Genomic DNA, 57,671 nt, shown 5'->3' on the forward strand with positions numbered 1-57,671 from the left:
ATTTTATTACTAAGAATAAGTTAAAAGTAGGGTGTAAAATTTACAGTTAATATCGAGCTCCCCTTTTTCCACCTTACCACCCTTCCTTCCTTAGATCCTTAGAACCTTACCCTTCGAATCTTCTCCCTTCTCCCTTCGAATCTTCATGAATAACCCTTCGAATCTTTATTTATCTTTGTGCCGTGGGCCTAAAATCACTATTCTCCCGACCCTTTGCAGCTTACATATCCCGAAAAGTAAAAAATTCGGCGAAAAATGCATTGAACTGTCAGGAAGAGATCATGTTGGATTTAGTGAAGGATGCGCAATCTACTTTATTTGGAAAGGATCACAATTTTTCTGAAATAAATAATTACGAATCCTTTAAAAAAAATATCCCTATCCGTGATTATGAGGGGTTAAAAATTTATATAGATAAAGTTGTTGCAGGCGAAGCAGATATTTTGTGGAAGGGCAAACCATTATATCTTGCAAAAACTTCGGGTACTACTTCAGGAGTAAAATATATTCCTTTAACAAAAGAATCAATTCCTAACCATATTAATTCTGCAAGAAATGCATTGCTGATGTACATTCATGAAACAGGAAATACAAGTTTCATAAATGGCAAAATGATATTTCTTCAAGGATCCCCTGTATTAACGGAAAAAGCGGGAATTAATGTCGGTAGATTATCCGGCATTGTGTATCATTTTGTTCCTGCATATTTATTAAAAAACCGAATGCCTTCTTATGAAGTAAATTGTATAGAAGATTGGGAAACAAAAGTAGAGGCAATTGCAAAAGAAACAATTTCAAAAAAAATGTCGCTCATAAGTGGAATTCCACCTTGGGTATTGATGTACTTTGAAAAACTTTTAGAAATCTCCGGAAAACAAAAGATAAAAGATATTTTTCCCGATTTCTCACTTTTTGTTTATGGCGGAGTTAATTACGAACCCTACCGAACAAAAATTGAAGCTATAGTCGGGAAAAAAATTGACACAATAGAAACATATCCCGCAAGCGAAGGATTTATTGCCTACCAGGATTCGCAAACAGAAGAAGGATTATTATTAAACGTGGATTCCGGAATTTTTTTCGAATTTATTCCTGCAGGAGAAATTTTTGAGGAAAATCAAACACGCATTTCTTTAAAGGATGTTCAATTAAATATTAATTACGCACTCATATTAAATAATAATGCAGGATTATGGGGATATAATATCGGCGATACCATAAAATTTGTATCCAAAGACCCATATAGAATTGTTGTAACCGGTCGTATTAAACACTTTATTTCTGCCTTTGGTGAACATGTGATAGGAGAGGAGGTGGAGTTTGCCATGATGAAAGCAGCAGAGGAGCTAAAAGTGGAATTTGTCGAATTTACCGTTGCTCCTCAGGTTAACCCAACTTCAGGCATCCCTTATCATGAGTGGTTCGTCGAGTTTTCTACCCCGTTGGTCGAAATGGATGTTTTTGGAGCTAAAATTGATGCTTATCTTCAACAAAAAAATATTTATTACAAAGATCTCATAGAAGGAAAAATACTGAGACCACTGGTAATAACCGTTGTTAAACCCGGAGGATTTAAAGATTATATGCGTTCTGTTGGCAAGTTAGGAGGACAAAACAAGGTAGCCCGACTCAGTAACGACCGCAAGATAGCCGATGAACTTAAACAATGGACCTAGTGTTAACAAACTTTAGTTTTCCAATACATTAAATCACAGTAAAATTCACGAATTTCGCAGCAATTATGGTAATTATACAGGTAGCACAATTAATTTTAGCACTCACAATTTTAGTATTTATACATGAACTCGGTCACTTTCTGGCCGCAAGAATGTTCGGAGTCAGAGTTGAAAAATTTTACATTTTTTTCGATGCATGGGGCAAAAAAATATGGTCGTTTAAACGGGGCGATACCGAATATGGTATTGGTTGGTTACCCCTCGGCGGTTATGTAAAAATTGCCGGTATGGTGGACGAAAGTCTGGATAAAGAAGCGATGAAACTTCCCCCGCAACCCTGGGAATTGCGTTCCAAAGCAAACTGGAAAAAATTTGTTGTGATGATAGCCGGTATCGTTATGAATGTGATACTCGGTATTATTTTATACATTTTTATTCTGAATAATTACGCTAAACATTATACAACTGTTGAAGGTGTAAATAAGGAAGGAGGTATTTATGCAACTACTTCCGGACAACAATACGGTTTTCAAACCGGAGATAAATTAATTTCGATCAACGGAAATTCATACGAACGTTTGGATGATTATATGAATGCGCGTTTATATTTTGGATCGAAGGTAGTGGTGGAACGCAATGGAAATCAAGTTCCAATTACTGTTGCCGATTCTGCATTCCTAGATAAAATGCGTGGAAATATTTTATTTGATCTTAAAGCAACGGTAAAAATTGATTCTCTTAGTGATACTTTGCTCAATGCAAAACAAGCTGGAATTTTAATGGGAGATATTATCAGATCTGTGGATAGTGTAGATATCACCTGTTATTCGCATCTGATAGATGTTTTACAATCTAAAAAAGATCAACAGGTATTTATTACCGTGGAAAGAAACGGGCAATTAAATACTATGCCTGTTGCTGTTAATCGCGATGGCAGAATAGGATTTAAACCGGATATAGAATTTTTTCCTTACGACTCTGTAAAATATACTTTTGCAAAAGCAGTGAGTTACGGAACAAGAGATGCATTTGAAGTATTTTATTTTCAGGCAATAAGTTTATGGAGAATATTAAAGGGTGATATTCCTGCAAAAGATTCCATTTCTAGTCCAATAGGTATAACAAAATTATTTAATCCGGTTTGGGATTGGAGTTCTTTCTGGTTGTTGACGGCATTATTGAGTATGGTATTGGCATTTATGAATTTATTACCTATACCTGCATTAGACGGAGGACATATGATGTTCATAATAATTGAAAGTATTACCGGTAAAAAATTATCAGATAAATTCATGGAAAGGGCACAAGTTGTGGGGATGGTGCTGTTGCTGAGTTTGATGGTTTTTGCTGTTGGAAACGATATTGTGAAAATGTTTGAATAATGACCCGTTTTTTTAAAAGAGTTTTATTTATAACAATTTGTTTGTTGTTTTTTGCAAAAATTAATTTTGCTCAAAATTCAACAGGGGGACAATTATTATCAGGTGATACGGTATATCCAAAACACAAGGTGATGATCATCCCGTTTAATATGTATAATTATTTTTCTGATGCTGATCCTGAACTGGCTCAAAAAAATGAAAAGGATGTAACAGATATTTCCACACTTTTCAGATACGGATTAAATTATAATATCAGTGCAAGGGTAATTTCAGCATACGATCCTTATAATATTTTAGTTGACACCACACTTCAATCAGGACAAGATCTCAATATGATCTATGCATCCATTAAATATCAGTTTGAAAAACCAATGGATGTTAATGCAAAGGATAGTGCAGAAAATAAAACAATAAAACAGCCGGATATTTTTGGATTGGGGGGAGAAGAAGTTGAAGAGGAAAAAAAGAAAATTTCCTTCAACAAAAAGGAAGAAGAACCTGCAAACACCAAATATATGAATGCAGTGATCACCCATCCGGAAATATTTCCGAATCTTCAAAAAAAATACGGAACCGATCTGTTTTTATTCATAAATCAGTTTGAATTAATTACTAACTATAACCATTGTCTCGACAGGGCTGAAAATTCATTTGAAAGAAAGGTGGTGGTGCATTATTCTGTTTATAATGCGGAAGGAAAACAATTAAAGGGAGATGCCATAACAGTAACTTTTGGTTCTGCACAAACCAATGTCGACGAAATTGTATCACAACAATTTCCGCTCATTGCTGATTATTTGTCACAGTCAATTCAAACAACTACCACCTATCCCGCAGGAGCAAGAAAATGAGTTACTTCCAATTGTATGAATTGCCTATGTCGTTTCTTGTAGATGAGAAATTAATAAAACAAAAATATCTCGCTTTAAGCCGCAAGTTTCATCCCGATTTTTATACCGGGGCAGATGCAAGCAAACAACATGAAATTTTGGAATTATCCACCCAAAACAACAAAGCTTTTCAAACTTTATCCGATTTCGACAAGCGCATTAAGTATATTTTAATGGAGAAAGGATATCTCGAAGAAGAAGAAAAATTCGCCCTTCCCCAAATGTTTTTAATGGAAATGATGGACCTCAACGAACTAGCCATGGAAGTGGAATTTGACCCTGAACCCGAAAAAAAACAAGAAGTTTTGAATCATATTCAAACCACAGAAACTGCACTTTTAGACTCCATAATGCCCATTTTAAGCAGTTATAACGAAGAAACTGCCACAGAAACCGATTACAAGGCCATAAAAGAATTTTACTATAAACGCAAGTATTTATTGCGTATTCGGGCTCAGTTGGATAAATTTGCGGTCGATTAGGTTATCGTGCTTAAAAATTTAAGCCGAAGTTGTAGCATAGCAGACAGCAAATTTTGTGGATGGTAGATCACAAAATTCCTGATAAACGTTCTTAAAATATAATTGCCGAAGTGGTGGAATGGTAGACACGCTGGATTCAAAATCCAGTGTCCTCAACAGACGTGTGGGTTCGAGTCCCACCTTCGGTACAAATTAATCTGAAATCCTGCCAAACAGAAGGTTTAGAGGTTGAAATCTGAGCAGCAGCACAACCGCATCACTTTTATTATTGTTTCCAATGCTCAAGGTAAATTTGAAATATTTTAGAATTGAAACTTGCCTTTTCTGATTAAGAAGTTGACATTCCCGTTAAATTCTCTATATGTGATCCCTACGGGATTTTTGTCCAATTTATCTATTATGCTACCGATTTCGTCCCTACAGGACTGTTTATTGATATCGGCAAATAAAATTAACTCCTAAATTGTCAAAAACTAAATCACCATTGAAAAAGCAATTGATTTAATGAAAACTATCTACAGGATTACCGTTGAGATGCCCCAATCTTCTGCTAAATCAGCACTCATTTTTGCACCCCATGACAATCAACAAGAGTTACTAAAAATCTTTAACCTTAATATTTAAACTAAACTGGCTCAATGCGGAAAACAGGAGGCTATTAGATTTAATTAATTGATATAATAAAAAAACCCGCTACATTTTGTAACGGGCACTTGCTATTTAATCCAAGGAAATAATATTCACTATTTCATTACTTCATTTTTACAAATACTTCAGATTCAGTCCTTAATCCTTCTTTTTTAATTACAACATTATAAACTCCAACCGCCAAATCACTAACACTAATTTTTTGACCCTCAGTTGCAAATCTAGATTTTATTAAACTACCGGTCATATTAAATATGTCAACTTGAAAATCCTTATTTTCAAATTCAATTGGAGTAATTAATTCAACAATAAAATATTCAGAAGATGGGTTTGGGTAAATGCGATAAATATCTTCAAGTTCTCCTAAGCGAAGTAATGTAAATGGGATTTCAAAATAACCTACTGATGTAGCAGGTACTTCTACGCATTTGCAATCCGCAGGAACACCTGGAGGACATGAAACAAAACCAAATCCAGGTACGCCGGCAGCAGCTGATAAATCAAACCAATTAGGATAGGTAAGAGGACTTGTGCTACATGGATATTGGTTAGTGATTTTATCTAAAATCGCGGACCTGCCTGAAGTTGAATATAATTGTTGCGGATCAACACATAATATCGACGGAGTGCTAAATGAAATTCCCGCGGCTCCAGTATATATTGTAACCAAGTTGTTAGGGTCAATTATGTATCGCTAGGGTATGCTTTTAATATTAGTATAATAAATATATAATTTTTACTCTGAAGGTGGTGCCAAAAAAACCGTTGGAGCCAGGTTGTTGTTAAGTACATACATGGAGGTAGTCGAAGAAATATAATTCAGGTTTTTCTCGTATATTGTTTTTAACAATGAATATCCATAGTATGAACCTTTTCTAATATAATAATCGGGTAATATATCATCTTCATCACAAGTCGCTGGTATCGCAAAACCTAAATTAATTTGGTCTTGATAATGACTGTTGCTGAGCACATCTATATTGCTTCCTCCAGCAATATTTTGAAGCGTTGCATAGGTAAAGAAATTATGTCGATACCCAGGTTGAATATTTATCTTCAAATTTTTTAAATACCATTCTTGTAACAAATCTAAGTGAACGAGGGTGTTGCTATAGACAGCTAATCTTTCTGTAACGGTAACTCGATCTGGATCTAATAGAGCCATAAAATTTAACTTATCCCCATCATGAAGATTCCATTCTGTCGTCCATAACTCTTTATACTGTGAGCCGACATCTGTATTTTGAAAATTTAAAACGTTTGCATGCTCGACATATTCTGCTTGATATCTTGTTCTAATTAATGTTTTGATATTCCCTGTTCCCTCGTAGAATGAGACACCACCATCATCAGAAATTGGAATCCCAACCATACCCTGAAATGCAGTTTGAAGCCTAGCATCTGGTGTAGCATAAGTATATTGGGATGTAGTAAAGTCCTGATATCCATTGTCAATTGAAATATCATTATCTAAATGGTTTGGAGTCAATGGATTAGTGTCATAATTAGTAGGAATACGTCCCCAATTTGTTCCAAAACCGACAGCTTGGTCATTACCCGGCGTATAATAAGGATGCAGAATCACAGCGTCAAATGCATAATCTTCACCAGCCATTTCACCATAATGCAGCGCTAAACATTGATTCCAATCAAGTTCACAAGGCGAAAATCCACCAGGATCACCTGTTGGCGCGTAAAGAGTATCCTCTGGGTTTGCTGTTTTAAAAGCCCAACCATCGCCATTTGCAAGATTTTCTGCTGGTATGCCAATTTTAGCTCCTACTGGGAGGTATGCTCTTAAATCTCCGATAAAATTGTGATCAGCTTGCATTGCAGGGCTTAAAATATCGGTCAAGTCAAAATCTAAGGGATCGCTAAATTCAGTTTGATAATCATTTCCGCCATTTATATAATACCAATAGTGGTCAAAGTCTGAAAAACCAATCAATCGATTATGTGAAGGGAAATAACATTCATTTCCCATTTCTACACCCGCGATTTTAACTGGATAAATAGTATTATCCGTGGTCAAATAGGAAAACATATCCTTCATTTCATTTGAGGTCTGACTTAAAATATTGAGAGCAATAAGGACATCAACCTTTCCAGAGAGAGTATTTGTTGTTTCGATTAATTCTATTAGTCGAATGAATTGGTTGATATAAAGCGGTTGATTTTCCAAAATGGGAATAACGGCTGGGTCAAAATGAGGTTGATTATTCCATTTAGTATAAAATTCAAGGAAAGCTGTTCTTTCTCCACTTTGAATCCAAGTTACATTTTGCGCTCCTGCCATGTCTAACAAAAACGAGGCCCATCCAGGGTAATTACCGAGATCATCAGTAAAGTCATAATATCTAATAAGTTCTTCAATGTTATATCCATAACCTCCATTTCTGGTTCCTACGAAAGGATTTGACAGATCTGTGTTATCTGAACCTAACGGGTGCATAAACTTACTTCCAGATCCACTAAATGCACGGACAACTTTTGGGTCAAGTCTGGCTATAGCATCCCATGCCTGAGCGCAATATGGATTTGGAAGACCAGCGGGGGTGAGTTCGCCAGCATGTTCAAAAAGATCTGAAACATTTATTCCATACAAACCATGCTGCACAGCTTGATAGTTACTGTTAATACTTATCACCATATCCTCGGCAGCAAACGGAATAAGTTTTTCGTTGGTACTGGTATCTTCATTCTCGGAAGCATAAATTACAATTAATGTGTCTTGTCCTGAAGTAAACAGATTTACAGTATCCCCATTTTCATAAACCGATAAGCTATCCTCAAAGAGTGAATCTGGGAAACTTTTAGTTGAAAAATCCTCAAGCGAAAAATAATTTCTATTATTTTTGGCGTTTGTATTAATGAATTGAACCAAACAAAACATTAATAAAAAGGAGTTAATAAAAAAACTTCGTGAAGTTTTAAAGCATAGAAATGCATGTGTTTTAATTCTCATAAAATTTAAGTAAGTGTTTAATTATAAGTAAGTGGTTAATTATTTATGTCCCGACTAGATAAAGGTGGGTAAGAAACCTGCATTCAGTGTTTCATCGGGAGTTCAAATATATACCTTTATAAGTTTCCAATTATTTTTTATAATTTTATTAAAATTCCACCTGTGAGAGCCTTATTTTCTTCCTTATCAATTAATCTTTTAATTCGAGGGCTGCTTTTGGCACAAGCTCCTGACATTCAATGGCAAAAGGCATTAGGTGGGAGTAATTATGAGAACGCTAATTCAATAATTGAAACTTCAGATAGCGGTTTCCTTGTAATTGGAACCACCGCATCAAACGATGGGGATATAACCGAAAATCATGGCTCAGTTGATGTTTGGCTTTTAAAACTTGACAGTTTAGGCAGTTTGGAGTGGCAGAAATCTTATGGCGGGACAGCTGGTGAAGAAGCGTTTCAAATTCAGGAAACCTCTGACAATGGATTTATTTTTATTGGATATTCAACATCGTCGGATGGAGATTTAACAGCGAACCACGGTGGAGATGACGTTTGGGTAGTGAAGATCGATGAGGCTGGCGTTATTGAATGGCAGAAATCATATGGTGGCTCATCACATGAGATTGGTTATTCTATTTCCCAAAATGATATTGGTTATGTTTTATGCGGTATGACTTCGTCCAATAATGGTGACGTTTCAGGTAATCATGGAGGACAGGATGTGTGGGTGGTCCAATTAAACCTTACAGGTGACCTGACCTGGCAAAAATGTTATGGAGGTTCTAATGACGAGCAAGCACACGCAATTATGCCTTACTTCGATGGGGGCTTTGGTGTTGCGGGTTATTCATATTCAAATGATGGGGATGTTTCAGGCAATCACGGAGCAACTGACTATTGGATACTCAGGATTGATTCGGAAGGCGCTATTCAATGGTCAAAAATGTTTGGCGGTACGGATTATGATTTAGCACAAAGCATAGAGATGACGCCTGATAGCGGATTTATTGTAATTGGATATATTGAATCAAACAACGGTGATGTCTCGGGCTTTCATGGAGGAGTCTATGATTATTGGGTGACTAAAATAGACAGCACCGGAAATTTAATTTGGCAAAAATGTTATGGTGGCAATGGAACAGATGAAGGATTTTGGATCCAACATACCCAAGAAAATGGGTACATACTTGCGGGGGTATCGGCAACACTAGATAATGGTGATGTTACCGGACACCATGGTGATGCTGGTTACGGAGATTACTGGCTTGTTAACATTGATTCTGTAGGAACTATTAATTGGCAATTGTCATTAGGCGGTAGTTTATCTGATGCTGCGTTGTCAATTATCCAAACGAATGATGGAGGGTTCTGTGTTACAGGATGGGCCGCCTCAAGTGATGGTGATGTCACTGGACATCATGGAATAATTTTAAATTGGGATTTTTGGGTCGTAAAACTGGCACCGCCTTGTATAGAAACTATTTTTTATGCAGACAATGACGGAGATGGATTTGGAGATATAGCATACGACTCTACGAGTTGTGAAGTTCCAATTGGTTTCGTTTCGGATAGCACTGACTGTAATGATACAGATGTATTAATTTATCCTAGTGCAATTGATGTTTGCAATTTAATAGATGACAATTGTAACGGGTTGGTTGACGAGGACGCAACGTTTCTAACTTTGTATCTTGATGTTGATGATGACGGTTTTGGTGATGCATTAAATGATTCAATTTCCTGTTCAGAGGTAATAGGTTATGTTTCTGATAGCTCTGATTGCAATGATTTAAATGCCGGAATTAATCCTTCTATGATCGAAATCTGTAATGATGTTGATGATAATTGCAATGGTGATATTGACGAAGGATTAATAATTAATACTTTCTATATAGATGCTGACGAAGATGGTTTTGGTAATTCTGATATTTTTATTAATTCCTGTTTAGAACTAGTTTCAGGTTACGTTTTTGATTCAACCGATTGTAATGATGCAAACAATTTAATTTACCCAGGCGAAACAGAAATATGTGATTATTTGGACAATGATTGTGATGGAATAATTGATGATAACCTTACCTATATTCATTCGTATGAAGATGCTGATGCTGACAATTATGGAAATATAGATGTTGATTCGCTCTCTTGTGAAATTCCCTATGGTTTTGTTGAAGATGATTCTGATTGTGATGATACCAATCCATTAATTTATCCAGGTGCCGATGAAATATTAAATGGAATAGATGATAATTGTGATGAACTGATTGATGAAGGGTTAGGAATTGATGGAACAGTTTCTAATGCAATTATTATTTACCCCAATCCAACTGACAATAAATTATACATTCAATGGAATGACAATGAGCAAGGAACATTTCATTTAAAAAATGTTACCGGGGAAATTATAGAAACATTTAATAAAATATTTCCTGTTACTGAAATAGAGGTAAGCAAATATGCTGCAGGGGTTTATTTATTGGAAACAGGCGCCGAAAGTAAGAATGCGGTAATAAAATTTGTGAAAGAGTAATAGATAACATATCAGCGTTTTTTTGAAATTCACCTGAATGTTGGCAGCTAAATAAAGTCTTTTAAAATATATTGAAAGAATAAAAAATTAATAACCATTAACATGAAAAATTCAAACACACAAATATTCCGGCTTTAATTTATATTTCTCTGTTTTTGTATTTTTTTTAATAGTTTGGCTAATACTCAGAATTCTTCTGATACCGAAACGGATATTTTCTTTTTGATCATGATAAATGGGTAGCTGATTTATATGATACTTCCAATACCATTTGTTTGAAATTAGGGGAGAATTATAAAAATAAAACAGAAAAAGAATAGCAAGATTTCTATGAGGCAAATAAATATATTATAGGACCTATGTTCACTCCTTAGGAGATTAAATATTTATGGGGGCCTGAATGGAATTTAAAAGATTGGGATAAGAATAAACCAAGCCAACCAAGCAATGGTGATGATTTTGCAAAGGACAAATATGAGCAACCAATAGACTTTGTTGATCCGTATATATCAATTCTTTATATTATTTATCCCAATATCCGAATCCAGCTTCAAAAATATGTAATAAATATGCAATAAATTGCTAACCTCTATGAGGCAGATGAGATTATAAGTTCAACTGGTGTAGAGGCAGTTTATAGTATCGAAAGTATGAAATCAGATTCAACTCTGGAATTAGAGGAACTATTTTTAACTGATAAAACTGATTCATCTGATAAACTTTTTCCAATTGAATTAAAAGCACTTAATTCCTTTGATAATCAACCAGGCTGTACGCAGCAGCATCACTTTAATGATTGTTTCAAATGCTCAACGAAAATTTGAAATAATTTAGCATTGAAACTTACCTTTTCTGATTAAGAAGTTGACCTTACCGTTAAATTTTCTATATGTCATCCCTACGGGATTTTTATCCTCTATACTTATCACGCTACCGATATTTCGTCCCTACAGGACTGTTCATTATTAAATGAATGAAAATTAACTGCTAATTATAAAATTATTCGAAAGTGCCATTAGGCATGGCATAATGGTAGTCCAAATTTTATCATGTTACAATAGTGCCGTCCGCCGCGGCGGATGATATATTAAAAATGTTTAGGGGTATGAGAATCTTGCAGTTAGAGTGAAGGATTTGGAGGGAATCTAAATAATAAACCAATTAATAATCCTTCATTAATTGAAATTACCAATTGGAATTTATATTGGAGAAGATAAAATTAATACCACTGTTAGATTGGTTTCTAAGCATCTTGAAGTTCTCGATCAGGTCTTATGTTCTTTTACCTTTGTAACATTATTTTATTTTCAACCACCGACCCGCCATTGGATATTTTCACTATATAAATACCATCCGCAGCATTTAATTCAATAATGTTCTGTTGATCTATTATCTCTTTTTCTAAAATTTTTCTTCCCAGGTAATCGAAAATAAGTAATTGCAAAGGCTCGATTATATCTTCGTCAATATTTACATAAAGTTGATTTGAATATGAATATATTTCGATATTTTCCTCGTCAATTATATTTTCATTTACAATTCTACAAACTGCTGTGGTAAAATTTTGTATTGGAGAATATGCGGATGTTTCCCCATCTAAACAAACAGTTCTTATTTGCCATTCGTAATTTGCGCCACAAACTAAGCCTGCTACTTTTCTAAAAGTTTTAATTGCAGCAACTTCTTTTGTTATCCAGGTTGCGGCACCTACTGCTCTATATTGTAATTCATAATGATCTACGTCAATTGCAGAGAGCCATTTTAATTTAGCTGTTGTTGAAGTAATTGCACTTTCTCCATTGGGCATTGGCGGATTGCAAGTTGGTATTTCACCGACTACAATTTCTTCCTCCGGGTTAATATTATATGCATAAGAATCTAATTCAAAGAAGGTGCCATAAGATTTAAGTCTTATCCAACCATAATGGTAACTACCATCAATAGACAATTTGACACCCACATAATGAAATCCCGAAATTCCTGCCCATGGTCCATACCAATCTCCGAAGGAACTAAAAAGCGTAGCATCGAAGAATTTTAATTTCACAGGATCGGAGGTGAAATCTAAGGCTGGGTCAATAATCATCCCGGAATCGTTAGGAATTGCACATAATTCCGATGTCCAACCAATAAAATATTGTTCCCAGGAATACACCATATAAGAAATTTGGTTCGCTCCCCAAGGACTAACTTTATCATAAGCCCAACCCACACAATATGAGCAAGGATCGTAATCTTGTTCTGTAAATTGAAAATCTGTAATCCCATCAAGATTCATATCCAAATCAAGGTGCTGCGTTTCATTCCATCCAACGTCCATTATTAAATTGGGAGCAATATCAAAATATATGGTTTGCGATTTACCATCATTGGATATGGCCAAAAACGCACTGGCCATAGCAGAATATCCGGTGAGTTTTAATGTTTGAGATTTTTTCATGCATTCCTGGTTGAGCCCGTAAATCTAGACCTTTACCCAACCCAGCACAAACCCTAATGTATGAAGTTCTGCAGAAACAGTGTGAAATGGCCTTGTAAGTGTATAAAGCTTAAATGAGGACGCGTAGGGTTGCAAAATTTTGAGCAATTTTGTCTCAAAAGAGAGATATTTACATAGAATTTTAAAAAGTCAATTTTCTGAACAGCATGGATAGGTTTTTTGATAAATAGGTCTGAAAATCACAGAAATATTCGCGAAAACGATCAATTCCTGTTAAAAACCTGTGGATTTCAATATTTATTTTTCCGCCAAAACTAAATACAGCAAAGGATTTGAGACATCCAACATTAAATTTTCACCACTCCTTTGTTAATTTTATTCTTATTAACTACCTTTGCAACTTCATAAAAAATATCATGTACGCAATAGTAAACATAGCAGGCCAGCAGTTCAAGGTTGAAGAAAACCAGGAAATTTTTGTGCATCGTCAGGAAGGACTTGAAGGTGATACAATCGAATTCAACGAAGTACTGTTGAAAGCAAACGACGGAAATATTACTGTAGGTTCGCCAACAGTGGCTTCTTCCAGCGTTTCTGCTACAATTCTATCGCATTTAAAGGGCGACAAAGTGATCATTTTCAAGAAAAAACGCCGTAAGAATTACCGCGTTAAAAATGGCCACCGTCAGTATTTTACCAAAATCAAAATTGAAAAAATCAGTTAAATCTTAATACAATGGCACATAAGAAAGGGGTCGGTAGTTCTAAAAATGGTCGCGAAAGTCACAGTAAACGTTTAGGCGTTAAGATCTGGGGCGGACAGGCAGTTGAATCAGGGAACATCATAATCCGCCAGAGAGGAACAGAATTTCACCCGGGTCAGAATGTTGGCATGGGAAGAGATCATACCATATTTGCTTTGATCGACGGCGTAGTAACATTCACAAAAGGACGTAAAGACCGTTCTTATTGTCACGTGTTACCCGTAAAAGAAGAAGCTACAGCGTAATTTCTAACAACAAACCATACTTAAGCCTCCGGAATTTAGTTTTCGGAGGTTTTTTTTGTGCCTGGATGAGGCAGTCGCAAGGCATAGGGTAGAAAATGCCCCCACATAGTCTACTCACACCTTTAAAAATCAATTATACCCGTGAGGGACTGTGTGGACTCGGAGGATAGACTTTCATCTATAGTTGTGTCCCCACAGTGTCAACTCACACAAATAAAAAATCAATTATGCCCGTGAGGGACGCTTGTGGGTTCGGAGATTATCGTCGCAATTCCGCCAGAGTCCTACGGGAAAGATATATTTAAATGTAATGATTTATTTTCTGTGTAGACTCTGGCGGGGCAGTCGAAGCCCATAATTCCTTTTGCCCTACCTCGTCTTACTATAATTGATCACCGCCCATCCATTAAATACCACTGCCATAATTCCCATAGCAGCAAATTGTGATTGCATGTCGCGCAAGGTACTGCCTTTCATTACTATCATGCGCATTACTTCTATGAAGTAGGTTACGGGATTAAATTTGGTGATGATCTGTGCCCAGTAAGGCATGCCGTCGATGGAGGTGTATAAACCTCCCATCAGAATAAATATCATCAGAAAGAAAAAGGAAATGAACATGGCTTGTTGTTGTGACTCGGCTATAGTGGAAATCAATAATCCGATTCCGAGCACGGCAAATAAATATACTGCGGAAAATAAATAGATCAATCCTAAATTGCCGGCAGGAATTATTCCATACACAAATCGGGAGATCAATAATCCTATGGTGAGTACAACAAATCCCATCACCCAAAAAGGAATGAGTTTTCCTAAAATGAACTGATATTTTTTAATGGGTGAAACATTTATCTGTTCAATGGTTCCTACTTCTTTTTCATGCACTATATTTATTGCGGTTAAAAAACTTCCTACCATGGTTAACAGAATAACCAAAATACCTGGAACCATAAATAGGGTATAACTCATTTCATCATTATACAAATTCAAATATTCCACATCAATTATCGGCACCGGATTAAATTCCGGAAATATCATCCAGTCTTCTCTGATTTGATTATTATATTCATTGATAATATTAACAGCATATGCTGCGCCGATATTTCCCTTTGCACCATTAACAGCATTTACCGATAACGACAATTTCGCCTTGCTCTCTTTAACAAAATCCTTTTCAAAATTTTGAGGGATGGTGAGTATAATATCGGATCTGTCTTCCTCTATAGTTTTTAACGCAGCGTTATAAGATGTTGCCTGATCGGTGACCACAAAATAATCTGATGCCATTAATTTATTAATTAATAGCGATGAATAAGCGGAGTGATCATAATCCACTATACTTAAATTAACATTCTTTACCTCGTAATCCGCAGCAAGGGGCAATATCAATAATTGTATTGCCGGCATGATAAATATTATCCTGATAATAGCAGGATTGCGCCTTATCTGCTGAAATTCTTTCCTCAATAAGATCAATAATATTTTCATCCTAATCGGGATTTAAAATTTTTAAGACTTACCAATAAAAAAAACAAGGTCATTCCTGCCAGTACACTTAATTCTTTCCAAATACTGGCTATTCCCAAACCTTTTATCATTACATCTTTAATTATGGTAAAGAACCATCTGGTTGGAACAATATTCGAAAGCCATTGCATGGGCTTGGGCATATTTTCAATGGGAAACATAAAACCACTGAGTATTAAAGTCGGCAACATCAGTCCTATCATGGAAATAAACATCGCAGTCTGCTGTGAATTTGTGAGGTTGGAGATCATCAAACCCAGTGAAATGGCAGTTGTAATAAATAAAAAACATACCCCAAATAATAAAAAAATGTCACCATTTATAGGAAGGTCGAGTAAAGTGACACTCAAAATTAAAATGGTGCAAACATTAATAAGCGAAATAAAAATATAGGGTATTGCCTTACTTATAATTAATGAAAACGGTTTCAATGGTGAGGCTAGAATAATTTCCATGGTATTTAATTCCTTTTCACGCACTATGGCAATGGATGTCATCATGGCAGATATAAGAAGTAAAATCATTCCCATTACTCCCGGGACAAAAATATATGCTCCTTTTAATTGCGGATTATACAACATGCGCAGTTCTGGAGTTATGGTATAAGGCAATTCAAATTCTTCGTTGATCTCATTCTGATAGTCGCGAATGATGGCATTTGCATATACGATAATGGTGGTAGCAGTGTTGGGATCTGTTGCATCAGCGAGTAACTGAATTTGTGCAGCATTGGAGTGTAAAAGATCAGATTTAAATTGTGCAGGAATTACAATGGCCATTTTAATTGCATCTTCCTTAAACAAACGATCTGCTTGCTTCATGGAAGAAATTTTTTCTGTGATCTCAAAATAATTACTTGCACTAAACCTGTCGATAAGTTTTTGTGATTCTTCATCTTTAGCTTGGTCCCATATCGCAATTTTAGAATTTTTTATTTCATTGGTAAGTGCAAAACCAAAAATGAGAATTTGTGCAATGGGCAAAGCAAATATGATCAGCAGCGATTTTCTGTCGCGGAAAATATGATAAAATTCTTTTTTTACGAAAATGATAAATTGTTTCATATCAGTCTGCTGCGCGTTTTGCTCCCCTCGCCAATTGTGTGAATATTTCGTCTATGGATCCTGCATTGTATTTTTCTTTAAGTGCGGAAGGTGTATCCAATGCACCAATTTTTCCATCCACCATAATGGATATTCTGTCGCAATATTCCGCTTCATCCATATAATGTGTGGTGACAAAAACGGTAACCCCGTTTTCTGATGCTTTGTAAATCAATTCCCAAAATTTTCTTCTAGTAATAGGATCCACTCCACCGGTAGGTTCATCTAAAAAAACAATTTTTGGATCATGAATAATAGCAATGGAGAATGCAAGTTTTTGTTTCCAACCTAAAGGCAATGCTTTTACTAAGGTTTTTTCTTCTGCCAACATATCCAATTCCGCTAATAAGGATCTGCTTTTTTCTTTTACTTCGTTTTTAGTTAATCCGTAAATGCCACCGAAAAAACGAATATTTTCTATCACCGGAATATCTTCGTACAAAGAAAACTTCTGACTCATATACCCGATATTCTTTTTGATCTTTTCCGTTTCCGTATAAATATCAAAACCAGCTACTTTTGCATTTCCGGAACTGGGTTTCCAGATTCCGATGAGCATTTTCATTGCTGTGGTCTTTCCTGCACCATTAGCGCCTAAAAATCCGAATATCTCTCCTTTTTTTACCTCGAAACTCACGTTATCCACTGCGATAAAATCGCCGAATTTTTTTGTGAGGTTCTCAGTAATTATTACGTTTTCCATTTAATTCACATTAATGCCATAAAACAATCTTCAATATCAGGTTTTATTTCTTTAACAGTTATTTTATAAGGTAAATTTGGCATTTCACTTTCAAAATTTGCTGCGTGGATGTTTTGATCTTTTAACGTGACATGTAAATAATCGCCAAAGGCAAAACAACTTTTTACGACCGGCATATTTCGCATGTCCTTTATTAATTGCAACATATTTTCTCCTTTCACCGCAAATAATATGTTTTGGTAACTGCTGATAATATTTTTCGGAGTATCAATTTTCATTATTTTTCCGGATTGAATCAACGCAATTCTGTCACATAAATTTGCTTCATCCATATAAGGAGTTGAAACCAGAATTGTGATATTTAATTTTTGTAATCGTTTGAGCATTTCCCAAAACTCCTTTCTTGATACCGGATCAACACCGGTTGTAGGTTCATCTAAAAACAATACTTCCGGCTTATGAATAAGTGCGCAACACAAGGCGAGTTTTTGTTTCATGCCACCTGAAAGTTTACCTGCCCTGCGATCTTTAAATGGTTCCAGATGTATATAAATATCTTTTATAAGCTCGTAATTCTCTTTTATGGAAGTATTAAATAAAGAAGCAAAAAATTCGAGATTTTCTTTAACCGTAAGATCCTGGTATAATGAAAATTTTCCCGGCATATAACCTATTATTTTTCGGATCTCTTTATATTGTTTTACAACGTCAAAATTTTCAACAGAAGCATTACCACTATCTGCCAACCAAAGAGTGGTGAGGATTCGGAAGAGTGATGTTTTGCCAGCACCATCGGGACCTATCATCCCAAATAATTCCCCTTTTTTTACTGAGAACGAAATAGTATCCAAAGCAGTAATTGCTCCTTTATCAAAGGTTTTATGAATATTTTCTGCAATAATGGAATACATATTCTGAAATAATGATTATTGTAAATTCACTTCGCCATACATACCGATCTTGAGACTTCCGTCGTTTTCTGCTCTTATTTTTATGGCGTAAACAAGATTTGCTCTTTCCTCTTTTGTTTGAATTGTTTTAGGGGTAAATTCCGCTTTAGCCGATATCCAATAAACAGTGCCATCAATTGTATGCATGTTTTCATCACCTCCATCCACATTTATTTTTACAGTCTGACCAAGTTTTATGGAAGACAATTGAGTTCCTGAAATATATGCTCTCAGCGTCATGCTCCGAACATCTGCCAGTTTATAGATGGCCTTTCCGGGAGCAGTAAATTCACCTTGTTCTGCATATTTGGATAATACCGTTCCCTCTACCGGATTAATTATTCTGGAATTAATTAATTGGTCATCAATTTGTGCTATCTGATAGGTGAGGGGATTTACTTCATTGTAGATGGAGCCCGATGTAATTTCCAAAGCCTTTTGTTGTGCATCTAATTGTTTCTGCAAAACTTTTATTTGTGCATTGATATCGTCGGACTGTTTTTGGGTGGCAATTCCTGCCAATAATAAATTTTCGATCCGGACCTTTTCAGTATTTGCTGTTTTAATTTGTTCCTGTAATGCTGCCAATTGTGAATTGATATCCGGCTGTTTACTTAAAACAGCATTGATCTGCGCACGTAATTGTAATTTTTTTAAGTAGAGTTGTGTTGTATCGATAAATCCCACAACTTTATTTGCTTCCAGCATATTTCCTTCTTCCACATCCAACAGCATAATTTTTCCAGCAACACCGGTGGACACAATTATTTCCTTTGCCTCAAAGGTGCCTGTTGCGAAAAAATTCTCCTCGCTATTGGAACAGGATAAAAAAGTGAAAGCAATAAAAGATATAACAAAAACAGTTTTCATATTATTTAATTTTACCAAGGGTTATCATGTAGTTTATTTGTGCGGCTAACAATTGTATCTCATGTGTTGCCAGATTAATATTGGCTTCTGTTTCCTGATTCAGAAAACTAACATAATCATTTGCCGAAATAATTCCGTTTTCCAATTGCAGTGAGGCCGAGCTTGTCAATTTCTTTTTTAATCCGATAAGCATCAGGTCTTTTTCGATAAGTTGACCCAATTTTTTGATCTCTCCTGTGTACTGACTTGTAAGAATACTGGAATTAAGAATAAAATTTTGTCTGTAGATCTGCGATGAGGTGATATTCATAGAATAAATATTCCTATCATACTTTTTTGTATTTCCGGTCCACAATGGATAACTGAGTTTTATTCCTCCTATATAATAAAAAGAAAATTCATCATCCAAAAAATTGAGTCCTGGTTTACCATAACCGCCTTGTGCAAATAAACTCAATTTAGGAAGGGTAGGGGCCTGTGCAAAATGAATTTGCAATCCTAATTGCTGCTCCTGCAAATCGAATAATTTTACTTCGGGACGAACATTCAAAGTATCATTCATGTTAAATTCCACTTCAGGAGTTTTAAATAATGCACTTGGGGTAATGGGTTGGCCTATCAATCTGGACAACATTAAAACGGCAGATTCGCGCGCTGATCTCACCTCTATCAATTTCTGGTCTGCTTTAATTATTTCCGCATCCAATATGTCAGCTGAATTTTGGGATGCTGTGCCAAACTGTATTCCCGCCTTAATTTTTTGTTTCTGATTATTTAGTTCATTTTGAAGATTATTTACCAATGCTATATTTTTATCCGCTTGCAGAATAATAAAATATAACTGATTTATTTTTTCGCGCAGTTTATATATCTCAACTTCTATTTTTTGTTTTTCAATTTCGCTCCCGCTTAGTTGTAATTCTTTTTGTTGATGTACAATTCCACCATCATACAACATTTGATTGATGTCTAATGTAGCTTTATATTGATCTTTACTCAACACCGGAATTTCGATTCCCGGAAAACTGATGGGCAATTGTGTAACATCACTCTGATAAGTGGCTTGTGCATTTACGTATACTTGGGGCTGCCAATAAGTTCCTATTTTTCTGATGCTTTCGTCGGTAACTGCTGTAATTACATCGCGTTGTTGGGTAAGTGGGAAATTTGTTTCTGCGAGTTGATAACAATTTTCCAGAGTATAGGTTTCTGTACTTTGTGAAAAAGATATTGCTGTGGTTAAAACAGTAAATAACAGAAAAAAATATATACTTTTCATATACATTATTTTTTTATAGAAGTGATGATAAGATCCGCAATAATTTTTTTGCGATCCAGCATCATGAGTTCAAATTGTTTTTGGTCTATGCCTGTAATTGTCATCATCATCGGTTTTCCTGCAAAAGGGAAAATGCATAAGGAAATGATATTAATTAACAAGTGCATGGGAGCCACTTTTTTAATGGTGCCTTTCGTTATCTCCTTTTCCACCTGTTTAATAAATTCGGGGATAAATTGTTTTTGCGGTATTTGAAACAATCGGTCCTTTATCATTTCGGGATCGCGATTCATTTCATTTAACATAAAAAGAGGTAAATATTGGTTTTGCAATAACATGTCAATTTCAGCTTCAACCAACTTTCTGATCTTGATTTCCAGTTCTTCCTCCGTGGTCAATATTTTTAGAAAATTGCCAAAAAAGTGTTTCAGATTTTCCTCAAATATCACTTCAAACATTTTCTGTTTACTTCGGAAGTAATAGTGAAGAAGGGCTCTGTTCATGTCGGCCTCCTTTGCAATATCCTCCATTCTGGCAGCAGCAAAACCTTTGCGAGTAAATACCTTTCTTGCAGCATCCAATATGCGCTCTTCCGTGTTCTTGTCGGGTATTATAATTTCTTTTTTACTCATAAGTTTAACAATATTGTTAAACAATTGTGCAAATATAACAGCGTAAATTTTACATTTCCAAATTTTAGAGGTTAAAATCATTTCCATTTCAATATTTTTACCACAGAATAGGATTTATGCTTTCAAACAAAGAGGTTTCGGGTTTATTTAAAACCTTAGGTGCACTTATGGAGCTGCACGGGGAGAACGATTTTAAGACCAAGAGTTATACCAATGCTGCCTTTCAGCTAGGAAGGGTTACTGGAAGTGTAATGGAAATGCCTGAAGCGGAACTGGATAATATTCAGGGAGTAGGCAAATCCATAATCGGTAAAATAAAGGAATTGCGCAATTCGGGAACCATTGCTGCATTGGAGGAATATATGCAAAAAACGCCTCCGGGTCTTGTGGAAATTCTCCAAATTAAAGGTTTGGGTGGCAAAAAAGTGGGTATGATATGGCGTGATCTTGGAATTGAATCGGTTGGGGAATTATTATATGCCTGTAACGAAAACCGACTCGCAAGCTTGAAAGGTTTTGGAGAAAAAACACAGGAAAGTGTAATTAAGTCCATCGAATATTTTCAGAGTAATATCGGCAAATTTCATTATGCGAGAATTGCTGCTGCAGTGGATGAAATTATTGGCCTGCTAAAAGAAAGGATTACTTCCGATAAAATTTCTTTATGTGGTGATATCCGGAGAAAATGTAATGTGATAGAAAAATTAGAGATCATTTGTGCGGAATCTTGTAACATCGCAAATAATTTGTATGCATTTCCTTTTTTATTGCGGGATAACAATGCAGAAAATTTAATATCGGGAAAAACAACAAATGATATTCACTTTGAAATTAGCATCGTCCCCGATCAGGATTATTATTTTGAATTATTTAAAAAGACAGGGTCAGAAAAACATGTTGATATTATCGTTCAGAAATTAAATAATAAAACACAATTTGATTCGGAGGAAGCAATTTATCAAGCCGCGGGATATTCTTATATTTCCCCAGAGTTCCGCGAGGAACATATTGATCTCGATTCGCTGGAAGAGGCCAGTATCATTACGCTGCAGGACATTAGGGGAGTTGTTCACAACCACAGCACCTGGAGTGATGGGAAAAATACGGTAGAAGAAATGGCACTGGCTTGTAAAAAGGGAGGGTACGAATATTTTGTAATTTCCGATCACTCTAAAACTGCGTCTTATGCAGGTGGATTAACCGAAACACAAATATCAGAGCAACAAAAAGAAATTGAAGCACTCAATAATAAGTATCCTGATTTTAAAATTTTTAAAAGCATAGAGTGTGATATATTATTTGATGGAAAAATGGATTATGCAGATGAAATATTAAAAACCTTTGATCTTGTAATTGCAAGTGTTCATCAGAATTTAAAAATGGATGAACAAAAAGCAACTGCCCGTTTACTTGGTGCTATTGAAAATCCCTACACAACAATTTTAGGTCACATGACCGGCAGATTATTATTGAGTCGGCCTGGTTATCCTGTTGACCATAAAAAAATAATTGAGGTTTGTGCTGCAAATGATGTTGTTATAGAAATAAATGCAAATCCCTATCGATTGGATATTGACAACAGCTGGATACCTCTTGCCTTAAAAAACAAAGTAATGATCTCCATAAATCCCGATGCGCATAGTGTGGAAGGAATTAAAGATATCAACTGGGGAGTAATATCCGCCCGAAAGGGAGGTCTTACAAAAAGTATGACCTGGAATGGTATGAACAGGGCTGAAATTGAATCCTGGCTCATGAACAGAAAAAAGAAAAAAGGCATTTCGTAACTTTGCGGCTCTGATGCGCAAGTATTTTTCACTTATAACCTTTAGTCACACCGTTTTTGCGTTGCCATTTGCAATTATTGGTTTCACCTTGGGAACCCGCCAGCCTGGCGCTGATCCTTTCAGTTGGACCGATCTGCTTTTAGTTATCGCCTGTATGGTATTTGCCAGAAGTGCGGCTATGGCGTTCAACAGGTATATCGACAGCGATATCGATAAACTAAATAAACGAACTGCACAAAGAGAAATTCCGAGTGGGGTTATTTCTAGAAAAAGAGCCTTATTCTTTGTAATTTTTAATGCCGCTGCATTTGTAATTTGTGCGGGATTGCTCAACAGACTTTGTTTGTATTTATCACCTGTAGCTTTGCTTGTGATCTTGGGATATAGTTATACAAAAAGATTTACCTGGCTTTGTCATTTTATTTTGGGGTTGGGATTATCACTCGCTCCAATTGGAGCATATATTGCGGTTACGGAAACTTTTCAGATATTGCCAATACTTTTTTCTTTAGCAGTATTTACCTGGGTTTCTGGGTTTGATATTATTTATGCTTTGCAGGATGAAGATTTTGATACGGAAAATAATTTGTATTCCATACCGGTAAAATTGGGAAAAACAAATGCAATAATTGTTTCCATTTGTTTACACATCATAACGGTGATGCTGATTTGTTATGCAGGATTATATATTGAATTTAGCACATGGTATTGGTTAGGTGCAGGTTTATTTACCGGTTTACTTATTTATCAGCATTTAATTGTAAAACCGGACGATCTGAGCAGAATAAACAGAGCATTTTTCACCACTAATGGAGTTGCAAGTGTGATATTTGGAATTTTTGTAATTGTTGATCTAATCTATTTCTGATGGCTAGAGTATTAGGTATAGATTACGGCGCAAAACGTGTGGGACTGGCAGTTACAGACCCTATGCAAATTATTGCAACAGCATTAACAACGGTGGAAAGTAAAATTGCATTGGATTATATTATTAAGTATATCAAGGAAAATGAAGTAGAAAAAATATTAATAGGTTATCCATTGGACCTTCGTGGAAATGCCACGCATGCGACACATATGGTAGATCGGTTTATCATTGAACTTTCTAAAAAAATAAATGGTATTCCTATTGTTAAATGGGATGAAGCATATACCAGTAAAATGGCAATGCGCACTCTAATTGATAGTGGAGTAAAGAAAAAACAAAGGCGCGATAAAGGTCTCCTGGATCAGATAAGCGCAACTATAATTTTACAGGAATATTTACAAAATTTGTAATATGATATTACCAATTACTGCATACGGAAATCCGGTATTAAAAAAAGTAGCAAAGGATATAGATCCCGAATATCCGGGTTTACAAAAACTCATTGCTGATATGTGGGAGACCATGTATAATGGAAGAGGAGTTGGATTGGCTGCTCCACAGGTTGGGTTGGATATACGTTTATTTGTTATTGATAGCGAACAATTAGTAAAAGAGAATGAGGAGGATGAAGAAGAGGAGGAAGACGATAGATACCGCATTACAAAAGGCATAAAAAAGGTGTTTATCAACCCTAAAATTGTCAAGGAATTCGGCACTCCCTGGGTGTATGAGGAGGGCTGTTTGAGCATACCCGATATTCGTGTCAAAATATCGCGTAACGAAACGGTTACGCTTCGGTATTATGACGAAAATTTCATGGAACACACAGAAGATTTCAGTGAAATGAACGCCCGTATCATTCAGCATGAATACGATCATGTGGAGGGAATTCTTCTCACTGATCACATGACTCCCCTCAAGCGCAGTCTCATAAAAACCAAGCTGGAAAATATTTCGAAAGGGAAGGTGTCGGTGAAGTATAAGATGAAGTTTGCGGTGGTGAAGTAGGGGAGGGTAGTGGCAGTGGCAGTGGCAGTGGCAGTCGCAGTCGCAGTCGCAGTCGCAGTCGCAGTCGCAGTCGCAGTCGCAGTCGCAAAATTTTGCGGCGCAAAATTAATTCAGTGATGAATATATTTATTTAAAATTAAAGTTTCTATTGGAGGAATTAGGTAGTAGACTGCACGAAGGAAATTGCTCCGAAGTGAAGGTTCAAGGTAAACGAAAACTTGCTCATCTATGGGGTAGGGGGCCAAAACATCGATGGGAACTTAACCGAATTAAATATCGAATATAGAACAAGGAATAAAGAATATTAAACCTGTCGACTACTCGGAGGATCCTCCTCCGTAGTTAAAGTTGGAGAATATCAAATAACAATCAAAAAATAAAAAACATCAATCGGATCGACAGACCGAATGATATTCCTCCGAAGTGAAGGTTCAAGGTATACGAAAACTTACTCCCCTATGGGGTAGGGGGCCAAAACATCAATAGGAACTTAACCGAATTAAATATCGAATATAGAACAAGGAATAAAGAATATTAAACCTGTCGACTACCCGGAGGATCCTCCTCCGTAGTTAAAGTTGGAGAATATCAAATAACAATCAAAAAATAAAAAACATCAATCGGATCGACAGACCGAATGATATTCCTCCGAAGTGAAGGTTCAAGGTATACGAAAACTTACTCCCCTATGGGGTAGGGGGCCAAAACATCGATGGGAACTTAACCGAATTAAATATCGAATATAGAACAAGGAATAAAGAATATTAAACCTGTCGACTATCCGGAGGATCCTCCTCCGTAGTTAAACTTGGAGAATATCAAATAACAATCAAAAAATAAAAAACATCAATCGGATCGACCGCCCGAATGATATTCCTCCGAAGTGAAGGTTCAAGGTAAACGAAAACTTGCTCATCTATGGGGTAGGGGCCAAAACATTAATCGGAACCTAACCCTGAAACTTTTGGTAACCCACAATAATATCGAACCTGTCTGCCAGCAGTCGCCAGGCAGGTAAAGAACAAGGAATAAAGAACATCAATCGGAATCATAACCCCGAACTCAGAACTCAGAACCCCGAACCCCGAACTCAGAACCCAGAACCCAGAACTCAGAACCCCGAACCCCGAACTCAGAACCCCGAACTCAGAACCCCGAACTCAGAACCCCGAACTCAGAACCCCGAACTCAGAACCCCGAACTCAGAACCCCGAACTCAGAACTCAGAACCCCGAACTCAGAACGCTATACAACTCAACCTGAATTTTTCTCAATTCATCCGAAAATTTCTCAATTCGACGGTAAGAGAGGGAGGGAGATTATAACATTTGATACCTTCGGGCTATGGCGATCAAAAGGTATAGTAAAAAGGAACCAATAGTATTTCTTTGGGTAATAGTTCCCTATATCCTGTGTATGAATTTGCTTTTGTTTGGCACCTGCATTTTTAATTCGTTTGGCGCATTTTTCCTGAGTTTTTTTTCCAGCGTTGTATATTTTTTCATTATTTACGCCATTTTTGGGACTGTTGCTGTTTTGATCAAAAACAGAATATCGGCTGCCGGAGATCTTTTTAAAAGGATCATGGTGATGTTACCTGTTTTTTATGTAATGAATATAGGTGCAATTAATGGCGCATATTATGTTTATGAAAGAGCAAATATTTTTGGATGTGAGCCACTTGCTGACATGAAATGGTGGACAATTTTATACGCATGTGTAATGAGTACCGTTATTACATTCATAAATGAAGGAATGGCAAATTGGGAAAAATGGAAAAATTCAATTTCAGAAAGTGAGAAATTACGGAATAATTATCAGCGCAGTAAATTGTTGGGATTAAAGGGCCAGATAAATCCTCATTTTTTATTTAATTGTTTTAATACACTTTCAGGCTTAATTCATGAGAATGAAGAGGATGCGGAAAAGTTTTTAGATGAAATGACAAAAGTACACCGATATCTGCTTCGGAATGACGATGATTTTTTAGTACCTGTTGTTGATGAAATTAAATTTGCACAGTCATACCTCAATTTAATAAAAGCCCGGTTCGGAAATGCAATTAATACCACGGTAAATATTACCCGGGAGACGTTACAACAGTTTATTCCACCTCTGAGTTTGCAAGTGATTCTTGAAAATATTATTTATACAAATGCTCTCACTAAGAAACAGCCACTGCAGATTCGCATCGATTACGATAAAGACAATCACCTTCTTATTACGCATTCTCTGCACGAAAAAATAATTGTCCAAAATTTGAATGTAGATGAAGGGTTGGATAATTTGATTCGTAAATATAATTTACTCAACGTGGAGGGAATGCAAATTGCTGAATCGGATGGAATGAGAACCATAGTATTGCCATTATTCACCAGTAACAAAACTGATTCATGAAAATACCGAATCCTCCCAGACATCAATATATCGGATTTTGGTTATCCATGCCATTTATCGTTTTGGCCTGGTGTTATATTTTGTATGATAATAGATTATTTCACGACTGGAAGGTGTGTGCAGTAACATATCCCATAATCTATCTTATTGGATATTGTTCCTGGCGTATGCATGGTGTTTACGATCATTATATTCGCAAAAAATTTCCTTCATTAGACGAAACACACAAACGTGTCAAATATAAACTGGCGGTAAATTTACTGGTAATGACACCTTCCGTTTTGTTGATTTTGTTGGTGTTTCACGGTTTTCATATTCTAGGTTATCAGGTTGCAGAAGGAGATATAAAATATGCCTATCTGGCAGGTTTAACTGTTAATATTATTTTCGAATCGTTATGGGAAGTAATTTATATCATAGAAAAATATAAGGAATCGGTGGCTGAGAAAGAAATGATTGAACAGATGCAGTTGCAACAGGAATTTGATAATCTGAAACAGAAGGTAAATCCCCATTTTTTATTTAATTGTTTTAATACACTTTCCTCTTTAATTACAGAGGACAAGGAGAAGGCGGAAACCTTCCTTGATGAGCTCAGCAAAGTTTATCGTTATCTTTTACGTAATAATGAAAGCGGAATGAGCACTGTGGAAGAGGAAATGAATTTTATTCGTTCTTATGCTAAATTATTGCAGACCCGTTATGGAGACGCATTTGTAATGAATTTAAATATTGACAATAAGTTTAAGGAATTTGAACTACCCTCTCTTAGTTTGCAATTGTTGATCGAAAATGCCGTAAAACATAATGTTGTAAGCAAACAAGACCCTATCAGGGTATCTATAATCTCTACGGAGGATGGTCATCTGAGGATAGAAAATAATTTGAATAAAAGGATCAACACAGCAGAATCAACTGGAATAGGGCTTAAGAATATCAGGGAGAAATACAAACTATTACACAGGAATGATATAGAAATTGTTGAGACAAATGAATCGTTTGTAGTTACACTGCCTATGATGGGATAATGGTGATACAATTAAATAAACCGAAAATGCAACTGAAGATAAAAAATTAACAATTCATAACATTCGGCTGAATTTAAATTATAAGAAGAGATAATTTTGTAAGTATAGAAGTGCAAAAGTAAAAACCAAACATTATGAAGATATTTATTGTTGAAGATGAAGAATTGGCAGTAAAAAAATTACAAAAAACACTGTTTGCGGTTAACCCCGATATTAAAATTGCAGGAACAGCAGATAGTATTGCCTCCTCCGTGGAATGGTTGCAAAATAATCCCCAACCTGACCTTATTTTAATGGATATAGAACTCGCTGATGGGCAAAGTTTTGAGATATTCAATTTATTTAAGGTTAAGAGTCCCGTCATCTTTACCACAAGTTATGATGAATATGCATTAAAGGCTTTTAAGGTGAATAGTATTGATTATTTATTGAAACCTATTCAGAAAGAAGACATGGAAGCAGCTCTGAAAAAATTCATGGATTTGAAAAAAGTATATAACTCGTCTGATGAGCCTGGAATGCAAGTAAATTCACTCATTAAAGAGTTACAGAATACATTGCAAAATAAAGAATATCGGAAAAGATTTCTCGTAAAACATTTGCAAAAACTTATTTCTGTAGATATAGAAAATATTGCATATTTCTACAGCGACGATAGGATCAATTTTTTTAAAACCTTCGATGATAAAAAATATGTTATCGACTATACGATGGATGAAATAGAAACCATGATAGATCCCCGCGAATATTTCCGGATAAACAGAGCTTTTCTGGTATCTATTAAAGGAATAGATCAGATTCACGATTATTTCGGGAACAGACTTAAATTATATCTTAAACCTGATATTGATAAGGAGGCTCTGGTGAGCAGAGAAAAGGTGACGGAATTTAAAGAGTGGATGGGCAAATAAAAAGTATATAGCATTTATAAAGTTTTATAATAGCAGAAGGTGATCATCGAATTACTTTTTGCTTTTTTATTTTAAATTATTTCATGGGTTTTCTGCTTTCAATTCGGGTCGATTTTCATGCAATTTAATTAGCAAAAATTACAATTCATACGAAACTACTCTTTTGAAACTGCTTATCATACGAATTTTGTATAAAATATTAAATTAAAAACTAAAAACAAAATTTTATGAAAAACTTTAATCACTTCTTTACTACAGCATTTATTTTAATTTCATTAAATCTCAACGCGCAAACCAATGGTGTCGATCCGAATTTCGGGGATGAAGGAATGGTAAAAACCGATATCAATGGCAAATTTGATGACGCAACAGATATATATATATTAGATAATGGTAAAATTCTGGCAGCCGGAAATTCGATGGTAGGCAGTCACTATGAATTTGCCGTTGCGCAATTTTTATCTGATGGAACTTTAGATGAATCTTTTGGAGAATCAGGATTTGCTACAATTGAATTCAGCACTTTTCATTGTCTTGTGAAAGCAATTACAGTGCAGGAAGATGGGAAAATAATTCTTGTAGGAAATTATGATAATAATTATTATACCGACCCGGCAATTGCCCGATTTAATGAAGATGGAACAATTGATACTACATTCGGAGTTGATGGTTTAGTAAAATTTGACCTCAGTGCACAGTTCGACGATTTTAATGATGTTGTAGTTCAGCCTGATGGTAAAATTGTAGTAGCGGGAAGTTCATATAAGTATGGCACGGATGATTTTTTATTGGTGCGATTTAATGAAGATGGATCAACTGATAATTCGTTTGGTGTAGATGGATTTGTATACTCAGATTTTGATGAAACAGAAGATGTGATCTATTCTGTTTTATTACAAAAAGATAAAAAGATTCTGGTTTCCGGATATTCAGGTTATGGATCTGTATACTTTGCGGCTGCGAGATATCTTGAGAATGGATTACTTGATCCAACATTTAGTATTGATGGAAAAATTACCATTGAAAGTGGCTCACGTGCTGATAAAAGTTACGGTATGGCTTTTCAAAGTGACAGCAGTATTGTATTAGCCGGAAATCATCACGCAGGGGCAACAGATGAATATATGTTTGCCAGGATATCTACATTTGGTGTTTTGGATAATACCTTCGGAACTGGTGGAATACTTTATATTTCAACATTAAATGCAACGGATATAATTAAAGATGTTGTAGTGCAATCTGATGATAAAATAGTAGCCTGTGGAAGCAGAAATAATGAAGCCGTTTTCGTGCGTGTTACCCGCAATGGAGCACTTGATAACACATTTGGTGTAGATGGAATATTAATGTTGGCTGAAGCGGATAATACCAATATTTTGAATGCGCTTGCAATTACAGCAGATAATTTCGTAATAGGAGCCGGTAGCGCTAACCAGGATGATTATAGCGATTTTCTCTTATTGCAGATCAATGTTGATATACAATCATCTATTCATAATACTAACGGCGTTATTGTTTCCGATAATATTTATCCAAACCCGGCAAAAAATAATATTACTATAAAATTAAATACAGAATTCGGCAACTTGCAGGAAATCGGAATATATAGTTTGAACGGTGAAGAAGTTTATTCTCAACGCCATGTAAGCAGCCAGCATTCCATTAGCATTACATTGCCATCACAGTTACAAACTGGTTTATACTTTGTAAATTTGAAGTATGAAAAGGGAAATACCTCTACCAAGATTCAGATCATAAAATAATTGGACTGAGTTCAAACATTTCGAGCATTTATTGTAGTTTCAAAAAGAATTTTATTGTGTAATAGCCATAATTTATCTGCCGATACAAATTCTTTCCATTCCAACACCCGCTATTTATTGATAAAATAATAAATAGCCGGTGTTGGAATTTTTAGTTCATTTTATAACTACAATTCATCCATAAAAAATTACACTTCATGCATTTGGTTATTTCGTATTATAATAATCCGATTCATCTTTGTATTACAAGAAAAACAACCAAAAATAAATTAAGCTAAAAATTAAAACAAAATGAAAAAATCACTTATTATCTTATTCGCAGTGTTATCATTGAACGCTTGTAAAAAAAATGAATTAAATGGTATTAATGCCAATGTTCCAAAAGAAATAGTAGGGCAGTGGATATATGGCACCTTTTCCATGACTGAATTCTGGGGTTATGATGGGTCATATCAAGGTAATGCTTTTGAATTGAGTATTGCATTTAATTTTATGGAAAATGGACAATACGAAATGTTTTTTATCAGTACTGCAAATGATTATGGATGCAGAACAGAAGCATTCAGTTATTACAAAGGATCTGTAAATTGGGATGCAGAAGGTGAGTTTACTGTAACGCCAACAGAAGGTAATTTCCGTGGTTTTTATGCATGTTCACCACAATATAATTTCGATCGTGCTGCATTACAAAGTGAATTAGTTTCACAAACGTATTATTATACTTTTGAAACGGATGATTATGGTAAAACATATCTCGTAATTCGTTTTGATCCTGCTGACGAATATCCAACCTATTTTAGTGAAACAAATTGGTAAAATTAAAATAATAAGTTTAACAACCACTCAAACGAAAATTATGGAAATGTCAGCAAATCATATTGTTACACCTGATCAAAAATTACGCGTATTTGTAAGTTCCACTTTACAGGAACTCGCGGAGGAAAGATTAGCGGTAAAAAACGCCATTCAGAATATTCATTTAATACCCGTGATGTTTGAAACTGGTGCCAGACCGTATGCACCAAGAGAGTTATATCGGGAATACCTTGCTCAAAGTCAGATATTCATTGGTATCTATTGGGACCGCTACGGATGGATTGCACCGGAGGAAACAATTTCCGGATTGGAGGATGAATATCAGCTCGCCGGAAATCTTCCTAAATTGATATATATTAAAAAAAGTAATGGCACTCGTGAAGATAGACTATCGCAACTGTTAAAAAGAATTCAGGAAGATGATAAAGTTTCCTATAAAAATTTCAGTACTACTGAAGAATTGGGCAATTTAATTATTAATGATCTTGCAGTATTGTTAACAGAAAGATTTAATATGACCCTGCAAAACAAATTAGGAAGATCAAGGTCAAATTATTCGATCCCATCTGCGCCAAATGAAATAATCGGAAGGGAAGTTTGTTTAAAACATATTTCAGAAATGATTTTAGACACTTCCATAAGACTAGTTTCACTTACAGGGCCGGGGGGAATTGGAAAATCTCGTTTAGCTATTGAGACTGCCCGCCGTTTAGAAAATCATTTTAATGATGGAGCTATATTTATACCACTGGCACCGGTTAAAGATCATGAGCTTGTTGCGGAAACTATTTGTTATCACCTCGGAATTAAACTTTCCGGAGCTAATGTTTTGGAGAGTTTAAAATTATTTCTGCAGGAAAAAGAATTATTGTTAGTGCTTGACAATTTCGAACAAATAATTGAAGCAGCATCTATTATTGATGATCTATTATTCGCTGCACCTGGGTTAAAAATAATTGTTACCAGCAGGGAAAGATTATCACTTTCCTTTGAAAATGTTGTGGTTGTGCCCGGCTTTACGCGACGAATTTGATGGGAATGATTTTTCACAACAAATTATACCACCGGCCATTCAATTATTTTTAAAAAGGGCTAAAGCCATTCAGCCATCATTTGACATGAATGAACAAAATAAAGAAACGATCTATAAAATATGTAAACGACTTGAAGGCCTGCCTCTGGCTATTGAACTGGCTGCAGGTCAGGTGAATATGTTCTCACCAAAAATGTTATTGGAGAAACTTGAGCATCGTCTGGATATTTTAAAGGGTAATTTCAGAGATATTCCTGTTCGTCAGAAAACTATGCGAAATGCAATAGATTGGAGTTTTGAATTGCTTACCAAGGAAGAACAGGAATTATTGTTGCGTATCAGTGTATTCAATGCGGGATGTTTAATGCACACAGTGGAAGCAATGGGAGAGGGTATTTCAGGTGATGTTTTATCTGTATTAGATGCACTTATCAATAAAAGCCTGATCTCCAAACAAGACTTTGATATGCAGGTTCGATTTCAAATGATGGAAAGTGTTCGTGAATTTGCACTGGAAAAACTTGGCGAACAAAACAGGCTTGATGAAATAAAATTATTGCAGGCTGATTATTATCAAACATCGTTACATACTCTCAAATTGCAAAAAAATGAAATTGATCAATCAGCAATATTAATTTTAATGGAAAAAGAGCATGTAAATATCCGACAGGTTCTCGATTATTTATTGTCGAAAAAGGAACTGCTTAAAATAACAGAGATATCCTGGAATCTGTGGCTGTTTTGGTGGGTTAATGCACATACAAAAGAGGGTTATACCTGGATGAAAAAGGTGTGGGATATTTATAAAAATGAAAGTTTAACATTTGAAGAGAAAACGTTTTGCATGTTAGCTACCAATGTTGGTATCATGGCATTTCTTCAAAGAGATTTTGCCTTGTATAATGAATCTCTGGAAATAAATTTGCAAAAGATAAGAGTTCAGGATGACGATGAATTGGTGGCAACAGCAATGTTAATTTCCGGTGTGGTTTCAACTATTATCAAACAATACGAAAAAGCGGAAACTTCTCTTTTAATAAGTTTGGAAAAATATAAAAAAGCCGGACTCACAACCGGAATAAGCCTTGCATTAAGTGGCCTCGGAAGGAACTCTATTTATGTTGGTGGAAAATTACAGGAAGCTAAAAATTATTATAAAGAAAGTATCGAATTAGCTAAAAAGGATAACAACGAAATATCGGTGATTATTTGTTTGAGTGGATTTGCACTTGCTGAAGTGATGGAAAAAAATTCAGATGCTAAAAATTATTTGCGTGAAAGTATTTTATTGAGTCAAAGTTTACATTTTTTTGAAGCTTTGGCCTGGTCGGTGGAAATTTGGGCTTTGGTTTCCATAAATGAATCTAAATTTATACATGCTGTTACATTATTAGGAGCTGTAGATCATTTGAGAAATACGACACACCTTCCGATTTGGGACGACCTTCAGGCAATTATTGTAGAAGCAAAATCAACTCTGCAAAAAAATATGATACCCCAGGAATTTGAAAATGCCTGGAATGAAGGAATGAAGATGAATATGGATATGATGGTGATGTTTGCGATGAAGGAGTGAAGGAGTGGAGGAGTGGAGGAATGAAGGAGTGAAGGAGTGGAGGAATGGAGGAGTAGAGGAATGAAGGAATAAAAATTAGGGGCGGTACTTTTATTAACCATTTGAACAGCGTTATATATTAAACACCAATCAAAATATAAGTAAAACAAATCGGATCGCAAACTCAAACTTTTGCAAACCCTGAACCTGCCTTCTGTCGAGGTAGGCAGGCTCAGAACCCCGAACCCCGAACCCTGAACTCAGAACCCCGAACTCAGAACCCTGAACTCAGAACCCCGAACTCAGAACTCAGAACCCCGAACTCAGAACGAACTAATATTTATCCACCTCAATCACCATCAAGACCGCACCATTTGTTCCGGCGTCGGTTTGAAATTTTACGGTTTCTCCGGGAATGAATTTTACGTTGTTAATGAGTTGCCCACTTAATGCTGATCGCAATTTTTGTTCGTAAGTACCCGATTGTTTATTTACATTATCATTCAAAGTTTTATAATCGAGTGGTTGTTTTGTAACAACAATTGCCATATAATCCTTACTCCCTAATTGATCCAATTCCATACTATAATCTTTTGGAAATAATCGTGTTCCGGTTATGCCGCAATAAGGAGAATGTTTTTCGGTGTATGGAAAAAGAATATCACAATTATTATTTTCGTCGGTTGCAAAAATATAGGTATAACATTCGAGTGAATTGGTAACTTGTATTTTAAATTTCGTGCCTTTTTTAACTGCCGATCTTGTGCTAAATACACCCGCTGATTTTGTTGTAAGTGGAATATTTTTTTTCGTCGCATTATCAATTAATCCGAATTCTACTGATAATATATTGCTCAATGGTTTTGATGCATTTCCCATTGGATAAACACCATATGCTTCCACAACAAATTTTTCGAAAACATTATATGGTATCCATGCAACTCCCTGATTTCCCCAATCATTTCCCCAACTGTTCATGATCTGGAACGCACCACCTTCTTTATAATCATCATATCCTATAACACACATGCAATGTCCTCCGAAACCATTCATATTCAGATCGTTATCCGTTGGATTCCATATATCTTTTCCCATCATGGGCTGCATGAAAGTTCCTCCTACCATCATTCCGATCACCACTGGTGCACCCTGAGCCAGATTTTGTTTAATGGCAACAAGGTCAATTTTTTCCTGACCAACCCCTTTGGCATCGCCTTCGGTAAGACGATTAAATCCTGTCATTTTATATTGTGAAGCTTCCTGTTTTTGTGAGGATGTTGGTTTTCTTTCACAATCCTGATCGGTGTATGGAAATTCCCGTAATGAGATCAAGCCCTCATTTTTCATTACATCCATTGCATTATTAATGTATGCGCCCTGACAATTTTCCAACCCTATCTGATTATACAAATAAGCAGGGCTAAATGCGATCTGATCCGGATCTTTACCTGTGCGTTGTGCTTCCAAAATTGTGCGTGCAGCATAAGCAGAACCCCAGCCTACGCAACTCCCTTGTGAACCCTGATTTTTGCGTTCAGGGGCATATTTTAAAAGGGATATACTTTCCGGCAGTGGATTTTTGGCATTATCTGTAAGTGGTGGTTCAAAAATTTCGGTGGCATCATATTTTTGAGGGTCGAAATTTGCGCCGGTATTAAAAAGATCAGTTATACTTCCTCCGCCACCATCTCCGCCAATATTTAAAAGGCTACCACGCATAAAATAAATTACCACGGCACCCAATATTAAAACTCCGCATCCCAGTTTTGGGTTCTTGCGAAACATTCCCAGTAGTAAAGGCAGTAACATGGTGATTATATTTCCTCCACCTCCTCTTCCACCACCGCCGCCACCTCCCGGTAATTTGCGCTGCTGTTGGGGTTGATTATCGTCAGGTACCATTCGAATAGCCATACAAGTAATTTTGTGGAAAGATATTCATTTTTTGGCGACCGTCAGTATGAAATAAATATTATTCAACACCCGTTATTTTGCAATTCAAATAAATTATCCTTAAAATTGTTTCCCGTGGACATAATTCTGAAATATTTCCCCAGCCTCGACAAGAAGCAACTCGCCCAAATGCGGCAAATAAAACCGCAATATCAATTCTGGAACGAAAAGATAAATGTGGTGAGCAGGCAAGACATTGATAATATTTATGAACATCATGTTTTACATTCCTTATCCATTGCCAAATTCATCGATTTTTTACCTGGAACCAAAGTACTTGACCTTGGAACAGGTGGTGGATTTCCGGGAATTCCACTCGCAATTCTTTTTCCTGAAGTGCAATTTCATCTGATCGATTCTATTGCAAAAAAAGCACAGGTTGCAGAATCCATTGCACGTGATCTCGGTTTAAGAAATGTTACTGTGGAACAAATACGGGTGGAAGATGTAAAAGAAAAATACGACTTTGTAGTTACTCGTGCTGTTGCAGATATGATGATATTATACGACTGGACAATTAATATTATAAAAAGAGGCGGATCATTTAATGATTTTCCTAATGGATTAATTATGCTAAAAGGCGGATTTCTCGATCTTGAAATTGCTCCTTTCAAAGAATTCCTCTACAAATTTCCCATTACCGAATGGTTTAAAGAGCAATGGTTTGTGGAGAAGTATTTGTTGTACTTACCCTTGGATTAGATTTAGGACACAGGATATAGGACATAGGACTTGATATAGGACATTGGAAAATAGACAAAGGACTTTGGTTTTATTTAACCATGTAAACTTTTGTAAATCCTGCTAACTTTTGTTATCCATGTAAACTGTAAAAAATAATATCGAATATAGAACAAAGAATAAAGAACAATAATCGGTGAGACAACCCCAAGGATTTGCCTCCGAATTAACTTTTCAATGTAACTATATACTTACTCCCCTATGGGGTAGGGGGCCAAAGACATTAATCGGATCGTAGCCCTGAAACTTTTGCTAAACATGTAAACTCCTATAAATAAAAAATAACAATCAAAAAATAAAAAATAATAATCGGATCGCAGCCCTGAAACTTTTGCTAAACATGTAAACCTTAGTTAACTCAGAACCCAGAACTCAGAACCCAGAACTCAGAACTCAGAACCCAGAACTCAGAACCCAGAACCCAGAACTCAGAACTCAGAACTCAGAACCCAGAACTCAGAACTGAAACATGTAGTGATCGACGTAGGAGATCTACTACATGTCAGAACGCTCTACTAACCCCAACCACATATCTCAACTTAAAATAATCCGGCTCATCAAATGACGGATGATTTAAAAATAAAGGCAGATCAATTCGGAGTGTTATTGGTTTTATGGTTTCTAATTTTCCGAACCAATTCCATGTGAAGGCAGAACCAATTCCTGCATCAGCGCGCAAGGAGGAAAGTGATTTAAATTCTTCATCAATGGAAAGTATTCCAGCATCTGCAAAAAGGTAAGGTTCCATTTTGATGAATTTTATCAGTTTAAATTTAAATAATCGATTGAATTGCAATTCCATGTTTACTGATGTGCCGCTCACTCCTGTGTAGGCAAGATATAACTCCCCATTTTCGTCGGTTTCTGCAGCGAGATAACCGGCATAGCCTCTTAAATTTAATCCTCCACCTGCATGAAAATGTCCGGTTGTTTCCGAAAAATTCACCCATTCATCAGGAAAAAATCCTCTTGAACGCGTGTATTTATCATCTAATAATTCTTCGCTGTTTGCTCCTGCAAGCATTAAAGAAGATTCAAACGGAATATTGGATCCACTGCCAAACTGAATAAAATAACGCGTGCGCAGATCAAATTTTCCGAGTTTCGTAAAATTGATCGCTTCCATATTTATGCGCGAAAAATCATAGTCGCTGAAAAGGTCGTTACTGCGGAAATTAAAAATTAATTTTCCTGAGCCTTTGAAATATCTGTAATTATGATCGTAATCAATATTTATCGAATTGTTTTTTTCCCTTCCAATAAGATCGCTGTTATATAAATATTCCGGTTTATTAAAATAAAGATCCTTCACATAAACTGACAAAGTATTCCTTAATCCGTCGCCTAATTTCTTTTCAAATCCGGTTTTTAGTTCGAATACCCCATCAAGATATTTTGTATCAAATATAAAATTGCTGTTTGGAAGAAATCTGTCGGTAGAAGTTTTGTAATTCAGGTCGAAATTAAAAAGATCGTAATCATCTTTTTTATCAATAATTTCGTTTCCTTCGGAATTTAATTCGGTAAACTCAGGATCGTATAATAATCCTTGAGCTATTCCGGTGTTGTACCATGCAGTGAATTCGAGTTTGTGTTTATATCCGAAATAATCTCCATTAAAATAGATTCCGGCCTTTAATCCGTCGTAGGAATTTCCCCAGATCTCCGGCCGCCATTTCATGGTATAATTTTTCCAATCTTTATAATTGGAAATTTGTGAATCAAATGTAAGTGTAACAGGACATTTCCAACTATTATCCAGTTTGTTAATATCTGCTAATCTATTTGTTGGGTCAATAATTACATCCTTAATTTTTTGTGTTGTTGTAATGTGTGCAACATACTCCTCATTTAATTTATCCCAACCATACCATTTGGGCAAACTGATCACGTTTTCGAAATAGGTTCTGTCAATTCTGCCTTTAGGATTTGAAATATTTTTAACTTCATTTTTATTGTACCAGTTATTTGGAATATAATAATTTAAGGTATCACCATTTTCGAGAATTACAATAAAATCGAGTGGCATTTGCATTTGTCCCTTGCGCTCAAAGGTGATATCATAATTTAATAAAGTTTGCCCGTCAAGATTTGCATTCGATTTTTTATGTACATTTTTAATTCCGTAATCAATATTTTTTGTGGTTTCCAACCATTGATCAAAAAACCAATTCAGGTCCACATGTGTATATCCAATAATAGAATTCCGGAAATCTTCAAAATAAGGGTGACATAATTTCCATTCTTCCGTATAATTTTTCATCGCTGATAAAAAGAGATCATCCCCCAACACATATTGGAGATTATAGAGCATAACTGCCGTTTTATAATAAACATGTCTGTATCCCCCACCATGACCAAGTGCTGAATTAAACATATCTGAATGTGTGTTCAGAGGCATGTCTTTACTGCGCGCAGCATCTTCAAGATAGGCATAATAAACTTCACTCATCATCATTTCCTCGGGATTTCGGTATTTCGCTACGTATTTATCCCGTTCAGGATATTGAACCCTCAATTCTCCATCAATTTTAATGCAACCCCATGCAGTTAAAAATTGTGCAAATCCCTCATCCAAAGAAGCGCGATAGGTTTCATTATTTCCTACCATTCCAAAATACCATTGATGTGCAACTTCATGCATCAACAGATCGCGATAACTGGGATCATATCCACCATCTAAGGTTAACATAGGATATTCCATTCCATCCCTTGCATCGGCAACAACTATTTTCGGCCATATATAATCGCTGAAATCGGTGCTGAATGTTTCTATTATTTCTTTGGTATAATTTGCGGCATTCTGCCAATAGGCAGCATGACCTTCCTGAACTAAAGCAATACATCGCACTGCTTTTCCATTAAATAACGCAAGTGTTTCTCCAATCCTGTAATTTGGATCTGCAGTGAATGCAAAATCATGCACATTTATTGCATAATATTTCCAGATCTTTTTATCTCCTTCTGTATAGGGAATAATTACAGATGCTTTTTCTTCCCAGGGTTTGGATGTAAAATTTTTAATATCCAGTTTTTCTCTAAGTGATTTTGGCATTACTTCGGCTTCATTTTCTAAATATCCCGTTGCTTCCACAATATAATTACTCGCAAAAGTTAATTCCACTTCATAACTTCCAAAATCGCCATAAAATTCTTTACCTAAATGTTGATCTGTATCCCATCCTGCTTTTCTATCATAAACACAAATTCTCGGATACCAGTGAACACCATCATAATGTGTAAAATCTCCGGAATTAAATTTTTTCATTCTTCTGCGCAAACTCCCCGCATCAAAATAAGTTTTAAATGGAATTTGAAAGGTAATATTTGCTCCCGGTTTAAGTGGTTCAGGAAGTTCTACTTTAATTACGGAAAAATCTTGTATAACTGTTGTTTCTTTTTTAACAGCAACTCCATCCCACTTAATTATTGCGATCTTCTCTATTTCCGTACCCTGACCTTGCGCTTCATATTTGCCAAAAGTGCTTTTAATATCATTTGCCTTGTTTAATTCATCAACATATGAATTCGGTTGAAATGCTTCCTGATAAAGATGAAAATAAACAAAAGGTAATGCATCAGGTGAATTGTTATAATAGGTCAACGTCACCATCCCATCAATAATATCTGTTTTTTCATCGATCTCTGCTTTTATCACATAATGCACGTCTTGCTGCCAATATCCTTCGAATGGCTTTTTATTTTTCCAATAATATGGATTTTCTGCACTGCGGTAAGAATAACCCGGGCGATTGAAAACATCAGGTAATATCTGACTATAGCCCGAATTGAAGATTAACACGAATAAAATTGTCAAAAAAATGTTTTGCAGATGACGCATGTTCTTATTTGATTTGTGAAAAATATGGATACAAATATAGAAACCCTTAACAAACAAGATGTATTACTTTATCGCTTTAACATTAATTCCGGGTATTGGGCCCGTTAATGCCAAGTCACTTTTAAGTTATTGTGGCAGTGTAGAAAAAATATTCAATATGAAAGCTTCCCAGTTACTTCGGATACCGGGAATTGGGGAAGCGGCAGCAAATGCTATTGTTAGTCACGATGTTTTTGCCAGAGTAGATGAGGAAATGTTGTTTTTGGAAAAGAAAAACGTACAATGTCTCACTTTTTTGGATGATAATTTCCCAAAACGCCTTAAAAACTGTGTTGATTCTCCCATAGTGCTTTATTATGCCGGAAATGCAGATCTTAATGCGGAAAAAATAATTGGAATCGTTGGAACAAGAAATTCCACCGATTATGGGAAAAATATTTGTGATAATCTGATAACGGATATTCAGGCTGAAAATATTCTGGTTGTAAGTGGGTTAGCCTATGGAATTGATATTGCGGCGCATAAAGCCTGTGTTAAAAATAATATTCCAACAGTAGGCGTGCTTGCACATGGCCTCGATAGAATTTATCCCTACACACATAGAGAAATGGCCACAAAAATGATTCAAAATGGCGGTTTACTCACTGAATTTATGAGTAATACAAATCCTGACCGGCAGAATTTCCCCAAAAGAAACCGGATAGTGGCAGGAATGATTGACGCTCTTATAGTGGTAGAAACTGCAGAAAACGGTGGTGCAGTAATTACCGCCACACTTGCCGATTCTTATAATAAGGATGTGATGGCATTTCCCGGAAATATCAACAGTAAATTCTCTAAGGGTTGCAATAATCTTATTAAAACGAACAGAGCGGCATTGGTGGAAAATGCGGCCGATATTTTATCCTTAATGCGCTGGACAAAAAATGAGATTATACCAAAACAACAGCGCACCTTGTTTATCGAGTTTACGGAGGAAGAAAGATTGATTTATGATCTATTACAGGAAAAAAAGGAGATAGGGATTGATGAGTTGACCAATAGCGTTGCACTCTCCCCAAGCACCATTGCGGGTAATTTATTGAATTTAGAATTTCAGGGAATAGTGGTTTCTCTGCCTGGAAAAAGGTATAAATTAATTTAGTTGACCCTGGTTTTTACAACTTTAGGAGGACAGTTTTTCCAGGATCGCAGGTAAATTTCCCATTCATTCAATAACTGGTTAAGTCATTTCGCACATTATTTTGCACATTCTGCTCAAAGTGGGTTGTGAGGAATGTTTTGAATGTTGAATTTTCGGAATTATTAGTATAATTCTAAATCTCCGAAATATGAAACAACATTTTTTACTTGCAGTCTCTTTTCTGGTAAATTCAATTTTATTGGCACAAACACCGGAAAAAAAAGTTTTATTACAAACACATAATGGCGAATTCAATAATTTAATTTCTGCCGACCTTGACAATAATGGAATTGATGATTTTATTGTAACAGAAGGGTATATAAACTGGTTTGAAGGAACCGGAGATACTACCTGGGGAAATTCGCATGTTATTGCAGAAGATGGATTACTTAATGTTAGTGATTGTCGTGTAATTGATGTTGATCTCGATGGATTAGTTGATCTATTTTACATAACAGGTTATGGTGCGTATAATTTCGGTTGGCTTAAAAATCCGGGAGTTGTAGATGCAGAATGGATAAATAATGAATTACCCGGTGCTTATTACGATTTTATCGGTTTATTTGATGTTGATGGTGATAGCGATAACGATCTTGTTTATGAAAACGACGGATCACTTTTAAAGTGGAGAGAAAATATTGATATGGATTTTTCTGAAATTCATACAATACCTGATGCACTGCCATCTTTAGCTTCAAGCTCGGTGTGCGATTTTGATCAGGATGGTGATATGGATTGGACAGGATATTTTTATGATTGTTGTGTAAAATATTTTGAAAATAATAGTGATGGCACATTTACGGAATTTATGATTTCTACGGATGAATATGAAGATAATGTTTATACTACAGATGTAAATGGTGATGGTTATTCAGATATTATGATCACATATTATTATGAAATAGATGTTGCAACTTTTAACCCGATAACGAATACTTTTAATCCGGTAGCATATTGGGATAATGCATATGTTACCAATCTACAGTTTAAGGATATGGATAATGATGGAGATGAGGACTGGGTAATATTCGAACAAGTTGGCGGCGATAAGTATATTTTATGGGTGGAGCGCACCATGGGAGAACCTATGTTGATGGATGATGTTGAATACCTGATTACTGGTTTACCCTCCTTATCTCCATATATTTCATTAATTGATTTAGATAACGATAATAAATGTGATGTTTGGACCGCTAATGGAATTGGAGTTGATGTTTACTTAAATCAATTACCTGCAGGATTTGCATCATTTCCAACAAGCCCGGAAAATACCTGTATGAGAATGGACATCAGTCGCATTTTTGATATTGATAATGATGGAGATAACGATCTTATGGTAGCATCGCATAATGGTAGATTGGGTTGGTTTAAATATGATATTGCAACGGATTCATTTTATAGTGTTCATTATTTACCAAATTTTGAATCCAGTCCTTATCCTACATTGATGAAAGAATTTGATTTTGACTTGGATGGTGATATGGATCTTATTACTTCTTTCAGAAGTTCAGGAGGTGCAGAACAAATTGCTTATTATTGTATAAATGATGGCGACGGAAATTTTAGTATTCATGAATTTGATGATATGGCATTCAACGATATTTGGCTTACCGATGCCGATGAAGATGGTGATGATGATCTTGTAGTTATGCAATTTTCATCACCAAATTATTTGCATTTGTATTTAAATTCTGCAGATACCAGTAATTTATTTGTTTATGAAGAACAAATTACCCTTACCAGCACTTGGAAATCATTTGATATGATAGATATTGACAATGATGGTGATGATGATTTTATTGGGGCCAGATTATATTCAACGCAGATACAATTAATTACAAATATTTCCGGTGGAACATTTTCAGCTCCTGATCTATATTATACAACACCTTGTTCTTCAGTTGCAGCATTATATACTGACGATTTTGATGGGGATGCTGATATTGATTTTATGTACGTTTGCACAACAACCGAAAATGTTACCCTTGCAACAAATAACCTTGGGAGTTTTAATTACACTGCTATCGGTCAATTTAGTGATAACCTGATCTCAGGTCCTTCGTATATGGAAACCAGAGATATTAATAGTGATAATATTCCTGATCTCATAAACTCACAATATGCAGGTTCAACAGATATTAAATTGTCAACAGGTCCTGGAACTTTCATGGAAGAATATGTGAATATTTATTCAGAATTTGGACAATTTGGTTATTTCGATAATAATACAATTGTAGATTTTATTGGAGCAACTGATTTTGAATTTTATATTAATTATAATGCAATATTTTCAGCGCCTGTTTATACTATTTCAGAACCTGATGCAACGTATTTAGAAGAAAACGGAACCTCCGATGGAGTAACTATAACATTTACAGAAATACCACAAGTGGAATTGAGGATAGATATTTATCCTTCCGGTAGTATTGATGCCGGAGCAGGGGAAGGTATGCCGGTGCAATTGATATTTTCTCCCGATGAAACGGCTTTGATCCCTCAAACTATTAGTTGGTTGGTTCCTGATGATTTAATTGTTGAAGATATTGTTTACAATAACGTTCAAATTCTAAATGATCCTTTAAGTTGGGGAATTTATGACGGTGCAATAAATGAAATTTACAACTATATGGTTACAGATAATGATGCCGGTTTATTTATGGACGTTGCCGATATTACTTTAACAGAAGGTGTAACAGCTGCTACGATTACTGGGCATTTAAATATTATCCCTACAGCAGAATCAATATTAAATATAATTCCTGATGAACATATTAATGCGGGCGAGGGAACAGGTGAAATTACAACCCTCCCTATAACTTCCGGTATCGACGGATTAAATGAATTTATTTTTACACTTTCCGTAGAAAATGATTTTATTCATGAACTCACTTATTATGAAGAGATAAATTTTGATCTGAGTTCTGCGGACATACTTTTAGAGGAATTAATTGCGGATCCACTTCCGGTAATAATAAATGACAACGATTATGTTTCCGTATCAACGGCTTTTCCTGCAGGCACAATTACAGAAGAAATAGAACCTTTTACCATTGGATTTAATTTAAGCTCCGCACCGGAAGCTAACGTTATTATTCATGCAATTCCCAATATGCAATTTGATTTAGGTGCAGGAGCAGGTGTTCCGGTATCAATGACTTTTATTGCAGATGGTACTTTACCTGTTTATCAAAACTTTAGTGGAACTGCTGTGGAAGATGCTGTTTATGAAGGACTTCATTCTGGAGTTATCACCTTTACAATTGAAACCACTGATCCATTTTATGAAGTTTGGACTATTGATGATCTGTTTTTAAATATTATTGATAATACTGAAATCGCAGGTGTGAATGTTGCTTTTCCCAACACTGATTATTTTGTGGAAGGATCTATGGATATTCCAGGTGAATTAAGTTTATTTTCAATTCCTGATGAAGAAGTAATTGTGTATGCTACTCCGGATGCGCAACTCGATCTTGGAGGCGGCGCCGGAAATATGATTTATTTTACTTTTGAACCTAATGATACAGCTTTAATTCCTCAACAAATAAATATATCGGTTGTGGATGATATTTTAGTGGAAGGAGATCATATTGGTACCATTACATTTACAAGCGAGTCGTATGATATTCTTTACCAAGACATTACTATTGCTGATATAATTGTAAATATTACCGATAATGACAATACAGTTGCCATTGAAGAGTCTACAGAAATCTTCCCTGTAATTTATCCAACGATCAATAACGGTATATTCACTGTTGAAACTGGTCCGCTATCTGTTGGTGCAATTATTTCTGTTATAAATATGACGGGGCAGATCGTTTTTGCGCAAACTGCACAACAAACGAATTCTATTGATATATCATCATTTGCTTCCGGAAAATATTTTGTTTTGCTTAACAATAATGATAAAATGTATACAAACCCCATTGAGATCGTAAAATAAATAACTAATAAAAATTAAGAACTGCTATCCCCATGTAAAACATTTTGTAGATCACCGAACCGCAACAATCCCCATTATTGCGGTTTTTTTTATTGCACCTTTTTTTGAATAAGAGCCTGTTCGAAATATTTTTCAACAAGAACTCAGTTTCTTCTAATTATTAAATTTTCATTCAAAACAGCTAGTAGCAATGGTTTGAGCCATTTAAGGGACAGTAGAAACCTGAAAATTTTCTTAAATGAAGATTTTTTATAAAAATTGATGACTAAAGTAATCCCTAATAAAAAATGGCTGGATTATCTTTGCAGCCGAAACAATCCGGCATCAAAATGAACGAATCAGGAATAAAAAATCCTTCTGCTTCTTTAAGCAAGATCGGTCTGAACCATACAGCTAACGCCTTTTGGAATTTATCACCTGCCGAACTGGTGGAACATACCATCTCACGCGGTTTTGGAGTGCTCGCAGACAGTGGAGCCCTGGTTGTGGATACCGGAAAATTCAGGGGAAGAGCGCCAAAAGATAAATTTACTGTTCGCGATGAAAAAACTGCCAACACAGTAGACTGGAACAATGTAAACTTTCCTGTAGAAGGGGAAGTTTTTGACAAATTGTATCAAAAAGTATTGAATTACCTGAGTTCTAAGGATATTTGGGTGCGCGATAATTATGCTTGTGCTGATCCCAAATACCGGATCAATATCCGCACCATCAACGAATTTCCCTGGGGGAACCTTTTTTGCGACAATATGTTTTTACGTCCTTCCTTAGAAGAAATAAAAACACAAGAACCCGATTGGCTTATCATTAATGCACCCGAATTTCAAGCAGATCCAACAGTTGATGGAACGCGGGAAAAGAATTTCGCCATGATCGATTTTACCAAACGTATAATTTTAATTGGTGGAACAGGTTATACCGGTGAAATGAAAAAGGGAATTTTCACGGTTTTAAACTATTGGTTACCACAGGAAAAAGGCGTTTTAAGTATGCATTGTTCCGCTAATGTTGGCAAGGATGATGATGTGGCTATTTTCTTCGGTTTATCAGGAACCGGTAAAACAACTTTGAGTGCTGATCCGGATAGGAGATTGATTGGTGATGACGAACACGGCTGGACAGAAGATAGTGTTTTTAATTTTGAAGGCGGTTGTTATGCCAAATGTGTGAATCTTTCCGCAGAAAATGAGCCTCAGATATACAGTGCGATAAAATTCGGTTCCATCCTGGAAAATATTGAGTTTTATCCCGGAACCAGAAAAGTGGATTTTGCAAATATTACTAAAACGGAAAATACACGGGTAAGTTATCCAATAGAATATATCGATAATATCATGCAACCAAGCATGGGCGGACTTCCGAAAAATATTTTCTTTCTAACCTGTGATGCTTTTGGTGTTTTGCCTCCGATAAGTAAACTAACACCCGGACAGGCAATGTATCAGTTTTTGAGCGGATATACTGCTAAAGTTGCGGGCACGGAAGCAGGTATCACCGAACCTCAGCTTACATTCTCCACTTGTTTTGGAGCACCGTTTATGCCTTTGCATCCCACTAAATATGCGGAGATGCTGGGTGAAAAAATGCGTAAACACAAAGTAAATGTTTGGTTAATAAATACCGGATGGTCCGGCGGATCATATGGTACCGGTAAACGTATGAAATTATCCTATACCAGAGCAATGATTACCGCTGCTTTAAAAGGAGAATTGGACAATGTCCAATATTTGGCGCACGAGGTATTCGGCTTAATGATTCCACAATCTTGTCCAAATGTACCATCTGAAATTTTAGATCCAAGAAATACCTGGTCTGATAAAACACTATATGATACTAAAGCTGCAAACCTTGCTGTTCAATTTGTGCACAATTTCGAAAAGTATGCGGATAAGGCAAACGCGGAAATACTTGCGGCTGCACCAAAGGTGACTGCTAAAGTATAAGATATACACAAGGGAGTTTCTCCCTGTGGCGGATGATGCATGAGCCATGCTTCAGGGCTAACTCTATGGAATCGGTGATAAAATTATCCTGTTCTAATAATGTTTCCTGTTTGTTTCCGATTTTTCTTAATTTCGTAAAAAGTATTTTTATGCAAAGAGTCGGTTTAATAATATTTACTTTAGCGGCAGGAATAATATTTTGTTCTTTTTTGTTTAAAACAGGTCCAGAAAAATATTTAAAAAAACAAGGCTTCAGATTTATTTCATTATCAAATGAAAATAAGGAGGAAGGTTTTTTCATTTTTGAAACGGAGATTTCCAACGATACCTATAAATATTTTTTGAATGACCTTAAATCAAAAGGTCGTACCGATGATTATGAAATTGCAAGGGTAGACAGCAGCGGATGGGAGATCGCATTTAATGATTTTGCACCTTATACCAATTTCTATTTTCAACACGAATCTTATGATCAATATCCCGTTGTAAATATTTCTTATGAAGGTGCAGTATTATATTGTAAATGGCTGACCGAAATTTATAAAAGTGAAGGATATGATATAACTGTTTCTCTACCGGATTCAATTCAATGGAAAACTGCTGCGAAAGGTGGAAATGCAGAAAATATTTATAGTTGGGAAGGAACTGCGAATGTAAATAAGAAAGGTTTTTACAAATGCAATGCAAAAAAGGAGGAAGAATGCAGTTATGTTACAGCACCGGTATATTCGTTTGAAAAAAATAATTTCGGACTTTACAACACTTGTGGAAATGTTGCGGAAATGTTGAAGGAAAAAGGAAGTCACAAAGGTGGAAGCTGGAATAGCTCGTTGAATTACGTAAAATTAGATTCCAAAGATGAATATGCAGGTATGTCGGAACCTTCACCATATATTGGATTTCGACCGGTGGCGATCATTAATAACTAAAAGAAAATTTTAGAAATACCATGCGCACAATTTTTTTAGTTTTAAGTTTTTTATTGGTGATTATTTCTGATTCAAAAGCTCAAACGGGAGTTTGTGATTCCCTTGTCATTCCGAATGTTATCACTCCAAATAACGACGGATTTAACGATTTTTGGGTAATAGAATGTATTGAATATTTTCCCGACAATGAAGTACAGGTTTATAACAGATGGGGACAAATAATTTATCAGGCTTATGGTTATGATAATAATTGGAATGGAACATGGGATAAAACCAAAGGCGATCTTCCGGATGGCACTTATGTCTACATTATTAAATTAAATAAGGTCGGTGAAGAAAAAAATATTACAGGGTCCTTAACCGTCACGAGATGAAATTAAAAAATTTCTGTTTTACACTCTTATTTTTTATAGTGTTTTCATTTACTCATGCGCAGCAATCAATTTTTTCACAATACTACTTTAATCCTGTTTACAGCAATCCTGCTTTTACAGGAAGTGATTATAAATTAAGTATAAGATCACAATATCGGTCTATGTGGTCTGGCTTGGGATTGGGACCAAATACGGCCTTAATACTGGCACAAAGTCCTATTGGCTTATCATCTTCCTCAATCGGTATCAGTTTGATGAATGATTATATTGGACTTTCGAATTCCACAGAAGCATCTGTTTATTATGCATACAGGTTTCAAACAACGTTCGGTAGAATTGCTGCGGGAACAAATATTAATTTTCAAAACTATACTCAGGATCTTACTTCAGCATTACCAAAAGATCCCGGTGATCCTGCTTTGGCTGCCGACATTAATTTATTTTTGTTTAATTTGGGATTTGGTGTGGCTTGGGAAAATGAGAATGGATATTTTGGACTTTCCACTCCGGGTATTTTAAAAAATGCAATTTCTGAAACAAGTAATGATCCTTCTTCTGAAACTTTAATTCAATTTAATCTCATTGGTGCTTATACTATCGATATTAATTCTTTATGGAAAATAACACCTTCAGTTTTATATAAATATCTGGAAACTATGCCGAGTCAGATGGATATGCAGGCACACTTATTATACAACGATCAATTTCAATTAGACTTGGGCTATCGCACAAATACAACATATATAGTTGGAGTATCTTATAAATTTTTAGACGAGTTGCAGGTTGGATATTGTTACGATCTTGACAATAGTTCTTTTGGTTCCACTAGCGGAGGAAGTCATGAATTAACAGTGGGTTACGTTTTTAATAAAAGTAAATCGGAATAATATATTATGCATTTATTTTATGCACCTGACATAACTGGAACTGATAACTACCGGCTTTCTGAAAAGGAATCGCATCACATAATTAATGTATTGCGATCTGTAATTGGTGATAAAATGCATTTGACAGATGGGAAAGGTAATATTTACGAAACGGAATTAATTGAGATCACCAAAAAGTATGGTATTGTTAGAATTCTATCCCATAAAAAACATCCTCCCAAAAGATTTAAAATACATATTGCAATCGCTCCCCCAAAAACGGGAGATCGTGTTGATTTTTTGCTGGAGAAATTAACGGAACTTGGAGCAGATATCATTACACCTTTGGAATCTCAAAATTCTGAAAGAAGAAAATTCAACCGCGAAAAGGAAGAACATACCCTGATATCCGCAATAAAACAATCAGGCAATCCGTTTTTACCGGTATTAAATGAAATGACCGGATTTAATAAATTTATCACTTCGATCAAGGATGATCATTCCGAAAAGTATATCTGTTATTGCAGTGGAGATACCAAAGATCTGTTAGCGAGGTTATACCAGGCTCCCCATAATGTAATTATCTGTATTGGACCGGAAGGTGACTTTACGGAGGAAGAGGTTAAATTTGCAATGGAAAATAAATTTATACCCGCGGGACTTGGAGATCAGATCATGCGAACAGAAACGGCAGGAATTTTGTGCTGTGGGATCATAAATACCATTAATCAACTTAGCTCATGAAAATAGCAGGTACTTTCTTTATACTTTCACTCACTTGCTTGATAAGCAGCTTTTCACCACCGGCACCTGCTTATTCCATTGCACTTTTAAAATATAACGGGGGAGGAGATTGGTATGCAAATCCAACATCGCTCCCTAATCTTGTGGAATTTTGCAATAAGAACCTCGACATTAATATTAATCCCGATCCGCCAACCATTGAAGCGGGGAGTCCTCAATTATTTAATTACCCCTTTTTGCATATGACCGGCCACGGAAATGTGGTTTTTTCCAACGAGGAAGCGCAGAATATGAGGACCTATTTACTTGCCGGGGGCTTTTTGCACATTGATGATAATTATGGTATGGATCCTTATGTGCGTCCGGCCCTTAAAAAAGTTTTCCCTGAACTGGACCTGATAGAGCTTCCGTTTAGTCATCCCATTTTTCATCAGAAATATGATTTTAAGAATGGTTTGCCTAAAATTCACGAGCACGACAATAAGTCTCCTCAAGCCTTTGGTTTGTTCTGGGAGGGCAGGCTTTTATGTTTGTATACTTTTGAATGTGACCTTGGCGATGGTTGGGAGGATGCTGATGTACACAAGGATCCTGAGGAAACAAGACAAAAGGCATTACAGATGGGTGCTAACATAATTCAATATGTTTTTATGGGTCGTTCTGACCTTTAAATGGAATAAATCACGACTATTTTCCAACATGTAAAAATTAATGCATACTTTCGTAACGGGGGAATTGGGGGAAGTCTATTGTAAACACATATACAGACCAATTAAGTACAAAGATGAAATCCCAAAAGGATGAAGTAATGCAGATTCTTCTTGTAGAAGATAACCCCGGCGATATCAGATTAACGCAGGAAGCTCTCAAAGAGGGGTCGATCAAAAATGTACTTAATGTGGTGAAAGATGGTGTGGAAGCCTTGGATTACCTGAAAAAAAAGGGTAAATTCATGAATAACCCCACTCCGGATATTATACTTTTGGACCTCAACCTGCCCCGAAAGGATGGTCGTGAAGTGTTGGCTGAAATTAAGGCAGATGAATATTTAAAGTTAATTCCTGTAATCATACTTACAACCTCTGATGCCGATCAGGACATCATTAGAAGTTATAAGTTGCATGCAAATTGCTTTATAACCAAACCGGTGGATCTCGACCAATTTATTTTTATAATTCGTCAGATCGAAACTTTTTGGTTTACTGTAGTTAAATTACCCATCAAAAAATACTGATAATCTGGAATAATGGATTTAAAAAAGAACATCAACGTATTATTAATAGAGGACAATCCTGCAGACGCAAGACTTGTTGAGATCTATTTAAATGAATCAACCATGCTTACACCCAACATTTCAAAGGTTGTGGAATTAAAAAAAGGTATGCTCATGTTGGAGGAAAGTGATTTCGATATTGTTTTATTAGATCTTACGCTGCCCGATAGCTCCGGATTCGATACCGTTAAAACCTTACTCAACGAATTTCCGACTCAGACCGTTATTGTAATGACGGGTTTAGAGGATGATACTGTTGCAATTAATTCAGTTAAAGCCGGAGCTCAGGATTTTATTGTCAAAGGACAGTTTGATAATAATTTATTGTCGCGCACAGTTTCTTATGCTATAGAACGTCATCAGCTGCAAATTAAATTAGAGAATTATGCAAAGGCTATCAAATTAAATGAGCAGCGGTTAATTGAAGCACAAACAATGGCACGCATGGGTAACTGGGAATTGGATGTGGTGAATAATCAGATGTATTGGAGCAATGAAGTATTTCGTATATTAGGATTTAAAGAAAATACTTTCGAACCAACGTTAAACGATTATCTCAAATACATAGCACCTGAAGAAGTAACTGAAGTGCACAACGCCATTAAACGCACAATGGAAAAAGGGAAACCATATCATACGGAATATAAGATCATACTTCCGGGTAATGTTATAAAACAGATTGCGAACAGAGGTCAGATCCAAAAAAGTAAAAAAAATAACGGACTGTGTCTTTCCGGTACAATTCAGGATATTTCAAACCTCACTAATAAATCCGACGAAAAAAATCCCATAATAGAGGAATTAACAAAACATTATTCCGAAATACTTGCTGAGGCAGAAAAATTAAATGGCTGTGACGATCTCAAAAATATGATCAAAAGCGGTAATGATATTGTTAATAAATTGAGGATGTAGTAATGGGCTTCATTCTTTAATTCTTTAATTCTTTCATTTTTCCCCATCCCTCAGACCTGCACAGGTCTCCGAGACCTGTGAGGTCGTCGGGCTTCATTCCTTCATTCTTTCATTCTTTCATTCCTTCATTATTACTCTGTCACTTCCGTCAAACTCCGGAGCCTGAACACTCAAAACTTTTAAAGGGATGGATGAAGTAACTATTACCTGATGTAAAGTTCCCACCGGAATTATGATGAGATCACCGGGTTTAATTATTTTCCATTCATCACCTAAACGCATATTGCCTTCGCCTTCTAAAACAATTACTTGTTCCGTATGAAATTCGTGTTTATGCAAAGGCACCTCTTTCTTCACCCAAATTTCAAAAGTGGAGACCAAGGAATCGCTGTATAATTTTTGGCTGCCAACATTTTCATAATCATCAATAACAACAATGGTATCTAAGTCAATAAATTGTGCATTGGCTGTATGAATAATACATAATAATAAAATATAAAGTAAATGTCGTCGCATGTAAAATGGATTTTAAATTAAAGATAGTTGTTGAAGAGTTAAGAGTCAAGAGTCATTGGTCAGGAGTCAATGGTCAGGAGTCAATGGTCGGAGTAATAATCTTCGGGCTACTGAGATCGGACTCACGATTCACGATTCACGAAATTAGTCAGGAGTCAATGGTCAGGAGTAAAAAAGCATCCGGCTTAAGTGGATCACACTCATTACTCATTACTCATTGGATCAAACTCACCACTCACTACTCACTACTTCCCATTAAAATTTCGCCACCAGTTTAAAATTCAATCTCCTATCCGTTAAATAATTCGGGAATGCATATTGCAGATTATTAATATCCTTCACCCAGATATAAGAAATTGTATTTTGAATTCCGAGTAGATTAAATACTTCTATACTTGCCCATAAACTTTCGAATGTGGTGTTTAATCTGCCTTTGTCTGTTAGGTCTCTGTTTTGATCTAACAATAAAGCGGAAAATCCGATATCAACTCTTCGATATGGTGGAATTCGCAAACTGTTTCTGTAATATTCGTTATCCGGAGGTCCAAAAGGTAAACCTGTGCCGAATAAAAAACTGAGATGCACTTTAAAATTTTCGTTACCGGGCATATAATCCTGAAAGAACATTCCGAAATTAATTAATTGGTCGGTTGGTCGCGGAATATATCCCTGAGAAATTGCGATCAATGAATCAATTTGTCCTTCTGCATTGTAGTGATAATCAAAAGTTGAATCGCCTTGAATATTTTCCATTGTGCGCATTATGCTCATGCTTATCCAGCTATCAGCATCCTCCACAATTTCACCGTGTAATCTGAATTCTATTCCTGTAGCATATCCATTTGCGGAATTATCTCCATAATATCGGATGCGCACATTTTCAACATCATAAGGAATCAGATCAAATAAATATTTATAATATACTTCTGAAATAAATTTAAAATCTCTGTTCCACGCTTTAAATTCATAATCAACTCCTAAAACAAAGTGCAAGCTTTTTTGACTTTGTACATCCTCATGTATTACTCCTTCCAGATCGCGTAATTCGCGATAAAATGGTGGTTGATGATACATCCCGGCAGCAGCTTTAATTTCTATATCGCGAAGCGAATCTTTTTTATTATGCCATTCCGGTTGCCATACAAATTGAAAACGTGGTGAAATAGTTAATTCTTCATTCAGGTCCCAATAACTAGCTCTTATTCCACCTGTTAATGCAAAATTTCTAAAGTCGGGTTCCCATGTATCTTGCAAATACCCGCTGTAACGCATCGAATTTAATTCGGTATCCGATTTAAATACTTCTTGTAATTCTACGGACTCTCCTGTATAAGGCAATGAATAACCTGCGCTGTCGAGTAATTCCCATTCCTTTAATTCATCTCTGATAATTTCTGTTTGCACACGAACGCCCCACTGATAATAATGTGCTTTGGTTTCATGTGTACCTACATGGCCTAAATTAATTACATCTGCCGTTAAATAATTACGCGCGAAGTTTTGGAATGTTCCTACACCTAATCCGTATTTTACATCACCAAAATCCTCATCTCCTAAATTAGTTTCTACCAATCCCAACCAATATTGACCGATAATATCAAAGGTTTCACTTTCCAGCGAATGATATCCTGAACCAAGTAATTTTAACGTGGTGTGTTCTCCGGGATGATAAATATATGATACGCCTCCAAAACCAGTAACAAATTCATCTATTTCCTGACCATCGAAAAATACATCAAGCTGAATTACATTATTCACAACTCCGGTTGCAGTGGAGCGACTTTGTGGTAAAAATTTATAACTGTTATAAGCGAAATTTCCTAAGAATTCGAGGGAGGATTTATCATTGATATTTATTCCCACTAAGGCTTGCGCATCAATAAATACTGGTTCGTATTGTCCTTCTGTATTTAATGAATTTAATAAATATTTATTTGTTTTATAACGAGAACCGAATAGGTAATACATTTTACCGGAATCGATAACATCATTTGCATAAAAAGATGCGCCTAATAAACTTGCGGTAACTCCTGCTTCAAATTCTGTAGGTTTTTTATATTGAATATCTAAAACACTAGAAAGTTTATCTCCGTATTTAGCTTCAAATCCTCCTGCACTAAAAATAATATTATCAATTAGATCGTAATTCGGAAAAGGTAACCCTTCTTGTTGCCCCGAGCGCACCAATAATGGTCTGTATACTTCAAAATCATTGACATACACAAGATTTTCGTCATAATTTCCACCTCTTATCGAATATTGTGAGGTAAGCTCATTATTACTGACAGCACCCAATGCCTGTAAAATTGCAGTAAGTGGGTCCATGGTATATGGTATTGACTCTAGCTCTTTAACCGGAATTCTTTTCCCGTTTTCCAATGCATTGATATCAACTTTATCAAGCATTATACTTTTCATTTTAATAACAAGAACATAACGCATGTCAGGCTCCAGTAAAACTTTGCGCAGTTCTGTTGTAAAACCTATACATGTAAATTTCAAAACTGCTGTATCATTAGCGGGAACGGTGATAGCATAATTCCCTTCCAGATCAGTTTGCACAATTGTTTTGGAATTTAATAAACTTATATTGGCATTGGGAATTGGTTTTTTGTCCTCATCTGTCAATTTTCCATAAACCGTTGCAGTTTGTTGGGAGAATAGGGGAATAGCCAGTAGCGCAAAAAGTGTGGTTAAAATGAAACGCAGCATGAACACAGAAAACGCAGATTTATTCATTTTATTTTCGAGCCAGCGATTTTAGTGTATTTATGGCAGAAACAGTATCTTTTTCTCCAAAAACGCCGCTTCCGGAAACAAGAACATCAGCTCCTGCATCCAAAATTCGTTGCGCATTATCAAGTTTTACTCCGCCATCTATCTCAATAAGTGCCTTTGAACCGGTCTTTTCAATAAGAGCACGTAATTTCTTTATCTTTTCTATGGAAGTTTCGATAAAACCTTGTCCTCCCCAGCCCGGATTAACACACATCAGACATACAATATCAATATCGGCGATTATTTCCTCTAATTGATATATGGAAGTGCCCGGATTTATTGCTACACCGGCCCTGGCACCCATTTTTTTGATCTCGTGAACAGCGGCATGAAGATGGGTGCAAGCTTCAATATGAATGGAAATGGAATCTGCACCTGCATCGCGATAATGTTTTAGATAACGTTCAGGGTGTACCATCATGAGATGCACATCCAAAGGGATATTACTGTGGCGTTTCATAGCTGCAACAACCGGTATTCCAAAACTCATGTTCGGAACAAATACGCCATCCATAACATCAACATGTATCCAATCGGCTTTCGACGAATTGATCATTTCCACATCTCTGGCGATATAGGCAAAATCGCAACTCAAAATACTCGGGGCAACTAAGTGACTCATAATGCAAAGATACGGGTTGAATTATAAGAATGGAATCGTTCTGCTGTCAAATTCTTTGTTAAAAGCACTTATCTGCATTTTCATACGATTCCTCTTCAAAATCAGGGTTTTAATAGAAATTACGAATTTAACATCACACAAAAATCAGTTCTTTGAGAAAAATGATGTAGAGGAACCCTTACCTTTGCGAACCAAATTTTAACAATGCAAATTCCATTACAGCACTTTTTTAAAAATCCGGAAAAAACTGCTTATAAAATATCTCCTGACGGAAATCATATTTCCTGGTTGGCAGATTTTGAGGGCAGGTTGAATATTTATATTCAGAAAACAACAGGTGGAGAAAGCAAACGATTAACATCAATTACTGAAAGAGACTTGCGTTCTTATTTTTGGCTGAATGATTTTCAATTGGCTTTTTTTAAGGATAATAACGGAGATGAAAATGATCATTTTCATGTGGTAGATATTATTAATGCTGAAGTAAAGGATCTCACTCCATTTGAAAATGTGAAAGTAGAACTGGTAGATGAATTGGAAGACAACGAGAATGAAGTGCTTATCATGATGAATAAACGCAATTCTGAGTTGTTTGATGTGTACAAATTAAAAACGGATACAGGAGAAATTATTTTGATAGAGGAAAATCCGGGAAATATTACCGGATGGATAACTGATCACAATGGTGATATTAAATTAGCAGTAACTACCGATGGAGTAAATACAAGTCTTTTATATCGCAATGATCACACTTTACCATTTAAAACTATTTTAACTACAAATTTTAAGGAAGGAG

Annotated in this window: 45 protein-coding genes and 1 tRNA gene (1 of these 46 cut by a window edge); 31 read left to right on the forward strand and 15 right to left on the reverse strand. The window is 35.8% G+C overall.

All coding sequences use genetic code 11. The annotated features are described in order from the left end of the window. The first annotated feature begins 182 nt into the window (after nucleotides 1-182). The 5 genes from IPI31_10340 to IPI31_10360 all read left to right on the forward strand — a co-directional run bounded on the left by IPI31_10340 (nucleotide 183) and on the right by IPI31_10360 (nucleotide 4,618). The gene (locus tag IPI31_10340) at nucleotides 183-1,676 is read left to right on the forward strand and encodes a GH3 auxin-responsive promoter family protein (GenBank protein ID MBK7568207.1); all 1,494 of its coding nucleotides are present in this window, start codon (nucleotides 183-185) and stop codon (nucleotides 1,674-1,676) included. Between the two features lie 65 nt (nucleotides 1,677-1,741). Beyond that, a complete protein-coding gene (gene rseP, locus IPI31_10345) occupies nucleotides 1,742-3,058 on the forward strand; it encodes an RIP metalloprotease RseP (GenBank protein MBK7568208.1) in 1,317 nt (438 codons plus the stop codon). Then, nucleotides 3,058-3,909: a hypothetical protein gene (locus IPI31_10350; protein ID MBK7568209.1), complete on the forward strand. Its 852-nt coding sequence runs from the start codon at nucleotides 3,058-3,060 to the stop codon at nucleotides 3,907-3,909. Before rseP ends, IPI31_10350 begins: the two co-directional genes overlap by 1 nt. Continuing rightward, nucleotides 3,906-4,430: a Fe-S protein assembly co-chaperone HscB gene (locus tag IPI31_10355; GenBank protein MBK7568210.1), complete on the forward strand. Its 525-nt coding sequence runs from the start codon at nucleotides 3,906-3,908 to the stop codon at nucleotides 4,428-4,430. Before IPI31_10350 ends, IPI31_10355 begins: the two co-directional genes overlap by 4 nt. Before the next feature lie 104 nt (nucleotides 4,431-4,534). Continuing rightward, nucleotides 4,535-4,618 (forward strand) — tRNA-Leu (locus IPI31_10360). Nucleotides 4,619-5,181: 563 nt separating this feature from the next. On the opposite strand, the gene IPI31_10365 is transcribed toward IPI31_10360, so the two are convergent. Together IPI31_10365 and IPI31_10370 are read right to left on the reverse strand one after the other, a co-directional pair. Further along, on the reverse strand, nucleotides 5,182-5,748 hold the full coding sequence (locus IPI31_10365) for a T9SS type A sorting domain-containing protein (protein MBK7568211.1): 567 nt from the start codon (nucleotides 5,746-5,748) through the stop codon (nucleotides 5,182-5,184). A 66-nt stretch (nucleotides 5,749-5,814) separates the two neighbouring features. Then, a complete protein-coding gene (locus IPI31_10370) occupies nucleotides 5,815-8,043 on the reverse strand; it encodes a hypothetical protein (GenBank protein ID MBK7568212.1) in 2,229 nt (742 codons plus the stop codon). A 162-nt stretch (nucleotides 8,044-8,205) separates the two neighbouring features. Here IPI31_10370 and IPI31_10375 point away from each other — a divergent pair, with 162 nt between their 5' ends. Then, a complete protein-coding gene (locus tag IPI31_10375; protein ID MBK7568213.1) occupies nucleotides 8,206-10,572 on the forward strand; it encodes a T9SS type A sorting domain-containing protein in 2,367 nt (788 codons plus the stop codon). Between the two features lie 1,282 nt (nucleotides 10,573-11,854). Here IPI31_10375 and IPI31_10380 read toward each other — a convergent pair. Further along, nucleotides 11,855-13,012 carry a T9SS type A sorting domain-containing protein gene (locus IPI31_10380; GenBank protein ID MBK7568214.1) on the reverse strand — a complete coding sequence of 386 codons (1,158 nt, stop codon included), beginning with the start codon at nucleotides 13,010-13,012 and terminating at the stop codon, nucleotides 11,855-11,857. A 416-nt stretch (nucleotides 13,013-13,428) separates the two neighbouring features. Between IPI31_10380 and rplU the strand changes: the two genes are divergently transcribed. After that, nucleotides 13,429-13,737, forward strand: a complete 309-nt coding sequence (gene rplU, locus IPI31_10385) for a 50S ribosomal protein L21 (GenBank protein MBK7568215.1) — start codon at nucleotides 13,429-13,431, stop codon at nucleotides 13,735-13,737. A gap of 11 nt (nucleotides 13,738-13,748) precedes the next feature. Next, on the forward strand, nucleotides 13,749-14,021 hold the full coding sequence (rpmA, locus tag IPI31_10390) for a 50S ribosomal protein L27 (GenBank protein MBK7568216.1): 273 nt from the start codon (nucleotides 13,749-13,751) through the stop codon (nucleotides 14,019-14,021). 369 nt (nucleotides 14,022-14,390) lie between these two features. Here the strand turns inward: rpmA and IPI31_10395 are convergent, their stop codons facing one another. The 7 genes from IPI31_10395 to IPI31_10425 are packed head-to-tail and all read right to left on the reverse strand — an operon-like array spanning nucleotide 14,391 to nucleotide 21,085. Then, nucleotides 14,391-15,509, reverse strand: coding sequence for an ABC transporter permease (locus IPI31_10395; protein MBK7568217.1), 1,119 nt, complete (start codon nucleotides 15,507-15,509; stop codon nucleotides 14,391-14,393). Beyond that, nucleotides 15,506-16,612, reverse strand: coding sequence for an ABC transporter permease (locus IPI31_10400; GenBank protein MBK7568218.1), 1,107 nt, complete (start codon nucleotides 16,610-16,612; stop codon nucleotides 15,506-15,508). The genes IPI31_10395 and IPI31_10400 overlap by 4 nt, the downstream gene beginning before the upstream one ends. 1 nt (nucleotide 16,613) lies before the next feature. Beyond that, nucleotides 16,614-17,354, reverse strand: coding sequence for an ABC transporter ATP-binding protein (locus tag IPI31_10405; GenBank protein ID MBK7568219.1), 741 nt, complete (start codon nucleotides 17,352-17,354; stop codon nucleotides 16,614-16,616). Nucleotides 17,355-17,359: 5 nt separating this feature from the next. After that, nucleotides 17,360-18,265 carry an ABC transporter ATP-binding protein gene (locus tag IPI31_10410; protein MBK7568220.1) on the reverse strand — a complete coding sequence of 302 codons (906 nt, stop codon included), beginning with the start codon at nucleotides 18,263-18,265 and terminating at the stop codon, nucleotides 17,360-17,362. Between the two features lie 15 nt (nucleotides 18,266-18,280). Next, complete coding sequence (locus tag IPI31_10415; GenBank protein ID MBK7568221.1) at nucleotides 18,281-19,174, reverse strand: HlyD family efflux transporter periplasmic adaptor subunit; 894 nt, start codon at nucleotides 19,172-19,174, stop codon at nucleotides 18,281-18,283. 1 nt (nucleotide 19,175) lies between these two features. Continuing rightward, entirely contained in the window at nucleotides 19,176-20,453 is a 1,278-nt protein-coding gene (locus IPI31_10420) for a TolC family protein (protein ID MBK7568222.1), read from the reverse strand. A gap of 5 nt (nucleotides 20,454-20,458) precedes the next feature. After that, a complete protein-coding gene (locus IPI31_10425; protein ID MBK7568223.1) occupies nucleotides 20,459-21,085 on the reverse strand; it encodes a TetR/AcrR family transcriptional regulator in 627 nt (208 codons plus the stop codon). A 116-nt stretch (nucleotides 21,086-21,201) separates the two neighbouring features. Between IPI31_10425 and IPI31_10430 the strand changes: the two genes are divergently transcribed. The 11 genes from IPI31_10430 (at nucleotide 21,202) to IPI31_10480 (ending at nucleotide 34,272) form a co-directional block, all read left to right on the forward strand. Then, on the forward strand, nucleotides 21,202-22,872 hold the full coding sequence (locus IPI31_10430) for a DNA polymerase/3'-5' exonuclease PolX (GenBank protein MBK7568224.1): 1,671 nt from the start codon (nucleotides 21,202-21,204) through the stop codon (nucleotides 22,870-22,872). 13 nt (nucleotides 22,873-22,885) lie between these two features. Beyond that, nucleotides 22,886-23,740, forward strand: coding sequence for a UbiA family prenyltransferase (locus IPI31_10435; protein MBK7568225.1), 855 nt, complete (start codon nucleotides 22,886-22,888; stop codon nucleotides 23,738-23,740). Then, the gene (gene ruvX, locus IPI31_10440; GenBank protein MBK7568226.1) at nucleotides 23,740-24,150 is read left to right on the forward strand and encodes a Holliday junction resolvase RuvX; all 411 of its coding nucleotides are present in this window, start codon (nucleotides 23,740-23,742) and stop codon (nucleotides 24,148-24,150) included. Before IPI31_10435 ends, ruvX begins: the two co-directional genes overlap by 1 nt. 1 nt (nucleotide 24,151) lies before the next feature. Next, on the forward strand, nucleotides 24,152-24,748 hold the full coding sequence (locus IPI31_10445; GenBank protein ID MBK7568227.1) for a peptide deformylase: 597 nt from the start codon (nucleotides 24,152-24,154) through the stop codon (nucleotides 24,746-24,748). A gap of 1,344 nt (nucleotides 24,749-26,092) precedes the next feature. Then, nucleotides 26,093-27,145, forward strand: coding sequence for a histidine kinase (locus IPI31_10450; GenBank protein ID MBK7568228.1), 1,053 nt, complete (start codon nucleotides 26,093-26,095; stop codon nucleotides 27,143-27,145). Beyond that, a complete protein-coding gene (locus tag IPI31_10455) occupies nucleotides 27,142-28,173 on the forward strand; it encodes a histidine kinase (GenBank protein MBK7568229.1) in 1,032 nt (343 codons plus the stop codon). The genes IPI31_10450 and IPI31_10455 overlap by 4 nt, the downstream gene beginning before the upstream one ends. 134 nt (nucleotides 28,174-28,307) lie before the next feature. Continuing rightward, the gene (locus tag IPI31_10460; protein MBK7568230.1) at nucleotides 28,308-29,084 is read left to right on the forward strand and encodes a response regulator transcription factor; all 777 of its coding nucleotides are present in this window, start codon (nucleotides 28,308-28,310) and stop codon (nucleotides 29,082-29,084) included. A gap of 227 nt (nucleotides 29,085-29,311) precedes the next feature. Next, nucleotides 29,312-30,847: a T9SS type A sorting domain-containing protein gene (locus IPI31_10465; protein ID MBK7568231.1), complete on the forward strand. Its 1,536-nt coding sequence runs from the start codon at nucleotides 29,312-29,314 to the stop codon at nucleotides 30,845-30,847. A 291-nt stretch (nucleotides 30,848-31,138) separates the two neighbouring features. Then, nucleotides 31,139-31,663: a hypothetical protein gene (locus tag IPI31_10470; GenBank protein ID MBK7568232.1), complete on the forward strand. Its 525-nt coding sequence runs from the start codon at nucleotides 31,139-31,141 to the stop codon at nucleotides 31,661-31,663. Between the two features lie 46 nt (nucleotides 31,664-31,709). Further along, nucleotides 31,710-32,696, forward strand: coding sequence for a DUF4062 domain-containing protein (locus tag IPI31_10475; GenBank protein MBK7568233.1), 987 nt, complete (start codon nucleotides 31,710-31,712; stop codon nucleotides 32,694-32,696). After that, the gene (locus IPI31_10480; GenBank protein ID MBK7568234.1) at nucleotides 32,620-34,272 is read left to right on the forward strand and encodes a hypothetical protein; all 1,653 of its coding nucleotides are present in this window, start codon (nucleotides 32,620-32,622) and stop codon (nucleotides 34,270-34,272) included. Before IPI31_10475 ends, IPI31_10480 begins: the two co-directional genes overlap by 77 nt. Nucleotides 34,273-34,584: 312 nt before the next feature. Here the strand turns inward: IPI31_10480 and IPI31_10485 are convergent, their stop codons facing one another. Continuing rightward, on the reverse strand, nucleotides 34,585-36,165 hold the full coding sequence (locus IPI31_10485; protein MBK7568235.1) for a peptidase C1: 1,581 nt from the start codon (nucleotides 36,163-36,165) through the stop codon (nucleotides 34,585-34,587). A 114-nt stretch (nucleotides 36,166-36,279) separates the two neighbouring features. Here IPI31_10485 and rsmG point away from each other — a divergent pair, with 114 nt between their 5' ends. Then, on the forward strand, nucleotides 36,280-36,906 hold the full coding sequence (gene rsmG, locus IPI31_10490; GenBank protein MBK7568236.1) for a 16S rRNA (guanine(527)-N(7))-methyltransferase RsmG: 627 nt from the start codon (nucleotides 36,280-36,282) through the stop codon (nucleotides 36,904-36,906). A 541-nt stretch (nucleotides 36,907-37,447) separates the two neighbouring features. On the opposite strand, the gene IPI31_10495 is transcribed toward rsmG, so the two are convergent. Beyond that, nucleotides 37,448-40,786: a M1 family metallopeptidase gene (locus IPI31_10495; protein MBK7568237.1), complete on the reverse strand. Its 3,339-nt coding sequence runs from the start codon at nucleotides 40,784-40,786 to the stop codon at nucleotides 37,448-37,450. A 58-nt stretch (nucleotides 40,787-40,844) separates the two neighbouring features. On the opposite strand from IPI31_10495, the gene dprA reads away from it, so the two are divergent. From dprA to IPI31_10545, 10 genes are all read left to right on the forward strand, one after another. Further along, a complete protein-coding gene (gene dprA / locus IPI31_10500) occupies nucleotides 40,845-41,930 on the forward strand; it encodes a DNA-protecting protein DprA (GenBank protein ID MBK7568238.1) in 1,086 nt (361 codons plus the stop codon). Between the two features lie 187 nt (nucleotides 41,931-42,117). Continuing rightward, nucleotides 42,118-45,915 (forward strand): T9SS type A sorting domain-containing protein, encoded by a 3,798-nt coding sequence (locus IPI31_10505; GenBank protein MBK7568239.1) that lies wholly within the window; start codon nucleotides 42,118-42,120, stop codon nucleotides 45,913-45,915. A gap of 329 nt (nucleotides 45,916-46,244) precedes the next feature. Next, the gene (gene pckA, locus IPI31_10510; protein ID MBK7568240.1) at nucleotides 46,245-47,858 is read left to right on the forward strand and encodes a phosphoenolpyruvate carboxykinase (ATP); all 1,614 of its coding nucleotides are present in this window, start codon (nucleotides 46,245-46,247) and stop codon (nucleotides 47,856-47,858) included. 149 nt (nucleotides 47,859-48,007) lie between these two features. Beyond that, entirely contained in the window at nucleotides 48,008-48,787 is a 780-nt protein-coding gene (locus tag IPI31_10515; protein MBK7568241.1) for an SUMF1/EgtB/PvdO family nonheme iron enzyme, read from the forward strand. Between the two features lie 20 nt (nucleotides 48,788-48,807). Further along, entirely contained in the window at nucleotides 48,808-49,161 is a 354-nt protein-coding gene (locus tag IPI31_10520) for a gliding motility-associated C-terminal domain-containing protein (GenBank protein ID MBK7568242.1), read from the forward strand. Beyond that, complete coding sequence (locus tag IPI31_10525; GenBank protein ID MBK7568243.1) at nucleotides 49,158-50,048, forward strand: PorP/SprF family type IX secretion system membrane protein; 891 nt, start codon at nucleotides 49,158-49,160, stop codon at nucleotides 50,046-50,048. Before IPI31_10520 ends, IPI31_10525 begins: the two co-directional genes overlap by 4 nt. A gap of 6 nt (nucleotides 50,049-50,054) precedes the next feature. Next, nucleotides 50,055-50,771 (forward strand): 16S rRNA (uracil(1498)-N(3))-methyltransferase, encoded by a 717-nt coding sequence (locus tag IPI31_10530; GenBank protein ID MBK7568244.1) that lies wholly within the window; start codon nucleotides 50,055-50,057, stop codon nucleotides 50,769-50,771. Beyond that, nucleotides 50,768-51,442 (forward strand): DUF4159 domain-containing protein, encoded by a 675-nt coding sequence (locus IPI31_10535; GenBank protein MBK7568245.1) that lies wholly within the window; start codon nucleotides 50,768-50,770, stop codon nucleotides 51,440-51,442. Before IPI31_10530 ends, IPI31_10535 begins: the two co-directional genes overlap by 4 nt. Nucleotides 51,443-51,555: 113 nt before the next feature. Beyond that, nucleotides 51,556-52,005: a response regulator gene (locus IPI31_10540; protein MBK7568246.1), complete on the forward strand. Its 450-nt coding sequence runs from the start codon at nucleotides 51,556-51,558 to the stop codon at nucleotides 52,003-52,005. Nucleotides 52,006-52,017: 12 nt separating this feature from the next. Beyond that, complete coding sequence (locus IPI31_10545; protein ID MBK7568247.1) at nucleotides 52,018-52,959, forward strand: response regulator; 942 nt, start codon at nucleotides 52,018-52,020, stop codon at nucleotides 52,957-52,959. A 117-nt stretch (nucleotides 52,960-53,076) separates the two neighbouring features. Here IPI31_10545 and IPI31_10550 read toward each other — a convergent pair whose 3' ends face one another. The 3 genes from IPI31_10550 to IPI31_10560 all read right to left on the reverse strand — a co-directional run bounded on the left by IPI31_10550 (nucleotide 53,077) and on the right by IPI31_10560 (nucleotide 56,875). Next, nucleotides 53,077-53,475: a cupin domain-containing protein gene (locus IPI31_10550; GenBank protein ID MBK7568248.1), complete on the reverse strand. Its 399-nt coding sequence runs from the start codon at nucleotides 53,473-53,475 to the stop codon at nucleotides 53,077-53,079. Between the two features lie 255 nt (nucleotides 53,476-53,730). After that, on the reverse strand, nucleotides 53,731-56,214 hold the full coding sequence (locus tag IPI31_10555) for a TonB-dependent receptor (protein MBK7568249.1): 2,484 nt from the start codon (nucleotides 56,212-56,214) through the stop codon (nucleotides 53,731-53,733). A gap of 1 nt (nucleotide 56,215) precedes the next feature. Then, nucleotides 56,216-56,875, reverse strand: coding sequence for a ribulose-phosphate 3-epimerase (locus IPI31_10560; protein ID MBK7568250.1), 660 nt, complete (start codon nucleotides 56,873-56,875; stop codon nucleotides 56,216-56,218). A 204-nt stretch (nucleotides 56,876-57,079) separates the two neighbouring features. Between IPI31_10560 and IPI31_10565 the strand changes: the two genes are divergently transcribed. Next, nucleotides 57,080-57,671, forward strand: partial view of a S9 family peptidase gene (locus IPI31_10565; protein ID MBK7568251.1) — the start only. It continues 1,223 nt past the right edge of the window; the window shows 592 of its 1,815 coding nt (coding positions 1-592); it begins with the start codon at nucleotides 57,080-57,082; its stop codon lies beyond the right edge, outside the window.

The organism is Bacteroidota bacterium (assembly GCA_016706865.1).
Taxonomy (GTDB): Bacteria; Bacteroidota; Bacteroidia; order Chitinophagales; family BACL12; genus UBA7236.

Bases quoted from the DNA above. Each gene is read 5' to 3' on its own strand.
- IPI31_10410 (MBK7568220.1), bottom strand. From the start codon at position 18,265: ATGTATTCCATTATTGCAGAAAATATTCATAAAACCTTTGATAAAGGA.
- IPI31_10460 (MBK7568230.1), top strand. From the start codon at position 28,308: ATGAAGATATTTATTGTTGAAGATGAAGAATTGGCAGTAAAAAAATTA.
- IPI31_10535 (MBK7568245.1), top strand. From the start codon at position 50,768: ATGAAAATAGCAGGTACTTTCTTTATACTTTCACTCACTTGCTTGATA.
- IPI31_10370 (MBK7568212.1), bottom strand. From the start codon at position 8,043: ATGAGAATTAAAACACATGCATTTCTATGCTTTAAAACTTCACGAAGT.
- IPI31_10430 (MBK7568224.1), top strand. From the start codon at position 21,202: ATGCTTTCAAACAAAGAGGTTTCGGGTTTATTTAAAACCTTAGGTGCA.
- IPI31_10415 (MBK7568221.1), bottom strand. From the start codon at position 19,174: ATGAAAACTGTTTTTGTTATATCTTTTATTGCTTTCACTTTTTTATCC.
- IPI31_10350 (MBK7568209.1), top strand. From the start codon at position 3,058: ATGACCCGTTTTTTTAAAAGAGTTTTATTTATAACAATTTGTTTGTTG.
- rseP (MBK7568208.1), top strand. From the start codon at position 1,742: ATGGTAATTATACAGGTAGCACAATTAATTTTAGCACTCACAATTTTA.
- IPI31_10435 (MBK7568225.1), top strand. From the start codon at position 22,886: ATGCGCAAGTATTTTTCACTTATAACCTTTAGTCACACCGTTTTTGCG.
- IPI31_10420 (MBK7568222.1), bottom strand. From the start codon at position 20,453: ATGAAAAGTATATATTTTTTTCTGTTATTTACTGTTTTAACCACAGCA.
- IPI31_10380 (MBK7568214.1), bottom strand. From the start codon at position 13,012: ATGAAAAAATCTCAAACATTAAAACTCACCGGATATTCTGCTATGGCC.
- rpmA (MBK7568216.1), top strand. From the start codon at position 13,749: ATGGCACATAAGAAAGGGGTCGGTAGTTCTAAAAATGGTCGCGAAAGT.
- IPI31_10515 (MBK7568241.1), top strand. From the start codon at position 48,008: ATGCAAAGAGTCGGTTTAATAATATTTACTTTAGCGGCAGGAATAATA.
- IPI31_10425 (MBK7568223.1), bottom strand. From the start codon at position 21,085: ATGAGTAAAAAAGAAATTATAATACCCGACAAGAACACGGAAGAGCGC.
- ruvX (MBK7568226.1), top strand. From the start codon at position 23,740: ATGGCTAGAGTATTAGGTATAGATTACGGCGCAAAACGTGTGGGACTG.
- IPI31_10405 (MBK7568219.1), bottom strand. From the start codon at position 17,354: ATGGAAAACGTAATAATTACTGAGAACCTCACAAAAAAATTCGGCGAT.
- IPI31_10530 (MBK7568244.1), top strand. From the start codon at position 50,055: ATGCATTTATTTTATGCACCTGACATAACTGGAACTGATAACTACCGG.
- IPI31_10475 (MBK7568233.1), top strand. From the start codon at position 31,710: ATGTCAGCAAATCATATTGTTACACCTGATCAAAAATTACGCGTATTT.
- pckA (MBK7568240.1), top strand. From the start codon at position 46,245: ATGAACGAATCAGGAATAAAAAATCCTTCTGCTTCTTTAAGCAAGATC.
- IPI31_10455 (MBK7568229.1), top strand. From the start codon at position 27,142: ATGAAAATACCGAATCCTCCCAGACATCAATATATCGGATTTTGGTTA.
- IPI31_10555 (MBK7568249.1), bottom strand. From the start codon at position 56,214: ATGAATAAATCTGCGTTTTCTGTGTTCATGCTGCGTTTCATTTTAACC.
- IPI31_10470 (MBK7568232.1), top strand. From the start codon at position 31,139: ATGAAAAAATCACTTATTATCTTATTCGCAGTGTTATCATTGAACGCT.
- IPI31_10525 (MBK7568243.1), top strand. From the start codon at position 49,158: ATGAAATTAAAAAATTTCTGTTTTACACTCTTATTTTTTATAGTGTTT.
- IPI31_10485 (MBK7568235.1), bottom strand. From the start codon at position 36,165: ATGGCTATTCGAATGGTACCTGACGATAATCAACCCCAACAGCAGCGC.
- IPI31_10550 (MBK7568248.1), bottom strand. From the start codon at position 53,475: ATGCGACGACATTTACTTTATATTTTATTATTATGTATTATTCATACA.
- IPI31_10450 (MBK7568228.1), top strand. From the start codon at position 26,093: ATGGCGATCAAAAGGTATAGTAAAAAGGAACCAATAGTATTTCTTTGG.
- dprA (MBK7568238.1), top strand. From the start codon at position 40,845: ATGTATTACTTTATCGCTTTAACATTAATTCCGGGTATTGGGCCCGTT.
- IPI31_10505 (MBK7568239.1), top strand. From the start codon at position 42,118: ATGAAACAACATTTTTTACTTGCAGTCTCTTTTCTGGTAAATTCAATT.
- IPI31_10495 (MBK7568237.1), bottom strand. From the start codon at position 40,786: ATGCGTCATCTGCAAAACATTTTTTTGACAATTTTATTCGTGTTAATC.
- IPI31_10540 (MBK7568246.1), top strand. From the start codon at position 51,556: ATGAAATCCCAAAAGGATGAAGTAATGCAGATTCTTCTTGTAGAAGAT.
- IPI31_10465 (MBK7568231.1), top strand. From the start codon at position 29,312: ATGAAAAACTTTAATCACTTCTTTACTACAGCATTTATTTTAATTTCA.
- IPI31_10355 (MBK7568210.1), top strand. From the start codon at position 3,906: ATGAGTTACTTCCAATTGTATGAATTGCCTATGTCGTTTCTTGTAGAT.
- IPI31_10445 (MBK7568227.1), top strand. From the start codon at position 24,152: ATGATATTACCAATTACTGCATACGGAAATCCGGTATTAAAAAAAGTA.
- IPI31_10400 (MBK7568218.1), bottom strand. From the start codon at position 16,612: ATGAAACAATTTATCATTTTCGTAAAAAAAGAATTTTATCATATTTTC.
- IPI31_10395 (MBK7568217.1), bottom strand. From the start codon at position 15,509: ATGAAAATATTATTGATCTTATTGAGGAAAGAATTTCAGCAGATAAGG.
- rplU (MBK7568215.1), top strand. From the start codon at position 13,429: ATGTACGCAATAGTAAACATAGCAGGCCAGCAGTTCAAGGTTGAAGAA.
- IPI31_10560 (MBK7568250.1), bottom strand. From the start codon at position 56,875: ATGAGTCACTTAGTTGCCCCGAGTATTTTGAGTTGCGATTTTGCCTAT.
- IPI31_10545 (MBK7568247.1), top strand. From the start codon at position 52,018: ATGGATTTAAAAAAGAACATCAACGTATTATTAATAGAGGACAATCCT.
- IPI31_10520 (MBK7568242.1), top strand. From the start codon at position 48,808: ATGCGCACAATTTTTTTAGTTTTAAGTTTTTTATTGGTGATTATTTCT.